Here is a 57,671-nt window from a genome sequence, read left to right on the forward strand (position 1 = left end):
CTCGACGGCGGTCGTAGCCGTCGGCGTGCCGGTGCTGTGCACCGTCCTCGCCGTTGCCGGTGCGCTCTTGATCTGGCGGGTGACCCGACGGGTCCCGGGCATCTACACCGCGCCCTGGACGGGCGACGGGGCAAACACCAGAAACATCCCTACGACGCCGTCCCGTCCCGGCAGGGGCGACAGGCGTGACAGGGACGCTGACGGTCGGGTCCAGGTGGGGAACGGGTAGATGGTCCTTCTCCGCCACCTGGGCGTCCTGCTCCTCGTATTCTGTCTGTGCCTGTGGGGATGGTTCGCGCTGACGAAGATCTACCTCCCGCGCCTCGACCCGATACCCGCCGACGTCGACGTCCTGATGCAGGTCGGTGGCGCGGCTCCCGCCGATGTCACCCGTGCCAGAGAGCTGGCGCACGACAACGGCATCGCCGACCTGGTGATCTCGGACCCCACCGGCGTGCAGCGCTTCCACGACTCCTGGTGCGCACCACTGGACGGAGTCCGGGTGCACTGTTTCGCACCCGACCCCTCGACGACCCGTGGGGAAGCCCAGGAGTTCGCCCGCCTGGCCGCCGAGCACCACTGGGACTCTGCCATGGTGCTGGCCACCGGCCGCGAGCACGTGGAACGGGTCCGGCTGTACTTCAGCCGGTGCTGGGACGGTGAGCTCTCAGTCAACCGGCCCGCCAGCTCCCGGTCACTGCTCACCCACGTCAAACAGGCCGGATATCAGACCGCCGGATGGGCCCGTGCCATGACCACCCTCAACTGCTGACCCTCCCTACTCTCCCCTCCCCACTCTCCAAGGAGGCCTCATGACCGAACAAACTCCCGGTTCCACCGCCATGTCCGCCATCTCTGGCACTTCTGCCATGTCGCCGACGACACGGGTCGCCTGGATCGACACCGTCAAGGGCGCCGCGATCCTTCTGGTCGTCCTGATGCACGTTGCGACAGAAGCAGTGGACCAGTCCTGGTACGACCCCCGCATCCTCGACGCCATGTCACCGCTGCGCACCGTGCGCATGCCGCTGTTTTTCGCCATGGCGGGCTATTTCTTCCTGCGGAGGATCGACCGCCCCTGGCCGTGGCAGGTCCAGAACCGACTCGGACCATTCCTCTGGCTCTTCCTCCTGTGGAGTGCCCTGTGGACCCTGTCTGCCCAGGTCTTTCCCTGGAATACCGCCGACTACAGCCTCCTGCACCTGATCGGCGTTCCCCTCGACCCGAGCTACGGACCATGGTTCATCTACGCCCTGGCGATGTACTACGCGGTAGTCAAGCTCCTGCGGCCACTGCCCCTGTGGCTGCAGTTCAGCATCGGTGCGGCCATCTCCCTCCCGGTGGCGTTTGGTTGGATCCCCGTCGACAACTTCGCCTGGGAACGCACCCTGACCCACTTCGTGGTGTTCCAGTTCGGCGTATACGGACACTGGATCATCGCCGCCATCGCCGAGCGCGCGTCACCACTGTCCCTGCTCGCTACCGGCGGGACCTGGGTGGCAGGAATCGCCGGGGTGACCGTGACCGGCATCGGGCTGTCCTCGGTGTGTTGGCTACCGTTGACCGCACTGGGCATGGGCACCGGGATCATCACCGCCACTCTCATCGCCCGTCACCTGCCCTGGCTGCACCTGGACTGGTTCGGACGCAACACCCTGCCTGTCTATCTTCTCCACCTCCCCGTGCTCGGCGTGCTGTTGGTCTACGACCCCGGGCTCACGTCCTCCCCGGTGACGGCCACGGCGGGGACCCTGGTCCTGACCGTCCTTACAGTGGGCGGGACACTGGTGCTGTGGCGGATCCTGCGTCCGGTACCCGGCCTGTTCATTGCTCCGTGGCCAGGCGAGGGGGCGAACACCCGACCGTCCCGGCTGGTTGCGGCTGCCACGGTTACCGACGTGTTTCCCCGAACTTGACGGATCATGTCAAGAATATGAGCTAAGCATATACTTGGTGATGTTCTACCCCCGGAAGAAATTGTCTCGCGGGAGCGTAACGAACGCAGCAGAAAAACGATGGTGCATCTGTACTGGAAGAACGCTGTCAATATCCTCGGGGGACAGTGTGCAGGTAGCCAGGTGGCTACCCCCACGGCGCTTTTTCCGCCGTTGCAGATGACCAGTTGGCCTGCCTATCTTCATGGCACGCCAGCAACGAGCTACCGGTGATCCTCGGTTCTCTCCTCGCCTCCGGTCTCTGCCCCTGGCACACAACTCAACAGTTCGCCATCGGCCCCTCCGGGCACTGCACCCCTCAACGCCCACGTTGCATCGTCCTCCTCTCCTCTCTGGCGGTGCACTGCGTGGAAAACGTCCGGAGCCTCTCCTCACGAACCCGGTGGTGTGACACATGAGAACAGTCGGGCCCGCCACCGGAACAATCTCCGGTGGCGGGCCCGACTGTGTGCCGGGGCGCCCCCACTGCCGGACGATGACCGTGGGTTGGAATTGGCCGGAAGTTCCACCCTCTGACGCTCGTCCCACGGCGGGCCCCAACCTCCGGGAGCATCGGGCGCATCAGGCACAGAAAAAAGGGCCTGCACATGACAGAACGTCACGCACAGGCCCCGACAAAGCAGAGCGTCAGGTCACAGACCGCCGAGCAGAAGGTGAAGAAGATCGCCGACGATAGCAACAAGACCAGCAACAAGACCCATGATGATTCTCCTTATGAGGGGTGAACGCCCCCGGCATTCCCGGGGAACTGGGTACTAATCTAGAAGTACCGTGTCACCGACCTGTTTCCCCCGGGCTACAGTCCGGTAAGGAAGTACCAGGCCAGGCACGTCATCCGCTGCAGCTCACGATCGGGGCGGGGTCGTACACCGTGGTCGTGGTGTCCCGGGACAACACCCCGCCGTTGAGGTCACGCACTGTCCTGGTGTCGGTCACGGTGAAGCCGCGCGCGCCGGAGGACGGCGAACAGTTGTCACCGGAGAGTTCGATGCGCTCCGGATCGGTGAAGTTTGTCCGGGCACCGGTGTCGGACTCGACCTCGACCTGCTTCACACCGCGCAGGTCCACCGTCAACGAACTGGAGTCGGCTCGTGCCTCGATCAGCACCGGAGTGTCGAAGGTGTTCTTGAACTGCAGGTCGATCGCCCCTTCAAAGACGGTCGCCTCACGCCCGGCCGGGTACCGGTCGATGTAGTAGGAGTGCGGCGTGTGCGCCACGTCCTCCATCCCGGCGAAGTACGACGCGTTGTACAGCGTGGTAGCGAACTGGCTGATACCGCCGCCGACAGCCTTGTCGGCGTGACCGTCCTGGATGATGCCGGCGTCAACATAGCCCTGGGCCTCACCACGCGGCCCGGTGTGTCCGTTGAGGCTGAAGGTTTCGCCGGGCAGGACGATCGCGCCGTCCACCTGTTCGGCGACCCGGCGGATATTCACACCCGAATCATCGGCGAAACCCCCGGTGGTGAAGGAGCCGACGACATCGTCGAAGCTGGCCTTCTCCGCCATCTCCGTGGTGTACGTCGCCTTCTTCTCCTCGTAGGTCACCTCATGACGACGCTCGGCAGTGTCCAGCAGCTTCTCCTCAATCGGGTCGAGGGTCTTCTCCCAGTCAATGAGAACACCGTCCTGGGACGGAGTGACGTTGAGGTTGCGGCCGGTGCCGGTGAATCCGGCGTTGCGCAGCTCCACCTCCGTGCCACCAAGCTGTTCATCGAGGATCTCCTGGGCCGCGTCACGGTTCCAGTCAACCCGGAAGGCCCCGTCCTCCGGGACGAAGGTGACGATGCGCCCCATGTCGGCCGGACGCAACACCCCGTCAGTGTCGTCGCGACCGGCGAAAATGACGTCACCCGCAGTGACCTTGTCCACGACCTCCTCGACAGCATCATCGGCAGCGTCCCGTCGGACATCGGCCTCGGTGACATCCGCATCCACGTCGACGCGTCGCTGCTCGTTGAGCCAGTGGTCCTTGACCGCGGTACGCACCTCGTCAGTGTCGACCGTCTGGCCCGCCACGTCGTCAACGATGTCTGCCGTGCCCGCGTCATCGATGGACAGCGCAGCGTTCTCCGGGTCGCGGGTGAGTTCCTGCTCAACGCGGGTCAGGGTCTGGTCCAGCAATGCGTCGTTGTACGCACTGATCGTGCCGACCTCCCGCTGCTGGAAGAAGCTCGTGATCCGGGTGATCGGATTCAGCGGCTGCTGTCCGGCCTGATCAATCGTCGCATCCCAGTCGATGGACAGACCCGACTGGGCGGGGTCGAGCGTGGTCGACATGTCGCCGGCGGCCACCTCAACCTCTGCGCGCGCACCGTCCGACAACTGATTCTTCAGCCTTGCCTCAGCCTGCGGTTTCGACATCGACCCCACGTCGACCCCACCGACAGACACGCCACGGGGTACGTTTCCCTCGGTCATGATGATGTCGGTCGCGTAGAGAATGCCCCCGAGCCCGACAATGCCGACCAGGGTCCACAACGGCCACAGACGACGCTTCCGCCGGTGCTTACTGCCCTCGGAGCCCCACTGCTCGCCCGACGCGTCGGTCGGTCCAGTGGGGCTGCTGGCATTCGGGTTGCTACTGCTCACGCTCTTCACAATAACTGGTGATTATCTCCCGGCGGTACCCGAGCCGCACGGTCACACCGCGCACAACCTGTCGGCGGCCTCCGTCAGCCGGTCCCGGTCAAGGTCCCCGTTCTCCACCGCCGCCACGAGGCCGTCGACCGTGGCGGGCACGTCGGCGGCCGTGGACGTCAGCGGAGCGTCCGCCCCGGCACGCAGTGCCTGCACCACCGCCTGGGGCCCGTCGTGCAGGTCAGTGATGGCCTGCATACCGGTCAGGTCGTCGGTGAACACGACGCCATCGAATCCGGGCGCGTTCTCACCGTCGAGCCCCTGAAGACCATCGCGCAGCAACGCATACGCCGCCGGGTTCAGCGACGACGGAGTCTCCGCACCGAGGACGCCGCCGGTATCTTGACTGTCCAGTCCCGGTGTCTGCATGTGACCGACCATCACCGCGACCCCCGGCATCTGCCAGAGCTCGGCGAACGGCGCCAGATCCGCCCCCATCTCCTCGATCGGCGGCGTGGTGACGGTGCCCTCGTGGGAATCGCCGGTGGCATGGCCATGACCCGGGAAGTGCTTGATCACCGGGGTGACCTCCGCGTCGAGCAGCCCCTCGACGGCGGCACGGCCATAGTCGGTGACGATCTGCGGATCATCCGAGAACGCACGGTCGCCGATGGCGTTGTCGCTGATCGACTCACCACCGGCGAGGTCCACCACGGGCGCGAAGTCCATGGTGATACCCAGGTCGTGCATCTTGCGACCGTGCTCGGCGAAGACACCGCGCACCTCCTCCGGGGACAGGGTGTCCGCCAGTTCCCGGGCAGAAGGCAGCTCGCCGATGATCTCACCGAGCCGCTGGACCTGCCCGCCTTCTTCGTCGACGGAGACGGTCAGCTCCCCACCCGCTTCCGCGGCACGCTCCTTGAGTGCGGTGATGCTGCGTTCCGGGTCCCCCTGACCGTCGAGAATCGACAGGTCGGTGGACGACCCGATGAAGATGTGGCGCACCCCGGCGTCCACTGCGTCCGCCGCATCGTCGAAGCCGACCACACCGACAGCCAGGGTCGACGCGGCGAGTGTCGCCAGGTCCTGCTCACCATCCACACACGAGGTGGTCGGGTCTCCACTGTCGGCACCGGTCTCGGCGGTGCTCTGCGTCGCCGACGCCGCAGGGGCCGACGAGGATGTGCCTTCCGCGGCGTCGTCCGGCGAGGAACACGACACCAGACTGAACGCCAGTGCGCCTGCCGCCGCGGCGGCGAACATGGTGGCTGGGGTGCGTCGTTGGACAGTGACCACGCGTGACCTCCTGCTTTCTACAGTTCCTCGGGGGAGCATCCCCGGCACCGGGACATGGTGCCGGAGATACTCCCAGAAAAATTCGGGACGACTTCTCGACCTTTTCTCGACCTTGCCGTCGTATCGCTCCCCGACCGTACTACGCTCGTGGGCATGGCTAGCGAATCCAGGAATGAGACACCCGAGAATCCCGAGGGCCATGTCGGCTCCTTCGACGGAGATACCGTCCTCATCGCTTTCGACGGCTCCGACGAGGCCCGTGGCGCCATCGACTACGCAGGACGATTCCTGTCGACGAAAAACGCCTACATCCTCACCGTGTGGGAGCCGATCCACCGGCAGGCCGCCCGGACCGCCGGGATGAGCGGCATGATGCAGCACGACTGGTCCGCGGTCACCGATGACACCGAGGACCCCGCCTACGCCGATGCGGTGGCGATCTGCCGGGAGGGTGTGCGCCTCGCCGACGGGCACGGTTTCAGCACCGAGCCTTTCCTCGTGGAGTCCGCCACGGCGATCTGGAGCGCGATCGTCGACGCCTCCCGTGAACTCGACGTCAGCATCATCGTGGCGGGCTCCCGCGCACTGAGCGGCTGGCGCTCACTGCTGCAGTCCAGCGTGTCCGACAGCCTGGTCAAGCATGCGGGCCGCCCTGTGCTGATCGTCCCGTCGGTTGACGACGAGGATGACGGGAACGACACAGCCGGCGAAAACGGCGCGGACGCGGAAACCAGGTAGTATCATCTGGTGAATCTGATCCACCTTTCCTCCACTGACGGGAATGACCATGCCCACCGAGACTGACTCTCAGCCCCGCCGCACGCTCGGCCCCGCCATCGCCTCTGCTGTCGTCGGCATTGTCCTCGGTGGCGCCGCGGCCCTGTTCGCCGGGAGCATCGCCGACTCCACGGACCTGCCGACGAACCAGATCGCCGTGGACGACGCGGTGATGGGCTCGATCCAGTACGGCGAGCGCCGTTAACCTGGATCGGGGACTGACTGAGAATCACTGACAGGTGTGACACTCTCCCGTCGCGGCTGGGGCCTGGCCGGGCTTCTGTGGCTCCTGTTGTCCCTGCTACAGGGCACGGGGCTGACCGTCGCCGACACCAAACATGACCTCACGGCGAACCCGTGGGGTTTCCTTACGCAGGCACTCTCCCCCTGGACGGATGTCTTCCCGCTGGGGCAGCTCCAGAACCAGGCCTACGGTTACCTCTTCCCCCAGGGACTGTTCTTTGCCCTGCTCGATCCCCTTCCCGACTGGCTGACGCAACGGTTGTGGTGGGCGCTGCTGCTGTTCCTCGCGTTCGCCGGGGTGGTTAAACTCCTGGAGGCGACGGGGACCGGGTCGCGGATGTCGCGGGTGGTGGCGGCGGTCCTGTTCGCCTTGAGCCCCCGGATCATCACCACCCTGGGGGCGATCTCCTCGGAGGCGTGGACGGTGGCCCTGGTGCCGTGGATCATGCTGCCGGTGGTGCGGGTGCTGTTGCCGGGTCCACGTCCGACGACCCGACGGCTCGCCGTCGCCGGGCTGGGGTCCGCCGTGGCTGTGTTGTGCCTGGGGGCGGTCAATGCGGTGGCGACACTGGCTGCGGTGGTGCCCGCGGTGCTGTGGTGGCTGACGCAGGGGGTGTTCGCCACCGGCGGTACCGCTGGCACGGGTACCGCGGCGTCGGTGCGTCGCCGTACGGCATGGCGCTTCGCGGCATGGTGGGTCCCCGGTGGTGTGCTCGCCTGTTTCTGGTGGGTCGGCCCGTTGGTGATCCTGGGGCGGTATTCTCCACCGTTCACCGATTACATCGAGGCCGCCGGGCTGACCTCCCACTGGTTCAATCTGGGTGAGGTTCTGCGCGGGACGACGAGCTGGACGGCGTTCCTGTCGACGGAGCGGCAGGCCGGGTTCGCCTTGGCCACCGAGGCCCTGTTCGTGGCCGCGACACTGGCGGTGGCACTGCTCGGACTCGCGGGGATGGCCGGTGCGCGTGGCCGCCTGCCGTTCGCCGGGTCGTGGCTGGTCATCCTCGGCGCCGGCGTGGCGGTCTTCGGTCTCGCGGCCGCCCCGTTCTCCCCCGTTGCCGACCAGGTCCAGGTATTCCTCGACGGTGCAGGGGCTCCCCTGCGCAACCTGCACAAGTTCGACCCCCTGATCCACCTCCCACTGGTCGTCGGCGTCGCCCACGTCCTCGGCGGACTCACCGTCCCCCGGAACGCCACGGCGTGGCTGCATCCGGAGAAGGACCGGTCGGTAGTCGCGACGACGGCGGTCGTCCTCGTTGTGGCAGTCGCCACCGCCCCGGCATGGACAGGGCGCCTGGTACCCGAGGACGGCTACCGCGGTGTGCCCTCGTCCTGGCAGGCAGCCGCAGACTGGCTCAACGACCCTGCCAACGGAGCGGACCAGACCCGCACCATGATCCTGCCCGAAGCACGCACCGCCCGTCAGAACTGGGGAAACACCCGGGATGAGCCGGCGCAGGCGCTACTGGACGTGCCCTGGGTGGTGCGCGACGCCGTCCCGCTGGTGCCTCCCGAGGCGATCCGTGGACTCGACGGGCTCCAGCGTGAATTCGTCGCCGACGGGGCGGCGGGCGCGAACCCGGCGCTGGCCGATGCCCTGGCGCAGCAGGGTGTGGGGTATCTGCTGGTGCGTACCGACCTGGCACGCACCGCCGACACGCCCGGTGCCCGCGCCGTCCTGCGCACCCTCACCGAATCTGCGGCAGCGGACGGATTCACTGAGGTCGCCGACTTCGGTGACGGAGATGACGAGGCTGACATCCGGATCTTCCGGGTGGACGGGGCCGGCGACGCAGGCGCCGGGCCACATGTGGTCGATGCCGATGATCTGGAGATTACCGCCGGCGGGCCGGAGGTACTGCCACGTCTTACCGCCGCCGATGCCGCAGCAGGACGCCCGTCCCGCGACCGGATCCTCGTGCAGGATGTTCCCGAGAACACCGGGGATGTTCCCCCCGACACCGTCACCGACACGCCTGCCCTGCGGGAGCACAACTACGGCAACGTCACCGGCGCCGAATCCGACATTCGCGCCGTCGACGACGCCCGCAACACCCGCAATCCGGTCCGCGACTACCCCACCGGGCTCGACGATGCCGACCTCACCCAGGTCCGGGAACGCGGCGGTCGGATCACCGCGAGCTCGTCCGCCGCCGACCCGACGTCCCTCGGCGGGGCCGAACCGTATTCCGGGCCGTCCGCCGCCGTCGACGGTGTCACGGAAACGGCCTGGCGACCGGGCACCGGGTCACCGATCAACCAGACTCTCACCATTGATTTGGGCGAGCCCCACACGCAGATGTCGCTGTCGGCCCGCGCCGCAGGCAGTCCGGTACGGGTGCAGGCCACCACGTACCTCGACGGCGAAACCGTCGCGTCGACGACCACGCTGGTACCGGGCTACCGGGAAGCCGACAGCACTGACCGCCCCATTGTCCTTCCCAGCGGGGAGGCAGACCGGGTCGAGCTGCGCATCGTCGGGTCGTGGGGCGACCCGGCGCTCAGCGAGATCACCCTCACCGAGTTGGCCAGCGGTCAGGATGTGACTCCGCGGCGTGACATCGTCGTACCCGCCGGGGCCGGCACTCCGCAGCGGTGGGTTCTGGGTCAGGAGATCTACGAGTTCGAGATGAGACGCGTCATCACCGTGCCCGAAGGGGCGGAACCGGTGACCGTGGCGCTGAACTCCGACCGCTGCGCCGCAGGCCGGAATACCGCCAGCACCATCGACGGGACGCCCGTGAACTGCGGCGACTCCGTGACGCTGGAACCTGGTGAGCACGAGGTCCGCAGCCGCGACAGGTGGGTGTCACTGGAGGTGCAGAGTGACAGGGCTGCACCGGAGGCTGATGATGCAGAGTCGGCGTCCGACGACCGGATCGTGGTGACCTCCACTGCCGTCAACACCGGACGCGCCGCCGAGATCAACGGGACTTCCCTGGACTCCGTGACGATCAACGGGTGGCAACAAGGGTGGATTGTCCCGGCAGGTGTGGCCGATGACATGTCCGATGAAGACATCGTTTCGGCTGTCGAGGTCAGCTTCACGGCGACGGACACCTACCAGCGGTGGCTGGGTGCGGGACTGCTCGGTGCGCTGGTGCTGCTGCTCGGCTGGTTGTGTGCGTGGTGGCCCGGACGACGTTCTTCCGGGGGTGACCGGGTGGCGGCAACGTCTGTTGTCCGGGACGGCCCAACTCAACACCTGCTGACAGGCGCGGGCACACTCGCGCTGTCGGTCGGAGTCGCCGGTCTTCCCGGCGGGATCGTCGGTGCGGCCACGATGGTGCTTGTCCTCGGTGTGCCCGCTGGTCTCCGCCGCCTCCCCGAGCGGACCACAGCCTCACGGGGTGCCCGGCTCCTCCGTCGACTGACGAGGCCCGCCACGCTGGCAATGATCCTGGGCACCGCAGGCGCGGTGATGATGGTGCGCGGGTCGTGGGGCGGTGGCGACTACGCAGGGTACTCGTGGATCCCCGAGCTGCTGTTCCTCGGTTGCGTTGTTGCCACGGCGTGCGGGGCTGTATCCACCAGCCCCACGTCCGCGGTGCGGGGACACACGCGCCGACAGCCCGATAGATCTGACATGTGACAGGCTGAGGCCAGCTTTCTTCCCTTCGACGCGTCAGGGGCTCATTTCGGTACGAATCAGTGCGCGGCGCAACAGTTGCGCAAGATGCACACCGTTCTTCCCGCCACCGAACCCTTCCCGGATCTGTGTACGACACGAGAACCCGTCAGCAAGGACGTAGGCGTCCTTGTCGAGTCCCCGGATCCGTGGAAACAACTCCCGTTCCGCCAGGTCCCTCGACAGGTCTGCGTGCCCGGGTTCGAAGCCCCAGTTCCCGGCAAGCCCACAGCAACCGGTCTCCACAGTTGATTCATCAACTCCCAACAGCCGGAGCGCGCTCTCGGTTCCACCGTGGGCGCGTCGGGACCGTTCATGACAGTGAACCTGGGTCAACGCCGACCCCTGAATCTCGCCAAACGGCCATGTCAGCCGATGGTCCCGCATGCATGCCTGCTTGTGTTCCGCGACAACATCCCCCAGAGTGACGATCTGCTCCGCCAGTGCCGAGGCCCGCACGTCCTCCGGCATCAGGCGTGGTGCTTCTTCGGTCAGCATGGAGGCGCAGGACGGTTCGAGCACGACGATGCGCGTCTCTCCGTCCAACCACGGTTCCATGCGATCGAGAGTATGGCGAATAACCTTCTTCGCCGTCGTCAGCTGGCCGGTCGAGTGCCAGGTGAGCCCGCAGCACACGAAACCGGACGGCACCATCACCTCGTACCCCATGGCGGACAAGACGAGCTGAGCGTCCTGAGCGACCTGTCCATCCATATGATTGGTGAACGTGTCCGGCCACAGGACGACCCGTCCGGGTACCCCTCCCTCACCAGCGCCAGGCGACGAATGTCGTCGACGTCGCCCGACGGCCTGAAAACTGGAGTTCGCGAACGTGATCATCGACCGGGACGCATCAAGCCCACCGAGCTTCATGACGAGATTCCTCACGACACCGATGCCCAGGAGAGTGTTCACCATCCGTGCCGCGCCCGGCACCGCATGCAGCAGGAAGCTCGTCAGGGGGAGCCACCCCATCGAATAGTGCGCCCCGGGGCGCCGTCTGCCCCTGTAGTACTGATGGAGGAACTCGGACTTGTAAACCGACATATCAACGTTGACCGGACACTCTGATGCGCAGGCATGGCACGACAGGCACAGATCGAGCGACTCCTTCACGTCATCGGAGCTGAGCGCCTCGGGATACACCTCACCTCGGAACATTTCCGAGAGAATCCGGGCGCGTCCGCGAGTGGAATGTACCTCGTCGCCGGTGACCTGGAATGACGGGCACATCGCACCGTCCTGAGACCGACAAAGGCCCACACCGACACACCGGTTGACCGCATTCACCATGGACCCGCCGTCGTCGGAGAAACTGTGGATCGGCAAGAACTCGTGCGTTCTTTGCCCCGGTCCTGGACGAACCCCACGATCGAAGGGCTCAGGATCAACAAGAAGCCCCGGATTCATCCTCCTCCCCGGATCGTAGATCTCTTTGACCCGGCGGAAAGACGAGAGAGTGCGGTCGCTGTACATCAGTGACAGGAGTTCTGACCGAGCGCGCCCGTCGCCATGCTCCCCGGACAGCGACCCGCCGTGTCGAGCGACCGCAGTGGCGGCATCCGTCATGAAGGCACGGAAGGTCTCCAGTCCTGCCTCCGTCCCCAGATCGAACGAGATCCGGATGTGCACGCACCCCTCCCCGAAGTGACCGAACGGGATCCCCCGAAGTCCGTGGTTATCAAGGAGGGCATACAGGTCCCGCAGGTAGCCAGCGAGATTCCCGGGCGGCACCGAGGAGTCCTCCCAGCTCGGCCATGCCTCGCCCCCGTCTGGCAGCCGAGTGACCAGACCCGCAGCGGACTCCCGGATCGTCCACAGCTCACGCATCTCACGCGGATCCTCCACGACCACCGCGTCCACCACCGAACATCCAGGGTCAGACTCGAACTCAGAAATCAGCTGTGTCGCTCGCGTGTGTGCCTCCTCCCGTGAGTCCCCCGTCGCCTCGCAATAGAGCCAGCCGCCGGCCGTCCCTACGCCGGGCAACAACGCCCCGGCGTCCTGCCCCTGGGACTGCCGTAGGGCATCCAGGAGGTCCCCACCCATCCCCTCACTCGTCGCTATCCCCGACCGTCTCGTCGACGGTGCCGCCGCAGCGGCAGAAAAGATGTCCGTGAACGCAAACACGGCGAGCGCCTTGTGCGATGGAACAGGAACAGTCTTCACCACCGCTTCCACGATAATCCCCAGCGTGCCCTCACTACCGGCGAAAGCTTTGGCAGTGTCGAAACCGTTCTCGTCCAACAGGTGGTGCAGCCCGTAACCGGACACCTGGCGTGGGAAACGGCCGAGTTCCACCCTGAACTCACGGATCCACTCATCCCGCAGACGGCGGAGGTCCGCAGTGAGGGCACTGTCGGACGTACCACCACGCTGCAAGGTGACCAACGACCCATCCGCCCGGAGAACGGTGAGTTCCACCAGGTTATCAGCGGCCGTCCCCCAGGCCAGAGAGTGCGAACCACAAGCGTTGTTGGCGATCATCCCACCCACGGTGCACCTGCTGTGCGTCGACGGATCCGGGCCATAGGTCAGACCGTACGGTGCCAGTGCATTCCGAAGATCGTCGCAGACCACACCGGGCTGGATCCTCGCCGTGCGACTGTCGGTGTCGATCTCGAGGATGCGGTTGAACCTCCGCGACAGGTCGATGACAAGACCTTCGCCGATGGCGTTACCTGCCACCGACGTGCCACCACCGCGGACCGTCACGTCCCACCCCCTCTCCGCAGCATAGGCAACCGCAGCGACGACGTCGTCGACCGACTCCGGTTCGATGACAGCAGCCGGAACACGTCGGAAGATGCTGGCGTCGGACGCGTACGCCCCAAGCGTCATCCGGTCGGTACGTAACTTCGCCTCGATCATCGACGTGGACTCCATCACTGTGTCTTCCTCCTCATTGCCGACGTTAACGGCAGATAGTTCTGACCGGTCGGCTAAGCTCCAGCGCCATCCGGGGTGAGCCCGACTTTCAGCCTGCTCCGCGCCGGCGTCGCGTAGAGCTCGAATGCTTCACTGACTTGTGCGATGGGAAAAGCATGGGTGATGTAGCCCCGCCGCAGGTCGCCGTGCGCCACAACATAGTCGCCCGCTGCTGCGAGATATGTGTCCCAGGATTGGGTTGCTCCCGCCGCCATGGTCAGTCCTTTCCGGAAAAATGCCCGCATAGGGAAGGCGTACCAGTCTTCGGGAAGTCCGTAGACGAGTACTTCTCCGCCCGGTCGGGCGGCAGTGACCGCATCAGCCACAATCTCTTCACGATGGCCGATCGCATCGATGACAAGATCCGGTCGCTCGTCGTCTGCCAGCGACTGCGCCCACTGTCGACTCTCAACCGTGACTGTCTCGTCCATACCGAACTGCTCTCGGATGTCCGCCCTGTCGATACGATCGACTCCCACCACGTATGCAGCTCCGAGTGACCTGGCGATGTGTGTGAAGAGCACCCCGAGTGGCCCGAGTCCGAGAACAGCCACCCGCTTCCCCGCCAGTGATCTCACACGTGAATACGAGCTCAGCACCGTCGCGACCGGCTGCATGATCACCGCTTCCCGGTCAGTCAGCGATTCCGGAACGGACGCCAGGTACTTGTCCGGATCCACGATGTACTCCGAAAGCCCGCGGGATTCCTCGACGATGCCGACCACGCGATCCCCGGTGCGAAACCTGGACGACCGGCTCAGCGCGACCCGTCCGACGATCTCATGGAGAGGGACACCCGGGTTTCCGGTATACGGATTGTCCGGATCCATGATCCCGCGGTACTTGGGAATGTCGCTGCCGCAGATCGAACCGAACAGGAACTCCAGAAGCACATCGCCGTCACCGAGCTCCTCTGATGTCGGCACGTCCACGTCGTAACGGGTGAACTCGCAGGGCCCCGGCTGTTTCAGGATCCACATGATATGTACCTTCTCTTTCCGTTGTGCTTCTCAGTGGCTGTTCCACTGCTGGTCATGAATGAGGTCTGGAGTGATGTCATCCACCGTGCGCACACCGCAGAGTGCCATCGCCATCGCGAGTTCACGCTTCAACGTGCTCAGCACATGCTGGACTCCGTCGGCACCCCCGACCGTCAGCCCCCACATCACCGGTCGTCCGACAAGCACTCCGCGGGCGCCCAGGGCCAGGGCCTTCAGAATGTCGGTTCCCCGCCGTATTCCCCCGTCGATCAACACTGGCACCTGGCCGTCTACGGCGGCAGACACTGCAGGAAGCGCACGGATCGTCGACAACCCTGAATCCAGGTTACGACCGCCGTGATTGGAGACAATCACGGCCGCTGCTCCAGCCTGTACCGCTGCACGTGCATCATCTCCTCTCAGGAAACCTTTCACGATGACCGGGAGCGGACTGCGCTCCACCACGTCTTCCAGTACCGACAGCGTGAATCCTGCATCCAGCGCACTCCGGTAGATGCTGTCGCCCCGTTCAGACCGGGGATCGAGCCCATCCTGCATGGGGTACGCCAGCCCGTCAGGGAGCGTGAGACCGTCCCACACCTGCGATTCTCGGGCGCCGACGACCGGGGTATCCACGGTGATGACGACGGCCTCGGCGCAATGCTGCACCCGGTCGAGAAAACCCCAGAGATACTGTCTGTCGGGTGGAACATTGATCTGAGCCCAGACTCCGGCGCCGGTATGCCTGGCAACCTGCTCGATCGGTGTGTTGGAGTACGCACTGAGCGACATAGGGAGCCCCGCCGCATCGGCGCCGGAGGCTGTCCCGCACTCAGCTGTGGGATGGAACAGGCCGTGCGCCCCGACGGGGGCTACCGCAAGAGGAGACGCCACGCGGCGTCCGAGCAGAGTCGTGGCCGTTGACACCTCGGCGACATCCCGCAGGACATGGGGTGCCAGCCGGACGCGCTCGAAATCAGCGGTATTGAGATGCACCGTTCCCTGGTCACCGGCACCGGTTTCCAGGTAGCCCGCCGTCACCGTCGGGAGCAGTTCCAGCGCATGGCCCCTCAGTGCCGCCAGACTCGCCGATGCTCCGGTGCGGGTAAGCTCTGCACGGTCAACGCTAGCCCGAGGAGGGACGACGGAAGGCATCAGTGCACCGTGAGACCAGCAGCTCGGAGTGCCCGGGCCATGCGGTCCAGCGAGTCAGGATCAGTAACCGAAAGTTTGGGTGCCCGTGGATACCCACCCGGCTGGCCGAGAAGATTCATCGCCGCCTTGAGCGTCGGCTGCATACCACCGAACGCCCAGTTGTACCCATCCGCCCGATCACCCAGCATCACCGACATCAGTTCGCCGAACCGGTCCGCGATCTCACCGGCCGCCTCATAGTTACCCGCCCAGGCGTGTTCAAAGAATCCCGGCATCTCCGACCCCAAGAGAAGACCACTGCCAAAATGCCCGTCTCCTCCGAAATCGGAGCGAATGAATGCCAGCCCGAGCCTGCTGAGCATGTGTCCGAAGACAATCAAGCGGTCGCTGACCCGTTCAATCGTCTGGATGAGGGTGTCTTCACCCGGCGCGCTCTGTTTGATGGCAACGACGTTCGGGATCTCCGCCAGCCGCTCTACCGTATCAAGATCGATGTAGTGGCCGTTGTCCTGCGGAAAATTGTAGATCCACGCGGGGAGACCAGTGGCACCGAACACCGTGCGGTAGTAGGCGTCCAGTTCGACCGCGGTCGGGCGTGCCATCGGAGGTGGCGAAGCCATCACTGCATCGGCACCTGCGCATTCGGCATGCTCTACGAGACTGACAGTGTCGTCGGGACGGGTACAGGTGACTCCCACGATGACAGGTACCCGGCCGCCAGCCTCTCCGACGGCGATTTCTGCCAGACGTCGTCGTTCCGAGTCCCGCTGACTGAACCATTCGCCTGTACTGCCGTTGACGAGGATGCCGTGGACACCAGCGTCTACAGAGCTTCCGATGATGTCACCGAAAGCTTTCTCGTCGAGGTCACCATCAGCGGTGAAGGGAGTGACCGGGGCGGTGAAATAGCCCTTCCAGTCGACATCATTGCGGTCCATGTGAATCCTTCTCTCTTGGCCCGACCATCGGCGACGGTCGCGGAGGTGATGAAATGTTGTGAACGGGGTCAGTTGTCTGACCACCGCAGCGCATCCGCGAAGATCCACTGCAGGAGTTTGTCGGTGACGATTCCGCAGATGCCGAGCGTCGCCATAGCGGCAATGACGTAATCGAAGCGGAACTGGTTGTACGAATCGATAAGGACGTAGCCGACACCCGACTTCGCACCGAGAATCTCGGCCACGACGACGGTGGTCCAGGCGATACCGAGCGATACTCGGAGACCCGTAATGATGTTCGGTGACGCGGCCGGCAGCACGATGCTCATCACGACCTTGTACTGAGGTGCACCGAGCATCCTGCCCGCCCGGATCAGGCCACGGTCAACCCGCTGCACCCCTGACAGTGTGTTGACGTACACGGGGAAGAAAGTCGCGAGCGCTGTGAGGAACACGGCAGGCTGGTCGCCGATACCGAAGATGATCAGCGCGATCGGGACCCAGCCGGTGACCGAAATCGGTCGGATGGCGTTGATCGTCGGGTCGATCATGCGCTTGGCGTGCCAGCTGATCCCAGCCAGGATGCCAAAGACGATGGCCAGGACGGAGCCGAGGACGAAGCCCATCAGCACGCGCCCCACAGAGGCACCGACGTGCGCCAGCCATGTTGTCGAGTACGCCTCCGAGGGGGTGAAGTCGGATGTGAACAGTCCGATCCCCGAGACCCAGTCAACGAACGCGGCGACACAGACGCTCAATGGAGGGAACAGCCCATCGGCGATCCAGCCGGCCCGTCCCGCGACTTCCCAGACAACTGCGATGATCACGGGGATGATCAGGGCCAGAGAAATTGACTGCACTTTCGAATGAGACGATGATCGGCGATTCCCCCGCAGCTTAGCCGTTTCGGCGGTCGTGTTTTTCACGGTGTGTGCTGATGCTGTGGCAGTCATGAGTTGTCCCCGTTCTTGCCGAGGTCCGTCGCGGTTCTCCCCGTGACGTCCTCAAGGAGTGAGTAGTCGAGGTGCTCGGTCAGTGCAGTGGTGTCATCATCGTCGATGATTCCGAGTCTGGTGAGAACGGGAGGAACTCCGTCGATTTCATCCTCGGGCATCTCCAGGATCGGGACAATGTACTCCTCTTCCAGCGCGGTACCGATTCCCGTGCCGGAGCTTCCCGTGATGTTCTGGTACTCGCGCTCCCAGGTCTCCGGATCGTCCGCCAGCGTTTCGAGTCGTTTGCTGAAGGCCCGCATCACCTCGACCGCTTCGTCCCGGTTGTTTTCCAGGAACGCGTCGTTGGCGAGAATTCCGCTGGCGACGCTGAATGATCCGTCGTAGAGGCTGTCCTGGATGTCCGGGACGATGTGACCGTAGCCTGCTTCCTCCGCTTCCCCGGACAGCGGTGGGAACGTGACGATGCCATCGACATCACCGCGTTGCAGCGCGAGATTCAGATCCGGGAAGGACTGCATGTTCATGTACTGGGTGTCCCGGTCAATGTCCATGCCGCGGGTCTCCATCGCGGCAGCCAGGTTGATGTACTGGGTCGACCCGCGGACGGAGCCGATGCGTTTACCTCTCAGATCGTCCCAGGACTCAATGCTGCTCCCATCTCTAGCGAGGAACACCGAGCCATTGGAGCTGATACCTGAGACGAAGGAGACACGCGGATTCCCCGACGTCAGCAATGACGCGAGGTTGTTGTACCCCACCGGGGCCATATCCACGGATCCGTTGGCCAGGGCTGTCAAGGCATCGTTCGAGCTCTTGAACGGAGTGAGTTCGACATTGGTGCCGTCGTCGAGTTCCTCGTCGAGGGTCGCCCACGGGACCCAGGTTGCGGCCGAGACCCAGCCGATCCTCACCCTGTTCTCGTCGGCCGTGCCGGATTTCGCCGCGTAGGTACGACCTGCCACGACAACCGCCGCCAACAGAATGAGCGCCACGACAAGTCGGAAGACCCAGTTTCTGGTCAGTGATGTACTCATGACTCAGCGTCCTTTCGACATTTCCTGCTCGATGAGTTCATCGGCACGATGGGTCTCGTGCCGCAGTTCCTCGAAGAGTTCCTGGCGGAGCCGGACATAATCCGGGTCTGTGATCAGTTCATGAGTCCGGGGTCGGGGAAGATCCACGCAGATCTCCTTACTGATCCGCCCTGGGCGCGGCGACATGACCAGGATCCGGTCGCTGAGAATCAGCGCTTCATCAATATCGTGGGTGACGAAGAGGACCGTCTTCCGGTCGCGCTCCCACAGCTCCAGGAGAAGCTCCTGCATAGTGATACGTGTCTGCGCGTCGAGGGCGCCGAAAGGCTCATCCATGAGCAGGATCGGTGGATCATTGACCAGAACGCGGGCCAGACCGACGCGTTGCCGCATGCCACCGGACAGTTCTTTGGGCAGATGCTTGTCGAACCCTGCGAGACCGACGTTCTCTAGGTACTGATCAACGTTCTTCTCGATGGCCTCGGATGACTCCGACTTCCGCATCTTCGGCCCGAACGCCACATTGGACCGGACAGTCATCCAGGGAAACAACGTGGCCTCTTGAAAGACGACTCCCCGTTCCGGTGATGGACCTTCCAGTGATTGGCCGTCGACCTCGACGTGGCCGCGGCTCGGGGTGGTGAATCCTGCGATCAGATTGAGCGCCGTCGACTTACCACAACCGCTCGGCCCCAACAGACAGACAAACTCTTGGTCTTCAACGGTCAGATCCAGGTTCGCCAGGGCATGTACTCGTTCCGATTCTGCTCCTGGCTTGGGAAATTCGACGTCAACAGCCTCCAGAGTGATCATCACGGTCCTCCTCAGTGTGGCAGTGTGTGGTGCGGATTACTTTGTAGGAGAAACAGTAACTCAGGTCATACTTGCTGTCTATTGCAATTAACTCCGATATAGTTGCTATTCATGGCATCAGATTTCACGTTCCACCAACTGCGCTCGTTCATTGCAGTGGCTGAGGAATCTAATTTCCGGCGCGCGGCCCTGCGACTTCGCGTCAGCCAGTCCCCCCTGACCAGGCAGGTTCAGTCGTTGGAGTCAGCTCTCGGCGTGCGGCTGTTCAACCGGGCGGGACGCGGAGTCGAACTCAGCGCCGCCGGTACTGCCTTCCTCGCCGAGGCCAAGGTCCTTCTCGAAGTCAATGACCGCGCCCGGCGGGTGGCGGCCGATGCCGCAGCCGGGAAAACCGGTTCCCTGTCCGTCGGCTACACCGAACCGGTGGCCTTCGACTTTCTTCCCCACGTCCTCCAACAGTTTCGGCAGGAGTTCCCGGAGGTCCAGCTCCAACTACGGGAGATGAACTCCTTCGAATCAGTCGACCACCTCGAACACCGCGGAGTGGACGTCGCCTACCTGCGCCCACCTGTGGAGTCACAGACTGTCGATCTGACGATGCTGCACCCCGATCCACTCATTGCCGCCCTGCCGAGCGGCCACCCCATGTCCGGGCGATCCACCATCGCACTCGCCGAGCTCGCCGACGAACGGTTCGTGACCTACTCCCAGGCTCTTGGTGGCGGCATCAGCGGATCTACAGCTCAGGCATGCGCTGCCGCGGGTTTCGCACCAAACTTCGTCGACTACGCGAGCAGCACCCCGATGCTCATGAGCCTGGTGGCCAGCCACATCGGAGTGGCCCTCGTGTCCCACCAGTTCTCCCTCATCCCCTACCTCGGCGTCGACTTCGTGAAGCTCTCAGATGTCCGAGCGGAGAGTTTCCTCGCCCTCGCTGCCCGCAATGACAGCAACAGCCCCGCTGCCGCAGCTCTCTGCGACATCTCCGTCAAAGTGTCAGAACTGCACTTCGGTCGCCACAACTGAAAGCCGCCACTAGCGCACAGCTCGACGCCATGCACCTTAAAACGGAAGCTACTTGATAGATCCGATGGCAAGTAGACATAGCAGTTGACCTGCGATTACGCTTCTACTTGATAGCTACTTGATAGATCTATCAAGTAGGTTGCAGTAGCGTTGCCTTCATGACCCCACCAGTGTGGACCTGCAACACGGTCGTCAGCACCCCGGAAGACCAGTGGTTCGACCGCAAGAGCTTCCGGACCCAGGGCAAAGACCTGGCTAAGACCATCATCGCATTCGCGAATTCCGATGGCGGCACCGTCGCCCTCGGGATTCACAGCGGACAGCTTGAGGGCCTCCCCAGCGCCGACCAACTCAACCAGTTCCGTCAGGTCGGAGTAGAGCAGGTTAACCCGACAGTCCGTTACGACCTCTCGGTTCTCGACTGTCGGGACGAGGACGGAAACCCTGCCCAGGTCTGCCTGATCGACGTGCCAGCCAGTGAACAGGTCCATGAATCCGCGGGCGGAACCTGCTACCTTCGCGTCGGCGATCAGTCGATGAAGCTCAATTTCGATGACCAACTCGAGCTCCGTTACAGCAAAGGCGAGCGTCAGTTCGACTCGCAACCGGTCCGTGGAGCAGAAGACCTGGGCCTGGCCCCTCTCAACACCCAGAACGCGGAAGCCTACGCAGGCACCATTGGCGCGCGTGACGCCATCTCAGCCCTGAGGGGTCGTCATCTCCTGACCCGCCGGGACGAAGTGACCGTTGCAGCGGAACTCCTATTCGGCACTGATCCGCAGGAGTTCTTTCCCAACGCTCTTATCCGGGTTCTGCAGTACGAGGGGCCTCGACGAGAAACAGGTCGTCGACAGAACATCGTCGAGGACATCCGTATCGAGGGGACACTCCCATCGATGATCGAAGAAGCCGCCGCTACCGTCCGGCGGCTCTTCCCCCGACGTCGACGCCTCGACGACACCGGGACCTTCACATGGCAGGCGACGCTCCCCGAAGATGCCTGGCTCGAAGGCCTGGTAAATGCGGTACTGCACCGCTCCTACAGCCTGACCGGGGACCATATCCGGGTCGAGTTGTATCCCGATCGCATCGAAATCACCAGCCCCGGGAGGTTCCCAGGACTGGCTGATCCGCGGACACCGCTGACTATCGCTCGTTTCGCCCGCAATCCCCTGATCGCCCGCGTAGCGATCGATCTGGGAGTCGGCCAGGAACTGGGCGAGGGGATCCGCCGCATCTACGACGAGATGCGGGCCGGCGGATTCACCGACCCGGAATACCGGCAGACGAGCGGCACCGTGACTCTGATCCTCCGCGCCGAACATGCAGTGGATGCACGGACAATGGATCGGCTGCCCCGATATGCGGACGATGTCTTAGTCACGCTCCGGGAAGCCCGGGCTCCGTTGGGGACGGGCGAGATCGTCGACATCATGGACGTCAATCGTCCTGCCGTTCAGCGCGCCCTCAAAGCCCTCAGAGAGGAAGGACTCGTGACATGGAGCGGTCAGTCCCCTCGAGATCCTCGGGCTGTCTGGTCACTGCCAGACACAACACTCACGCCGTAGTGGCTGCTCTCATACAACCTACTTGATAGCTACTTGATAGATCCGATGACAAGTAGACATAGCAGTTGACCTGCGATTACGATTCTACTTGATAGCTACTTGATAGACCTATCAAGTAGACTGCCCCGCCACCACTGGTTCACCGCCCGGCGCGCAGGATCCTCCACCAATGCATAACTCAGGGCCGCGACCGGAATAGTCAGCGCCACCGTCGCCACCAACACGAGCACCGTCTCCCCCTGAAACAGTCCGACCCCCAGCAGCGGGAACACCAGCGACAACATCGCCATGTGCCACAGGAAGATCGAGTACGACCACCGGCCCAGGGCCTGCATCACCGCGGAGTCCAGCACCCGCGACACCGGTTGCACCGCCCACGGGCCAATCAAACTGGCGGCGAACACCATGCCGTAGAAATTACGCCGGGCGAACTCGCCGTCCCCCGCGGTGACCAAGCCTTCAGGGCCGTCCATAGCGGCAACGAACACCGCCAGCACCGCCAGCAGGATCCAGATCCACCGTCGTCCTGCCCACCGTCGGACGGTACGGGCCTTACGGCCGTGACCACGCGCCTCGGCGTCCGCCAGCCATCCCTCAAGTTCGGCTGCGAGCAGCCCCGCCCCGAACCAGGACAGAAACGCCCACGGCATGATGTGTGCGTTCACCGCCGCGTCATGCCACGCAATGAACGGCCACACATAACTCAGCGAGCACACCGCAAGGATCGCAGCTACCCTGACCCGGCGGCTACGCCGTCCCACTGCCAGCGCCAACAGCGGCATCAGCAGGTAGAAGAACATCTCCACGCACAGCGACCACAGGTGTGTCAGCCCTCCGACCAGACCGTCCGGCACGTAGTTCTGCAGCAGCAGCAGGTTCGCCACCGTGGCGACCGGTCCCGGCGCACCGCCCTCGGATGCCACGGGAAACAGCAACAGCACCACAACCACCGTCACCCAGTACGCCGGCATGATCCGTCCAAGGCGTTTCACATAGTAGGACGCCCACCCGGTGCCCGCAGCGTGACGCCTCCACAGCAGGAAACCGGACAGTGCGAAGAAGACCGGGACGAAGAAGTCCAGCCGTGCCATCATCCGGTTGACCAGTGCCCCGGTGTCGTTACCGGTCTGGAACGCGACATGGGCGACGATGATCCCCAGCGCGGCGACCGCGCGCATCCCCTCCAGGGCGGGGAGGAAAGTTTTCGGGGACCGGCTCGGCGTGCTCATCGTCGATCAGGATACCGTGGTGACGCTACTCTCCGAGCCTCTCACGGGTGAACGTCTCTCACCATTATTGTTTTTCGAGGCGCGTTCCTCCGCGGCATCGTAGTTTCAGCCGGTAAAGTAGCCGTGAATACTCCGCCCGCTGACGTTCACCAGGACAGGAACCAGGCCACATGAAGAAGGTCTTCTCCCACCTCGCCATCATTCTCGGCGCCGCACTGCTGGTCATTGCACTGGCATTGCCGATCTACGTCCTTCCCAAAGGCAAGGTCATCCCAAAGGACATCGAGTCGGCGACCGTCACCAAGGTCACGCCAGGGATCCTGACCGACGCCGGGGCGCTTGCCGCCGACGAGCCCGTCGCCGGCAAGGACTCACTGCCGGAGTGCCGGGGGGAGAACAAGGTGGTCAGCTGCTTCATTTGGCCGGAGACCGACATCCAGTCCCAACGGTTCGTCCGGGCCCAGGACCCCACCGACGATGACGAGGTCACCCTGGAGGCCGGTGGCACCGTCTACCGGGCTGACCTGCCCGAGCCGGAGAACCTGCTCTCCGCCGAGATCGACCGGGTGACCCTCGACCGCAAGACCGCCTTCCCCATCGATGAGCCAACCTCGTCGCTGAACATCACCGCCCCCGGCCCGGACGGCGGCAACGTCCAGGAGGACGTCCCGCAGTTCACCCGCACGGGACTGCAGTTCCAGTTCCCGTTCAACACCGAGAAGAAGGCCTACCCGTTCTTCGACCACCGTCTCATGGAGACCAACGACATCGATTTTGTCGACCAGGAGAAGATGGACGGTGAAACGGTCTACCGCTTCGAGCAGGAGATCGGGCCGTCGGAGATGTACCCCAACGTCGAGGCCATGCTCAAGGGCGATGGTGAGCTCAGCGCCGCCGACCGCCAGTCCCTCGGTTCCCTGAAGCTGGCGTTCCCGGCCGCGAAGTGGGGGCTCACACCCGACGAGGTCGACGGATGGGACCCGGAGGACGAGCCCGCAGCGACCAGCGAGGACGAGGAGGGGTCGGACGAAGACGCCGCAGACGCTGACCTGGGCCCTGAGGTCGAGATGAGCAGGTACTACACGGTCAACCGCGTCCTGCGCGTCCAGCCGGATACCGGCGTCATCGTCCACGGCGCCGAGGAAGTCTGGATGTTCTACGCCCGCGACGACGCGGAAGCAGAGGAGATGGCCAAGCCCGAGAACCGCGAGCGCGAGCTGGAGAACCCGACCCGCACCGCCCTGTACTACCCCGGTGAGTTCAACGACGAGACCCACGAGAACCAGATGACCCGGGCGAAGGATGGCCTGAAGTCCATGGACCTCATCGGCACGTACATCCCGTGGGGCGCCGGGATCATCGGCGTCATTCTGCTCATCATCGGTTTCCTGCTCTCCCGGTCCGCCGGTCGCCACCGCAACTGACACCGGCGGTGCCCGCCGGATGGGGACGGGCCTGTCACCGATTACGCCTCCGTCTCGCGGCGACCTGCGGTTTCACCGGCAGCGTCTCCCGGCGAGGCGTAATATCCTGCCCCCACCTACGATGAGACGATGACCACGCAGGACCAGAGACCGTCACCGCTGTCCACGGTGCGTCCGCAGCTCCTGCTCCACCTCTGGTGCGCCCTGCTGGCCTGCGTCGTCTTCTGGCCGTTCCTCTCCACCCTGATCAGCTACGCGACACCGGGTTCGGAGGCGGCGTCACTGATCCTCCGTGACATGGTCGTCCCCCACTCCATGGCGTTGAATGACCTGGCCACGGGGCACGACGGACTGCCCCGTGCCGTCCCGCAGGACACGGTGCTGGCCTGGCTGTCGCCGGTGGTGCCGCCGCCGGTGACGGTCAGCGTCCTCATGCTGGTGGGAGGTTACGTCGGCGCGCTCGGCGCGGCAGCCATCGCCCGGCAGGTCGGCAGTGGCCGCGGTGTCAGCGCCGCAGCCGTCATCGCCGCGGCAGTCACTCTGTGGAATCCGTACGTCGCCGAGCGGTTGCTACAGGGGCACTGGTCAGTCGTCCTCGCCGGGGTGCTGCTACCCGCTGTCGCCCTGAGCGCAATGCGCCGCTCCCCCGCGGCAGTGGTGTCTCTGGTCGCCCTCACTGCGGTCTGCGCGCTCACCCCGACCGGTCTGATCCTCGCCACCGTGACCGCTGCGGTGGCCGCCCTCGTCGGCAGCGCGCCTGTGCGACGGGTGCTCACCGTCGTCGGCCTCGGGATCGTCCTGTCGCTCCCCTGGGTCATCCCGACACTGCTCAACGCCGGTGCCGACGCAACACGGACCGATGCTGCCGGCGCGGCGCTGTTCGCTGCCGGGGCGGAACCGGGGGTCGGCACGCTGGGGGCGTTGGCCGGGCTCGGCGGGATCTGGAATGCCGAGGCGGTCCCCGGCTCTCGCGAGGCGCTGGCTCCGGTGACCACCGGCGCCGGGGTGATTCTGGCGCTTGCAGCGGTGGTGACTGCCGTCCTGCTGTCGCGTCGCCGTCAGCTGCGGGGCGGCCCCCTGATCTGGCTGGCCCTGGCGGCCGTCGTCGTCCCCACCCTGATGTCCACTGGGCCGGGGCTTGCCGTGACCGGTTGGCTCCTTGAGTATGTGCCGGGTGCCGGACTGGTCCGCGACTCCCAGAAGTTCGTGGTGCTCGCCTTACCCGGCCTGATCGTCGTGCTCAGCCAGGGCATTGTCCGGCTCTCGCGGGGACGGCAGGTCGGGGCCGCAGCCACGGTGCTCGTCCTGGTCTGGGCATCCGTCCCCGCCCTACCGCGGGATATCTCCGAGGTGGCGCCGGTGCAGCTCGACAGCGCCTACGATGAACTCGCTGACCAGGTCGCTATCTGGCAGAACGATCACGGGACGACGGCCCGGATCCTGTTGTGGCCTCCCGGCAACTACCGGATGATCGGGGACCGTCCCGCCCTGGATCCGGCGCTCAAGATGCTGCCCGGACGGCCCCTCGACCCCGGGTACCTCATCGTCGACGACGCCCTGGTCGACGGGAATCCAGACACGGTCACCGCGCTCAATGAGCTGGCGTCGGGAGAGGACACCCTGGCCGTTCGGGGCATCGATCTGGTCATCGTCGAGGACGGCGGCCTCGACACCCGTGGCGTGGCCGATGTCCTGAAGGATCGCAACGAGATCTGGTCGTCCGGGCGGTGGAGCCTCTACGCCGTCGACAGGTAAAAGGGGCGGCTACTCCAGCTCCACCTTGCGGTTCCACGAGTACACGGTCCGCCACAGGCAGAGCACTACGAGGATGATCATCGGGGGGATGAAGCCCAGGGGCATCATCGACTCGTAGGGAGACGTCACACCCGGCTCGCGGCTGATTTCATCCAGGAAGCTGTAGCCGCCCAGCGTCCAGCCTGTGGAGTCGCCGGTGACACCCACCGGGATCGCGAACAGTCCGACCAGCGCCACCACCTGGCTGACCATACCGAGCAGGAAGAACACCAGCACCGGTCCGCCGGCACCCAGGGTCTGCAGCCACCGCTCCTTACCCAGGGAAATGGAGAAGTAATACTGGACGGGCGCCACCAGGGTGGCCAGGTAGCCGCCCACCAGCACGCTGATCATCAGCCACGCCGGCACGCTGGAGTCCCCCAGCGCGGCGCGGAGCTCGCGGAACATGTCACCGAGGCCGGTGACCTGCTCGTTCCCGGCGGCGAATCCCGCCCAGAGCACGCAGCCGAGAATCAGGGTCACCACCAGGCTCACTGTGGTCACGATCACGGCCCAGAGCATCTTCACGGTGAAGATCCGGCCGCCCTTCACCGGGATGGTCTGCGTGAGGTAGCCGGAGGCACCGTAGCTGGAACGCCAGTAGTCGACGGCCAGCACAATCTGCATGACCGGGGTGAACCCCATGACCACCATGATTCCGACGCCGGCGGCGAGGGTGCTGAAAACCGTCCAGTCAACGGCGATCAGCGCGGCGCAGAACAGGATCGCCAGCGCAGCCAGGCCGGTGACGATCGCGAGCATGCTGCGGGTGCGCAACCACTCGTAGCGGAAAAGGGTGCGGGTCGGCGTCGTCGCGGTCGTTGCGGTCGTTGCGGTCGTCGCGGTGTTCATCGGTACTCCTCCCGGAAGATGCCGTCCAGGCTGGTGCCGTGGTGTGCGCGCAGGTCATCGGCACTGCCTTGGAGCATCACCTGGCCGTAGCGCATCATCACCACCGCGTCGAGCATCGGCTCGAGATCATGGACGAGATGAGTGGAAATCAGCAGCAGCGAGTCCTCCGAGAGGTTCGCCATGATGCTCCTGAGTATTGAGTCCCGGGCGGACGGGTCCACCCCGGAGATCGGTTCGTCGAGCAGATAGACCGGTGTCCGGCGGGACATGGCGATCGCCACCTGCACCTTCTCCCGCATCCCTTTGGAGAGCTGTTTGATGCGGAGGTTCTCGTCGATCCCGAAGTCGTTGATCATCGAGCGGGCTTTGTCGATGTCGAAGTCGGCGAAGAAGTCGCTCCACATCGTCAGGCAGAAACTGACCTTGTGGGACGGGATGAGAAATCCGACGTCGGGCAGGAAGGACACGAGCGACTTGGACTCCGGTCCCGGAGCGTGACCGGCGATAGTCACCTCGCCGTCATACCCTGAAAGGACGCCGGCCAGGGTCTTGAGCAGTGTCGTCTTGCCGCAGCCGTTCTCGCCGAGCAGGCCGATGATCTGCCCGGGGCGCAGGTCGAGGTCGATCGTCGCCAGTGCTGTCCGGCTGCCGTAGTTCTTGCTGAGCCCACGGGTGTGGATCAGGCCCGTGGCGTATTGTGTGTCCGTCATTGCTCCTCCATCTCAGTGTCCGTTTCTCCCCACCTGGTCGTGACGAGGGCTTCAGCCTCGTTCCGGCTCAATGCCAGTCCGCGGACGCGCCGGACGAAATCGTCGACGGCGCCGCGTGCCAGGTTCTGTCGTTCCTCGTTGATCCGGTCGTCGTCCTCGGTGACGAACCGCCCGACCGTCCGCTCGGTGCGGCACAGCCCGGCGCGCTCCAGCTCACTCAGCGACCGTTGGACGGTGTTCGGGTTCACGCCCAGTTCGGCAGCGAGGTCGCGGACGCCGGGAAGGCGGGACCCTGGTTGCCAGTGACCGACCACGATGCGCCGTGAGAACTCCGCGAGCAGCTGACTCCAGATCGGGGACGAGTTGTCGAATTCCACGGCCACCTCCTCACTGCGTTTCCGCCTCTTGTTCTCCCAATGTATCTCTGTATTAGGTACCTAATACACTGACACGACGAAGTGCTGTTGTCAATACCCGCTCTCCCCGGAGTTACGCTGTTCGAACTCTGAAAAACGCGCTTTCGCACTCTCTGACCTGCTGCTACAGTCCCTATCCGACGCACGGTCCACGCCGTGCGTCACCCCATGAGAAGGGGAGTAGTTCCCGGCCTCACCCGCCGGAGTTGTGTCGACATACCGGCCGTCCCACACGGCCCGGCACCACACCTGCACAGCAACTGCGTGTAACAGGCGAACGAGACCTTCGGCCCAGCCCCCATGCCGGAACAGCCGAAGAAGAGGTCACCGACACCATGACAATCACCCAGCTCCTGCTCATCGCACTGGGCGTCTCCGCCGACGCCTTTGCCGTCTCCATCGTCCAGGGCACCACGATCCGCCAACACGTCATGCGCCGCATACTGCTGCTCTCCCTGGTCTTCGGCGCCTTTCAAGCCGTGATGCCGTTGCTCGGCTGGGCGCTGGGCTCGTCGGTCGCAGGCCTCGTCGAGAGCATCGACCACTGGATCGCCTTTGCCCTGCTCGCCGGGATCGGAACGAAGATGATCGTGGACAGCGTCACCGCCGGCCCGTCCGACACGACGGCCGCGGTGTTCACCGTCCGCTCCGTCCTCACCCTCGGCATCGCGACGAGCATCGACGCCCTCGCTGTGGGTATCGGCTTCGCCCTGGTGCCGATCAACATCCTCATTGCCGTGGGACTGATCGGAGTGACGACGTTCCTGGCGTCCCTGCTCGGCGGATGGCTCGGCCACCACGGGGGCCGGAAGCTCGGCACGCCCGCCACGATCATCGGCGGACTCGTCCTCATCGGCATCGGCGTGAGCATCCTGGTCGAGCATCTGGCGTAGACTGGTTTCCCCGTCGGCAGTACCGCAGGAGACGTCATGGATGAATACTGGGGAGACGTTGTTCCCTTTCAGAGACCCCCGGGACGCGAGCGCCGTCCGGGCGCATACGTCGTCGGTCTACTGACTGCCGTCGCCCTCTTCGGGATTGCCGCCGCCCTGTCGCAGCTCCTCCCCCGCAACACCGCCGACGACCTGTATCCGCTCATCAGCTCACTGGTGGCGGGCGGTATCCTGCTCATCCTCGTTGTCGGTGTCGCGGCAGCGAGTGTCCTGTGGCCGGACAAGATTCTCGCGCTGGTGACGGCGGTGTGCTTCATCATTGCCGCCGCCGCCTACCCCACGTCACGGGCAGAACAGAATCTTCCGGTCATCTTCTCGCTCGGCGTTCTCTATCCCCTCGGACGTGCGCTGGGTCTGGCATGCCTGCTCGTTCTCGTGTCCCGTGTTGCCCGGAGACTGTTCCGGGGTCGCCCGGCTGTCACTCCATGAGGCCGGTGAGCAGCTCTTCCCACGCCGCGCCGGTGCGCTGCCACGAGAACGTCCCCGCCCGCTCCTGTGCCGCTGCCCCCAGCGTCGCCAGGCGGGACGGATCCTCCAACAATTGGCCCAGCGTGTTGATCAGTCCCCCTTCCGAGTTGACCAGCACGCCGGTGACCCCGTCAACGACACTGTCGCGCAGGCCGGCCGACGAGCGGTAACCCAACGTGGGCACCCCGTGCAGCCCGGCCTCGATGACCGCGAGTCCCCAGCCTTCCTTCCTGCTGGGCAGGATGTGCAGGTCGGCACGCGCCAGGATGCGGTGCTTGATCTCCTCGGTGACATGACCGTGGAACACCACGTGTCCGGACACCCCGAGATCCTCGGCGTGCCGTCGTAACCGCTCGGACCACCACCCGTCACCGATGATGTCGAGGTAGGTCTCCGGATGCCGGGGAAGGACACTGGCCAGGGCATCCATGGCGTGCTCGATCTGCTTGTGCGGCACCAGACGCGAGAGGGTGACCAGATGGAACCGTCCTTCGTCCCGCGCGTCACCGGTCGTGACGGAGTCAGGGACATCGACACCGTTACGGATCACCGTGATCCGCCCACGATCCACTCCGAGGTCCACGAGCTCCTCCGCGCTCGGCTCCGACACCGTCACATAGGGCGTGCTCCGGTGAATCCACGGGGACAGACGCGACTCGATGAACCAGCCGATCCGCGACAGCACGGGTCCGGCGACCGGCCACTGTTCACGGTGGCAGTGGTGGGTCAGCAGGACGGCGCGCGCACCGCCACGTCCTGCCCCGACGATCATGCGCGCGAAGAACGGCACACCATTCTGCGTATCGACCACCACGTCCGGACGCTCGCTCCGCAGCATGTACCACCATGCCCGCGGGTACACCGTCAGAGCGCCACCTCCGCGACTGTAGTGGACCCCGTTACGCTGCTCCGACGGCGCCGACCCGGGGTAGCGGGCGGTGCGGAACGTCACCGTGTGCCCCTGCCGTGCCAGATACTCCGCGACACGCTCAAGATAGACCTCGCTACCACCGCCTTCGGGGTGGCCGGAATCGCGCCAGCACAGCAACAGAACCTTCATGACCGTTCTCACGATACAGGCATGGCACGGGGTCCCTGCCGATCTAATATCATCGTGTCCCCAGAGCCGGAGAGGACCGGCTGCCACAGAACTGTGCACAGCCACAATGTTGTACACAGCCTCAAGGACTCCCGTGCTCGGCGTCCCCGAGAGATTGATTACCTGCAGCTACCGTTCTGTGCATGGGGGAGCATGATGCACTGGAGACATGGCGGACAAGCCGCGGTGCACTCCTGGACAGCCTTGCTCTCGCCAGACAGACCATCAGCATGAATCGCACAGCAGCTGTCGGAGCCGTGGAGAACATCGACCGGACGCTGTACCCGGCGTTGGTCGCCGAGTTCCAGGGGTTCTGCCGCGACCTACACAACGAGGCCGTATCTGCCCTCATCGAAGAGGCAGCGTGGCCGACCGAGCAACTGGCAGCACTCACAACCGCTGCCATAAGAAAGGGCCGGGGACTCGACCACAAGAATCCGACCCCGTCGGTCATAGACGAGGACTTCCGATCTCTTGGCCTGCCGATCTGGCGGCGTGTTCAGCAGCTGCACCCCGAGGACTACCCGGACTGGCGAGCATCGCTGGAAACTCTGGTCAGGATACGGAACGCGGTGGCCCACAGTGATCAGGAACGAATCGACATCTTCTTCACCAAGCAACAGATGACCTTTGCCTACTGGGGAAACACGAGAAAGAGACTGACAGAGCTCGCCATTGCGATGAACTCCGTGGTCAGGAGATACTTGGTGGAGATCACCATAGTCACCAGCCGAGGAGAGGACCGTGACCGGCAATGACTAGCCCCAACACAATAGACCCGAAAGCAGGCGACACCGTCCGCATCGTCTTCGGCTCCGACACCTTCGACGCCTTCGTGGTCCGGGTCGAAGGCGACAAGGTCACCATGCAGATCATCTGGAACGACCCGACCACGCCTGAAGAGGACATCGAGCCCGTCTTCGTCACCTACCCTCGCCGGCTGATCATGCCCAAAGAGTGACCCCGGGCTCCCGGCGCGGCAGCCCCCGACCGTATTTCCTGCACGGAACCCGCAGTGAGATCATCAGCACATGCCCTCGGATCCTTCCGCTCTTTCCTCCCCTTCCCGGTTCCCTACTCTCCGTCGACGCGCGACACTGCGACGCTCCCTCGGCCTGCTCGGCGACTTCCGCTTCGAGCAGAGCGACCCCGACAGGTTCTACGGTCGCCTCGCCGAGGACACCGTCGGTCTTGTCACCGACCTCTGGAACGATGGGTCCGGCGCCTCCCTCCGCGGACGCCGCATTCTCGACGTCGGCGGCGGCCCCGGCTATTTCGGCCAGGCGTTCGCTGCGGCAGGGGTCGGGCCCGGTGACTATGTCACCTGCGAGCCGGATGTCGGCGAGATGGCTGCGGCGGGGATCCGGCTGCAGTCCTCGGTGCGCGGCTCCGGCATGGACCTGCCCTTCGCCGACGGGGTCTTCGACATCACCTACTCCTCCAATGTCGCCGAGCACGTCCCCGACCCGTGGCGGATGGCCGACGAGATGCTGCGCGTCACCCGGCCGGGCGGACTGATGATCTACTCCTACACCTGCTGGCTGGGGCCTTTCGGCGGGCATGAAACCGGCTTGTGGCAACACTACGTCGGTGGGGAATTCGCCGCCCGACGCTACGAGAGGGCGAACGGGCACCCGCCCAAGAACCGCTGGGGAGAGAGCCTGTTCAACGTCTCCTGCGCCGACGGGCTGCGCTACGCGGAAGACGCCGCGGCCGGACAGCGCGCGCAGGACGCCGAGTTCCTCGCCGCCTTCCCCCGCTACCACCCGTGGTGGGCGTGGTGGATGGTCAACGTCCCGGGAGTGCGGGAACTGGCGGTCTCGAACCTGGTTCTGGTGCTACAGCGAAGGTGACCGACCGCGTCGGACATCAGGCGTCGCCACCCCGGCAACACGGTCCCTTCCCTGGGCCGTCCTCGGCTTGTCAGCTGAGCCACCTCCGGGGTCACAGGAAGGGTGATTGTATGACCCGTGCGGTGGCTCACATGACAGACCCCTCCGCGTCGGCCCGCAGGAACGACCCCATCCACCGCCACATGTAGCTTCACGACACAAAACCGCAGGAAAACGGCACCCCCGAACCTCGCCCGAATGCCACATGCAACCAGATATAGGGATAGAGTGATCGGCGACACATGTTGCACACCGATGTCGTCGCACCAACAAGTGAGGCAAGTGAGGACCGTCATGACGAACAACAGCATTCCCGAGGCTTTCATCTACGAAGCCGTACGAACCCCGCGCGGTAAAGGCAAGCCCGGCGGCAGCCTCCACACCGTCAAACCCGTTGACCTGCTCAGCGGACTTATCACCGAAATCCTCGACCGCAACCCGGGGCTGGACCCGGCAGCGGTCGGTGACATCATCTCCGGCGTGGTCACCCCGCTCGGCGACCAGGGCATGGACATCGCCCGCACCGCTGCCCTGAACGCGGGCCTGCCCTACTCTGCGACCGGTGTGCAGATCAACCGCTACTGCGCCTCCGGCCTGACCGCACTGAACCTCGGTGCGATGAAGGTCCGTTCCGGCTGGGAGGACCTCGTCCTCGCCGGCGGTGTGGAGTCGATGTCCCGCGTCCCGATGGGCTCCGACGGTGGCGCCCTGGCCATGGACCCGGAGACCTCCTTCGCCAACGACTTCATCCCGCAGGGTATCTCCGCCGACCTCATCGCCACGCTCGACGGCGTCGGCCGCGAGGAGCTCGACGCCTACGCCTCCCGCTCCCACGAGCGTGCCGCCGCGGCCTGGGAGGAAGGACGCTTCAGCGCTTCCGTCGTGCCGGTCAAGGACCGCAACGGCGTGACCGTACTCGACCGCGACGAGACCATCCGCCCCGGAACCACCCCGGAGAAGCTCGCCGGCCTACGTCCTGCCTTTGCCGCCATCGGCGAACAGGGCGGCTTCGACGCCGTGGCCCTGACGAAGTACCCGCAGCTCGAGAGCATCAACCACGTGCACCACGGCGGTAACTCCTCCGGCATCGTCGACGGCGCCTCCCTGCTGATGATCGGTTCCGAGGCTGCCGGCAAGAAGAACGACCTCACGCCGAGGGCACGCGTCGTCGCCGCAGTGACCACCGGTGTCGAGCCCACGATCATGCTCACCGCCCCCGCCCCGGCGGCGCGCGCCGCACTGGAGCAGGCCGGTCTCGCCGCCGACGACATCGACGTCTGGGAGATCAACGAGGCGTTCTCCTCCGTCGTTCTGCGCGCCCAGCGTGACCTGAACATTCCGGACGAGAAGCTCAACATCAACGGTGGCGCCATCGCCATGGGCCACCCGCTGGGCGCCACCGGTGCCATGATCACCGGCACCGCCGTCGACGAGTTGCACCGTACCGGCGGACGCTACGCCCTGATCACCCTCTGCGTCGCCGCGGGCATGGGTGTGGCCACCATCATCGAGCGCGTCTAACCACTGCTGAACACCTGAAGGAGATACACCTCATGAGCGACAACATCATCGCCTGGGAGACCGACGGCAACGGCGTGGTCACCCTCACCATCGACGACCCCAGCTCGTCCGTCAACACCATGAACGACGCCTTCCGAGACTCCGTGAAGGAGACCGCGGAGAAGTTGCAGTCCGGTGTTGAGGCCGGCGACGTCAAGGGTGTCGTGATCACCAGCGCGAAGAAGACATTCTTCGCTGGTGGCGACATCAAATCCATGATCACCGCCACCCCGGCTGACGCCCCGGCACTGCAGAAGCAGATCGACCAGATGAAGGCCGACATGCGCACCATCGAGACGCTCGGCGTCCCGGTCGTCGCCGCGCTCAACGGCACCGCCCTCGGCGGCGGGCTCGAGATCGCCCTGGCCACCCACCACCGCATCGCCGCGGACACCAGGGGAGCCAAGTTCGGCCTGCCCGAAGTCACCCTTGGCCTGCTGCCCGGTGGTGGCGGCGTCGCACGCGTCACCCGCATGCTCGGCATCCAGGACGCCCTGATGAAGGTGCTGACCACGGGACGCCAGTTCAGTGCCGAGGCAGCCAAAGACACCGGCCTGATCGACGAGATTGTCCCCGCTGACCAGCTGATCGACGCCGCGAAGGCATGGATCGCCTCGGAGCCGGACGCGTCCCAGCCCTGGGACCGGAAGGGCTACCGCATGCCCGGCGGCACCCCGACCACCCCGGCACTCGCAGCGATGCTGCCGAGCTTCCCCGCCAACGTCACCAAGCAGATCAAGGGCGCACCGATGCCCGCCCCGCAGGCGATCCTGTCCGCCGCCGTGGAGGGAGCCCAGCTCAAACGCTTCGAGGACGCCACCGCCGTGGAGACCCGGTGGTTCGTGTCCCTGGTCACCGGCCCCACGTCCAAGAACATGATGCAGGCCTTCTTCTTCGACCTGAACCACTGCAACGGCGGCGGCTCCCGTCCCGTGCAGGAGGACGGCACGCCCTACCCGAAGACCGAGTTCCGCAAGGTCGGCGTCATCGGTGCAGGCATGATGGGTGCCGGCATCGCCTACGTCGCCGCCAAGGCCGGCATCGAGGTCGTCCTCAAGGACATCTCCGAGGAGAACGCACAGAAGGGCAAGGCCTACTCCGAAGGACTGGAGGCCAAGGCCCTCAAGCGTGGCAAGACCACCGAAGAGAAGTCGGCCGCCCTGCTGGGCCGCATCACCCCGACCGCCGACTACGCTGACCTCTCCGACGTCGACCTGGTGATCGAAGCCGTCTTCGAGAACACCGAACTCAAGCACAAGGTGTTCGCCGAGATCGAGGCGGCTGTGCCGTCCACCGCCGTCCTGGGATCCAACACCTCCACGCTGCCGATCACCGGCCTGGCCGAGGGTGTGGACCGCCAGAACGACTTCATCGGCCTGCACTTCTTCTCTCCGGTGGACAAGATGCCTCTGATCGAGATCATCTCCGGCGAGAAGACCGACCCGGCCGTGCTCGCCAAGGCCCTGGACTTCGCCCGCCAGATCCGCAAGACCCCGATCGTGGTCAATGACTCCCGCGGGTTCTTCACCTCCCGCGTGATCGGCACGGTGCTCAACGAAGCGATGCGCATGCTCGTCGAGGGCGTCGACCCCGCCGTGATCGAGGCCGCCGGACGGCAGGCCGGCTACCCCGCCCCGCAGCTGCAGCTGCAGGACGAGCTGAACCTGAAACTGGCCCGCAAGATCGGCGCGGAAACCGCCGCCGCTGCCAAGGCTGCCGGCGTCTCCGTGGACGACGGCGGCGTCAATGCCCTGGTCGACGCGATGCTGGACGACTTCGACCGTCCCGGCAAACTCGAGGGCAAGGGATTCTACGAGTACGACGAGAACGGCCGTCGCGCTGGTCTGTGGTCCGGCCTGCGCGGCGAGGTCCGCGACAAGCTGGGTATCACCCCGGTCACCGTCCCCGACGGCGAAGCGGCCACCGCCGGTGCCGACCTGAACTCCACCACTGGCGACGGTGCTCCGACGCTCAACGACCTCATCGAGCGCATGCTGTTCATCGAGGCTCTCGAGACCCAGCGTTGCATTGACGAGAACGTGCTGACCTCGGACGCCGACGCCAACATCGGCTCGATCCTGGGTATCGGTTACCCGGCGTGGACCGGTGGCTCCCGCCAGTTCATCAGCAACTACGCCCGTCCGGCCGCAGCCCCGCTGCCCGCCGATGCCGGTGACGACTACCCGACCAGCGGTGTCGCCGGATTCGTTGCCCGCGCCGAGGAGCTCGCCACGGCCTACGGCGAGCGTTTCGCCCCGCTGGAGTCGCTGAAGGGCTAGCAGCAGCTTACGCCCAGGCCACAACGACGGTTACTGTCCGATCCCGAGACAGTAACCGTCGTTCTGCGTTCCCAGCCGTCTGCCAGTGCCTTCCCAGCTACAGTCGCTATATTTATCTGGATTATGGCCTATTCCCGTCTGACCATTCCGGAGGACCCACGTGTTTGATTCTCTCGTCGACTGGGTCGTCTCCCTCATGGACACCCTCGGCGCCGTCGGCGTCGGCCTCGCGATCCTCATCGAGACCGTGTTCCCGCCGATCCCCAGCGAACTCGTCCTCCCCCTCGCCGGTTTCAGCTCCACCCTGGGGGAGCTCAACGTATGGGCCGCTTTCCTTGGAGCCACGACGGGATCCATGCTTGGCGCATGGTTGCTCTACTGGTTGGGCGCCGTTGTGGGCGCGGAGCGACTTCGCGCCATCGCGGACAAGATGTGGCTCACCGAGGGTGAGGATGTGGACAAGGCACTGCACTGGTTCAGCAGGTACGGGGAGGCATCGATCCTCTTCGGACGTCTGGTACCTGGCGTCCGGAGCCTCGTGTCCATCCCGGCCGGCGTGCACCGCACGGGCCTGCTGAAGTTCTCGTTGCTCACCCTGGTCGGCTCGGGAGTGTGGAATGGCGTGCTGATCTGGCTGGGCGTGGCTCTGGGTGAGAACTGGACTACCGTCTCTGATGTGATGGACCGCTACTCCACGTGGGTATATGTCGCCCTGGTGCTGGCAGTCGTGGCATTCGTCGTGTATCTGGTGGTGCGGGACCGGCGCCGTAAAAGCAGCCGGGACAGGCACGGCACAGACGAAAAACCGGCCGACCGCGCGGTACGCGGCCAACCGGAGGAGTAGACGGAGTCCGGGAACATCCGGACCGGAGATCGGCCCTATCCGACCTTGTAGCCGTCGGAGCTGAGAGTCTCCTCGGTGGTCGCCTCCGACTCGGCGTTCTTGAATTCGAGGATCGTGTCCTCGTGGTTGTGGCCGTAGGCCTTCTGACCCTTACCTTCGGCACGCAGCTTCAGCAGATCCTCGCGCTGTTCACGCGGGGTCTTCGGGTTGCCGAACATCCGACGGGCAACCTCCGGGGTGTACACCCTCGGTGACTCCGCCGGGATCTTTCGGATTGCCGGCTCAATGTAGCGTTCAGCACGCGGGCAGATCCGGTGAACGATCCACATCAGAGCGCTCGGAGAGCGGTGAAACGCCGAGAGGATAGGCTTCCACAGTGCGAACATCGCTGCATCCATAGCCTTGGACTGCTTCAAGCCCGCCATGCCCCGCATCCAGTGCGGGTAGGTCGCGATGACACTCCGACGGAACAGCGGGCGGGCAACCACGCGCAACGGCTTCGGCAGGTCGACAAACGCATTCTCGAAGGCATCGAGGATTTCAGAGATGTTGTAGACCGCAGCCTCAGACGCCGAGAGCTTCTCGCGCCAGCTGTCCAGGTAGGCCTGCACCTCACCACGGGTCTTCGGCACATCATCCAGGTCGATCGGCTGGAACTGAGCCGCAATCGACATCTGCGCCCAGTACTCGTTCTCCTCGTCACGGGAAAGCTTCCCGGGGCCGAACTTCTCGTAGACGTACAGGATCGAGTGCCAGGCAGTGACCAGAATCCACAGCTGCGAAGACGGCTTGTTCGCCTCGTAGTTGTTCCCGGTGACCGGATTCACGCCGTAGGAGCGGTCGTGGACCTTCATCAAGATGTCAGACATCCGGGTCACCGTCTGAGCATCCGCGAAAGTGACAGCGGCGAAGTACTCCATCGTGCGGTCGTAGCGCACGGGCATGCGCTTGATGACCTGACCCGACGCATCAACGGCGGCGACAAGGTCCGGGTCAAGGTGCTCGATGGTCACCGCACGGAAGAATCCCTGCAATGCAGATGCCGGGTAGGTCCACACTTTCCAAGCGACCGAGTCGGGACCGAAGAAACCTTCGTCAGCGCGGGTGATCGTGTCCCCCTTGCCACCGCGACGGAACTTCTTGCTGGCGGGGTTTTCAGTAGTCGTGGTCGAACCGTCAGCGGTTGCATCAGCGAGTTCTGCATCGCTGCCGGAATACGGGCAAGACATGGTGTCCTCCGTCGTGTCGTCGTGGATATGTAGTACGTGTCACAGAACGATACCCGAGAAGCATTCATTCCGGAAGTGAAAACGCGAGAAAAATGTGTTCGGGATCACTAGGCGGCGAGCCCGATACCCCTCCTTCGCACCCCACGCACTACCGCCCCGACGGGCTCGCTTCCCCGTCCTCATCAGCACAGCCGGACTCGTGGCCCTCGTGCGCCTCGGCTGCTTCCCTCACCGTCCTGGCACGCTCCACGTCGCGTGCCAGCTGGTCCTCCGCCTTCTCAATGGCCACGGTGTCGCGGGCCTCGAGCTGCAGACTCTCCTCCGCCGGCATTCCCGCCTTCAACTGCCGCACCCGTTCGACCTCACTGTCCACGACCGCACCGAGCAACAGCACGATGTTGACGATGAAGAGCCACAGCATCAGGATGATGACTCCGGCAAGCGTCCCGTACGTCGCGTTGTAGTTGCCGAAGTTCACGACGTAGAAGAAGAAGACCATCGACGCCAGCACCGCTCCCCCGATCGCCAGCACCGCGCCGGCGCTGACCCACCGCATGCCACGAACCCGAATATTCGGCGTCGTCCGGTACAGCAACCCCACAAGCAGGATGATCACAATTGCGATCACGAACCAACGGACTACACCCCAGACCCGTAGCGCAGTCTCTTCCAGCCCGACCGCCGAGCCGAGAAGCTCTGCAAAAGGACCGGACAGGCCGAACGCCACGATTCCGAGTGCCACGAGCACCAGCAGAAACGCGGTGAGCAGGTACATCTGGAGGTTGTACTTGATCAGCCCCCGTCCCTCGGTGGTGTCGTAGATGCTGTTCATCGCCCGCCCGAACGTCTTGACGTAACCGGACGCGGTCCACAAGGTTGTCACCAGACCGAGAACGAGTCCGAGGCCGGCAGACGGAGTATTCAGGATCTCCGCCAGAACCGGTTCCACCGCACCCCACGCGGAATCCGGAACGATGTCCTCCGCCTCGTTGAGCATGGATACGACCGATTCCTCGCTCTGCCCGAACAGGCCGAGGATCGACACCAGCGCGATGAGCGCGGGGAACAGGGCGAGCAACGTCCGGAACGTCAGACTTCCGGCGAGGTCGCTACAGCCACATGCGAGGAACCGCCGAAAGGACCGGCCGGGGATGTACCGCCAGGCCGGTGGCGAGGAATTGGCTGAAACGTCGATGATGACAGGCTAGCGAAACCCCGTTCACCGGGGGTATGCCGGGGGCGCGATAGTTCCCCGGCACATCGTCCCTCGCTACGCGCCGCGTTTCACGGCGATCACCCAACCGGCGTCCCCGGCGGTCTCGAACTGGGTGACCTCGTGTCCGTCCGTCGCCGCCCAACGCGGCAGCGCATCCGTCGCCTGGGTGCAGTCGAATTCAATGACGAGTTCTTCTCCGACGTTGATCCGCTTCATCGCGTCTTTCGCCTCGATCAGCGGGAACGGGCACACAGCACCCAGGGTGTCCATCTTCCAACGCCCGTTGCCGAGGTCGGTGAGACTGCCCTTGTCAGCGGGGGACGAACCGACGACCCCCAGCGCGGAAGCATTCACGACTGGTGCGGTGAGCACGGCACTGCCTGACGTCCTGGTGCCGCCCGGGATCTCGGCCGCGGCAGGGGCGAGATCTCCGTCCACACGTCGGGACGGGCCGTCGTCCTGCGGGTTGTAGGGCTGGTCCGGCTTCAGCCAGATCTTCGCTGCCGCACCGACGCCGAGAGCAATAGCCACAATCGCAACCCACCCCTGGTAGCTGAACAGTGATGTCTGGACCATACCGTTACCGACGGTGCAGCCACCGGCCCACACCGCGCCGACGCCCATCATCACGCCGCCCACGACGGAGCGTACCGCCTGCCGTCCGTCCGGAACCCGGACCCGGAACTCGCCTGACACCTTGGCCGCGATGAAAGAACCGACGAGGATGCCGAGTACCAGCAGGACGCCCCAGTTCCAGTTCGCCGGGTTCGCCGTGGTCAGCCAGGAGGCCAGATCCGCCGAGGGAGTGGTGATGCCGAGCCCGGAATTTCGTCCGGTGGCAGCCGACAGTGGCCAGGCGATCACGCCGATGACACCGATGACCGCAGCGGTGACGTAGAAGTGCCACGGCTTCTCGGTGAGGATGTGTGCCAGGCCAGTCTTCGTCGGAGCGAGGGTGGCCGGTTTCGGGACGGCACGGTCCTGCAGGACAAAACGACGTACCAACACCACAGTGACAGCGACGACGAGGAGAACAAATACCCACGGGCTGACGCCAAGGGTCTCGGGTACCGTCGTGGCGCCGACGGTGAACCCGCCGAGCCAGTCGTTCATGCCCGACAGTGGACCGTAGTTCATCGCCGCTGAGGACAACGCATACATTGCCAAGGCGATCCACGAGCCGACGAGCCCCTCCCCGGACCGGTACCAGGTGCCGGAGGCGCATCCGCCAGCCAGCACGATGCCGAGGCCGAAGACGAAGCCGCCGATGATGACGGCCAGCGGAGCGAAATCGCTGACGACCGGGTCGATGACCCCGGCGCTCATCAGGGCGGTGAGCCCCACAGCATGGACGGCGATGACGACCAGGAGCGCGGTCACCCCACGCCACGTCCACTGGGTGAAGATGTCGCGCAGGAAGCCGGTGACGCAGAACCGTCCGCGTTGCATGACGAAACCGAGGACGGCGCCGACGGCCAGTCCGGTGATGAGCATAAGGTCCTCCCGTGAGATCTGCTGACGGACAGATCGGTCTGTTTGCGTGTGTGGACGCTACACGGAGTAGCGGCATCGGACAAGGGGTCGTACGTGGCGGCACCGTGCCCGGTCAGACCCCGAACCTCATCACGTCTGAGCTGTCATATACATTTGATTCAGAATCCTCCCACGACGTTTCAGGAGAATCTGCGTCTTCGCGTTCCCGCATGTCCGTCCTCGCCGTCCTGGCAGCCGTCGCGGTTACCGCCGGCGAGCTCCCACCAGCCCTGGCTGACACCACCACGTCCCGGGACATCACCTGGGAAGCCTGTCCCGACCAGGTCACCGTGGATACCGTGGAGTGCGGACGTATCGAGGTCCCGATGTACCACGCAGAACCGGACGGCGAACAGCTCTCCGTCGGCTTCGTCCGCGTCCCTGCCGGCGACCCTGACGCACGCAGGGGGACGCTGTTCGCCGTTCCCGGCGGCCCTGGGGACGATGCGTACACCCACATCGGCGCTCAGGACCACCTGCTCCAGTGGCCACAGGACATGAAGAACGAGTGGGACATGGTCGCCGTCCAACCACGTGGCCTTGTCGGCTCCACGCCTCTGGACTGTGACCACGAACCGACCGGCTGGGACCCGTTGCGCGCGAACCTCACGGAATCGGCAGGCTATTTCCAGGCTGCTTGCGAGATCGGCACGCCCGGCTACACCGATTCGGTCAATACCTCGGAAATCGCACACGATCTCGACGATGTCCGTGCAGCCCTCGGCGAGAACACCGTCTCCGTCATGGGGGTGAGCTACGGGACCCACCTCGGATCCGCCTACTCGACCTTGTTCCCGGAGCACACCGACAAACTCGTCCTCGATTCCGGGTCGGACCAGAAAAGAACCTGGGCAGGCACCCTCGATGATCAGACCGGCGGCTATACCGGTGCACTCCACGACTTCCCGGAATGGACCGCGGACAACAACGACGCCTACGGACTCGGTAAGACACCTCTGGAGGTGTACCGAGCCTGGTCACGGGTGATCGTGGAGGAATCCGGAACGAATCCGACGGTGGTTCCGCCGCCGGCCCAGATCGGTGACCTGCCCGAAGGACTACAGTGGGCCGGTCAGCCCGCTGCGGACATCCTCACCGCAACAGGCCAGCCGCAGGCCCAACTGGAGAACCTGTTCCGCATGGTCAGCGCCCCTGGCGCGAGGCAATCTGCATCACCGACCCTGGCGGCTACACGCCAGGTTCTGCCACAGCCGCAGTTCTGGGGAGAACTGGCAGAGATCATCAACGGCACCACACAGCTCCCCTCGCCGGAGGAGCAGATTGAAGCCCAAGCTGACGCTGACCCCGAGCTCCTAACCCAGGTGGAGACAGCCCAGGCCATGCAGTCCATGGTGATCTGCAACGAGAACCGGGTCGCTGCAGACCCCCTGAGAATCCCCGGGGCACTGTGGAACAACTTCGTCGAACAGGACGTCTTCTCCCTCCCCGGTGACACTGCCGCGGCAGGAATCAGCTGTGCTGGCATCGAGCCGAACGCTCCGGTCGTGGACATCAACGGTGATGCCCTGGACGTCCGGCCGCTCCAGATCCAGGGCACCGGCGATCCACAGACCATCTACCGCACCCACCGGCCCATGGCGGAGGCGATGAACAGTCACGTCATCAGCGTGGACGGGCCAGGTCACGCCCAGGTCGGCGTGGGCAACACGGATGTGGACGACACCGTCGTGGACTACCTGCGCACCGGCACCACCGAGGTCACCGCCGCTCCGTCGCGACCGGTGGGATGATCCTCAGTCCTTGACCTCGGTGGCGTGCAACTGGTCGTCCAGGTCTTCGGGATCGAGATTCGCCGAAGAGAACGTCGACGTCAGCGGCAGGCGCAGGTCAAGGTCCGTACCCGGACACAGTTCGATCTTGCCCTCGGCGAGCGTGAAGTCCAGGACGTGCCCGCCCACGGTTCGGCCGTCGTCGATGAAGTGGACATGGCATCCCGGTACCGAGATCCCCTTCTCGAAGATCGGCGTGCGGAACCCCGCGATCACCCCGGACACATCGGTGAAATGCTGTTCTGCGTCGTCGCCCACCGCCTCGGTCATCGGCGGGTACGGCTTCGACTGCCGGACGACGGTGCGCGTGGTCACGTCGCTGAACCGTCCGGTGATGCGCACTGCGTACATGTAGTTCTCTGACGGTGTCATCTCGTCGATGAAGTCCGACAGTTCGGAACGCCGGATGTTCTCCGGGGCGCGACGACGAATCCGCGGCACGAAGTTGGTCGCCACCGCGTACGGGCTCCTCGCCTCCAGGTCGGCACGCACCGCGCTGCCATCGTGCCGCAGCTGGTAGCAGGTGCCGTCGATGATCACCATCTCGCCGTCAAGGGCATCAAAGGTGCCCAGCCCGAAGTTCCCCTTGCCGAGCAGTTCTCCGACGGTCATCTCACCGTCGTAGATGCCGTCCAGCAGAGCGGTCATCAGGGAGTTCTGGAAGATGGTGTGGCGGGTGACAGGACGGTCAGTCATGCGGCCCAGCATAACCGTGATTCACCGGTTGAGCCCTGTCCCGATCTCGAACCCGATGCGTTCCAGGATCGGCAGCGGATCGCGGAGGCACTTCTCCACGTCCGGCTCGTAGTCCACGAGGCTGTATACGGCGGTGAACAGGGCGCTGGCCTGGTCAGCATCAATCTGATTCTGCCCGCAGACAGCGACGACGGGGACATCGTTCTCCCGTGCGCGTTCAGCGACTCCGGCCGGGGCCTTCCCGCTGAGCGTCTGTGCGTCAAGCCGACCCTCCCCTGTAATGACCAGGTCAGCGGTGCCGAGTGCACCGACAAGCCCGGTCTCCTCCAGAACAAGACCGACACCGGAGCGCATCTGCGCGCCCAGTAACCCCAGCGCCATGAATCCGAGACCACCGGCTGCACCCGCACCAGGAAGCTCGGCTGTCCCGGACATACCGAGCGCGTCCTCGACCACAGCGGCAAAACCCTGGACGGCACTGTCCACCTCGTCAATGTCCTCCGGTGCCAGACCTTTCTGCGGGCCGTAGACTGCCGCTGCCCCGTCCGGGCCGCACAGCGGGTTGCGGACATCGGAAGCGATAACGACCTCCACCTCCGCCAGCCGGGGATCCAGCCTGTCCAGGTCGACGGCGGCGATGGACGCCATGTCCCTGACCCGGGTGACCATGCCACCGGACGCATCCCGGAAAACAACGCCCAATGCTTCTGCCATGCCGGACCCCGCGTCCGTGGTGGCGCTCCCGCCGAGTCCGAGGATGATCCGCCCGACGCCCTCGTCGAGCGCGGCGATAATGAGGTCCCCGACGCCCCAGGACCCGGCCTGTCGGGCGGACTCGGGCGCGGGTACCTCGCCGTCGACCGAGACCATCTCCAGCCCGCAGGCGCGCGCGATCTCGATCACCGCAGTCCGGCGGCCACCGGTCAGGGGACCCACAGGGGCATCTTCCAGGCTGTACTCCGCCGACACCCACTCCCCGTCCACACCACGGACCATCGCAGTCCTGCGGTGGTATCCCAGGTCATCGAAGACTTCCAGCGTGCCGTCACCGCCGTCAGCCAGCGGCAGCGCGACCGCGCGACAGCCCGAGAACTCCAGGCCCTTTGCAAGCGCCGCAGACACCTCACGCGAGGATGCCGACCCCTTGAACTTGTCGCAACAGATCAAGGCGGTCGGCATCAGCGAGGAAAACGCAGCAGAATCAGGCCTTGGCGGCCTTGGCGTCCGAGACGCGCTGCTTCAGGGCGCGGAACTGCTCCCAGACCTCCTCAGGCACCTTGGGGCCGAGGAAGGTGAGGTACTCGTCGTTGTCCTCGATGTCGCTGGCCCACTGCTCCGGCGGTGCGGTCAGCGCGGTACGGATGTCCTCCTCCGGCTCGGTGACACCGTCCAGGTCGAGGTCCTCGTAGCGGGCGGTGTGGCCGACCACCGTCTCGTCCGCGCCCACCTTGCCCTCGATGCGCTCCACGATCCACTTGAGCACGCGGCTGTTCTCACCGAACCCGGGCCACAGGAAGCGGCCGTCGTCGCCACGGCGGAACCAGTTGACCAGGAAGACGTCCGGCATCTTGTCGCCGCCGCGCTTGCCCATGTCGATCCAGTGCTGCAGGTACTCACCGGCGTTGTAGCCGATGAAGGGCAGCATCGCCATCGGGTCGTGACGCAAGGTGCCGACGGCCCCTTCCTGAGCGGCGGTCTGACCGGAGGCCATCAGCGCACCGACCATGGTGGCGTGCTCCCAGTCGTAGGTCTGGGAGACCAGCGGGACGGTGTCCGCACGGCGACCGCCGAAGAGGATGGCGTCGACCTTGACGCCCTTCCAGTCGTCGAACTCCGGTGCAGCGACCGGGCACTGGGCCAGCGGCACGCAGTAGCGGGAGTTGGGGTGGGCAGCCTTCTCGTCGGAGTCAGGCGTCCAGTCGTTGCCCTTCCAGTCGATGAGGTGCTCCGGTGTCTCGCCGCCGATGCCCTCCCACCAGATGTCACCGTCGTCAGTGAGCGCAACGTTGGTGAACAGGGTGTTCCCGGCCTCCATGGTCTCCATGGCGATCGGGTTGGAGCCGTAGCTGGTGCCCGGCGCGACGCCGAAGAAACCGTTCTCCGGGTTCACGGCGTAGAGGTGGCCGTCCTCACCGAACTTCAGCCAGGCAATGTCGTCCCCGACGACCTGCGCCTTCCAGCCCGGGACGGTCGGGGTGATCATGGCCAGGTTGGTCTTGCCGCAGGCGGACGGGAAAGCGCCGAGGATGTGGTAGTCCTTGCCCTCCGGGCTGGTCAGCTTGAGGATCAGCATGTGCTCGGCGAGCCAGCCCTCTTCCTTGGCCATGACCGAGGCGATGCGCAGGGCGTAGCACTTCTTGGCGAGGATGGCGTTTCCGCCGTAACCGGAACCGAAGGACCAGATCTCCTTGGTGTCCGGGAACTGGGTGATGTACTTGGTGTCGTTGCAGGGCCACGGCACGTCCTGCTCACCGGGAGCCAGGGGTGCGCCGACGGAGTGCAGGCAGCGGACGAAGGCACCGTCCGTGCCGAGCTTGTCGAGGGCTTCCTGGCCCATGCGGGTCATGACACCCATGGAGAGTACGACATAAGCGGAGTCGGTGAGCTGGACGCCCAGCTTCGGCTCCGGGTCGCTGATCGGGCCCATGCAGAACGGCACGACGTACATGGTGCGCCCCCGCATCGAACCGGCGAAGTGCTCGGTCATCTCCTCCTTCATCGCCGCCGGCGGCGCCCAGTTGTTGGTGGGGCCGGCGCCTTCCTGCTTCTCGGAGCAGATGAAGGTACGGGACTCGACGCGGGCGACGTCCGCCGGGTTCGAGCGGGCGAGGAAGCTGTTCGGACGCTTCTCCTCGTTGAGCTTGGTCAGCGTGCCTGCCTCAACGAGTTCGCCGGTCAGGCGGTCCCACTCCTCGCGCGACCCGTCAACGAAGACCACGTTCTCCGGCTGAAAAAGTTCGACTGCCTCGGTAATCCAGGCGAGGAGTTCCTCGTGCTGGGTGGGTGGCTGGCCGACGAGCCCGGGGATGGTCATGAAAACTCCTGACGAGATGTGTTTCAGAACTGTTCTGAGAGTTGATGAGGTCTTCTGCGTCTCACAAGACTAACCCCAGTTCCCCCTGTCCACACATTCCCACCCGCGCGCGTCCCACGATCCACGTCCGTTTCCGGGGGTAGACGGGGGGACGTCAGCCACCCCGTCGTCTTGTCGTCCCAGTTCATCGGTGCGTTTACCCTGTTCCCGCGGTTCCTCGCCGAGCATACACTCCCCCGTACCGACACTCTCCGCTGTGATAGAAGACACATCTGTAGCCATCTCTGTTCCTCCCGCCGCGCCGTCCATACAGGCCTGACGACGCCACGACGACCATCCACCGTCGAAGGTGACCACCGACAAGGTGTCCACGCGACCGTCCCCGTCCGTGTCGGCGCAGATGGTCATCCCGGTGTCATCGGCCAAAGTGACCGACTCCTCCCCTGGCAGAACATGGGCCGCCGGTAGCCCGAACGTCTCGTCCCCCAGGTCCAGGAGCAACCCGAACTCAATCGGGCCCGGCCCCTCTCCCCCGACTACCACCGGATCCACCCCTGCCGCCCCGGGCAGCCCGATCTCGTCCCACCCGGTCATGACGCACCTCGGGGCAGCCGTCCGGCCACCGTCGGAACGGTAATACGCGCGACGACGTCCGTCACCGTCGCCGCCCAACGTCGACGAAGGGTTGCCGTCAGGCGCGCCGCCGCCTGCTCCCTACGTGCCACACGCCCGACCCACCACCGCACGGTTGCCGTCATGGCCATGACCACCACACCTGCCAGCGCCGCGACCAGAACAGAATCGGTCACACGCAGCACACCCGCGACTGCGGCAAGACCGGCGCCCACCGCGGCAGCTCCGGTCACCGACCGGGACACCGTCGCCCGGGGCTGTGTGTCCGCAACTGGCACCGTGGACGCCTCCTCCACGTCCCGGGAACCGACTGGAGCGAGATGCGGCATCTCCACGCCCTGCTCCAGGACAGCAACGCTCAGCCGTGCACGGAACAGCCTGTCCAACTCATCAGCCTCACCGGCCTCACCGACCTCACCGGCGCCGCCAATCCCCGGGGCATCCTGGTCGAGCAGCTCCGTGGCGATACGGTCCGCCGCGAGTCGCACAGCGATGCGCACCCGGTCGAGTCGGTCGGCGTCGGCACGGCGGGCATCCGCCTCCCACCGGTCCATGTCCACCCACATCCCGTCGATGACGTCGGCCAGGCCCACCAACGACCGTCGACCGGCATGCCCGTCAGCGCCCCAGGTGCAGTGCACCACACCAGCTTCGTCCGCGACATCCACCCCGTCCTGCGTATACACGACCACCACACCCATCGTGTCCCGGACAGCGCGAACAACCTCCATGTCGTCGGCCGTGACCACCGCCGAGGTGACGACGGCGACGACACCGTCGGCCTCACCGGGCCCGGCACCGGCGGTGAACCGACGCCCCGGGCGTCCGGCTGCCGTCCTGACACCTGCCGTAACCTGCTCGACGGCCCGCGCATCCGGACCGATCACAGAAATGACCGTCACACTTCCCCCTAGTTCCCTGTACCGCTGTGTTCTGCCACAATGTGAGGGATGTCTATTCCCGATAATCCCCCAGCACCGCGTTCGGGTGGCCGCGGCCGCCCCCTGCAGACCGAGTTTAACGACGGACGCGACTATCCGCGACTGGGTAGCTTCAGTTTCCGACGCGGTACCCTCACCGGCAACCAGGAGAACCTCTGGGAGGACAACTGGCCGTCACTGGGTATTGAGCTCACGGACGACCTGACCGACCCGATCGACCTCGACGACTGGTTCGACCGCACCGGCTACGACACCATCGTCGAGGTCGGTTCCGGTACCGGCACGTCCACTGCGGCCATGGCGCCGCTGGAAGAGGACACCAATATCGTCGCGGTGGAGATCTACCGTCCCGGGTTGGCGAAACTCCTCGGAGCAGTTGTCCGCGGGGGGATCGGGAACGTCCGCATGGTCAAGGGTGACGGGGTCGAGGTGCTGCAGCGGCTCTTCGCCCCCGGCAGCCTCGCCGGGGTGCGCATCTACTTCCCCGACCCGTGGCCGAAAGCCCGGCATCACAAGCGTCGGATCATTCAGACGGGTACGCTGCACCTCATCGCCTCGCGTCTGCGTCCCGGCGGGATCCTGCACGTCGCCACGGACCACGCCGACTACGCCGAATGGATTGATGAACTCGTTGAGGCGGAACCCGACCTGGAGTACCTCGGCTGGCCGGAGGATGAAGCGGAACGCAACCGCACCGTCCCGGTGCTGACCGACCGCCAGATCATCACAAAGTTCGAGGGTAAAGGGCTGGACAAAGACCACACCATCCGCGAGTACCTCTGGAGACGGCGATGAGCGGCACGAACCCGCACAACGAATCCCTGTCCTACAGCGGCCAGCCGGAGCAGTCTCCGGTGTATCTGCTGGTCTGGGATGCACCGAACATCGACATGGGTCTGGGTTCCCTGCTGGGGGGACGCCCGGACGCCGTGCACCGTCCCCGGTTCGACGCCGTCGGCCGCTGGCTGATCGACGTCGCCCGCGACGCCGTGCAGGACGGCGCCGTGCCGGCACCGGAGGCGACCGTGTTCACCAACGTCGCGCCCGGGTCGGCCGAACAGATCCGTGGCTGGGTCGATGCACTGCGCAACGTCGGTTTCGCCGTCTTCGCGAAACCGAAACTCACCGAAGACTCGGACGTCGACCCGGACATGCTCGACCACATCCGGCGTCGGCGTGATGAAGGCGTGCTCGACGGCCTGGTAGTCGCCAGCGCCGACGGGCAGAACTTCCGCGAACTACTCGAGGAACTCGCGGAAGAGATCCCGGTGACCGTCCTCGGCTTCCACGAGCACGCGCACTGGGCCGTCGAACATGAGACTCTGGATTTCCTCGACCTGGAGGACATCCCCGGGGTCTTCCGTGCGCCGCTGCCGCGTGTCAACCTCGACTCCCTGCCGGACGACGGTGCATGGCTCCAGCCGTACCGGCCTCTCTCCGCGCTGGTTCGCTGAAAGGAGCCTTCTTAAGTGTTCACGACATGGGGAGACATCGCCTTCCGCTTCCGTCGGATCATCCCCGCCGTCCTCATCGTGCTGATCGGCGTGCTCTACCTGGGAATCGGCACCCAGTTGGGCGACCGGATGAGCCAGGAAGGCTGGGACGACCCCCACAGCGACTCGACCCGGGCAGCGCAGATCGAGGAGGAGACCTTCGGCCGTGACGCCTCCGGTGATGTGATCGTCCTGGTCACCAGTAACAGTGCCGACGGTGCCGCCGACCTGACCGATCCTGCCCTGCAGGAGAACGTCACCAGCCAACTCAACGCGATCGCGGTCGGCCACCAGGACGCCGTCGCCGGGGTGACGAGCTATTTCGACACCGGGCACGAGCAGATGCTCGCCGAGGACGGCTCCTCCGCCTTCGCCGCGATCAGCCTGCACGGCAGCGAGGACGAGGTCCTCAAGAACTTCCGGGACATCGAGGACGACCTGAACAACATCAGCGTCGACGGTGCGACGGTCGAGATCGGTGGCGCCACGGCCGTCGCCGGTGCACTTGATTCGGGCATGGGCGACGACATCCAGCGCGCCGAGCTGATCGGTCTTCCGGTGGTCGCCCTGCTCCTGCTGGTCATCTTCGGCAGCGTGGTCGCCGCCTGCATGCCGTTGATCGTCGGGATCCTGTCGATTCTTGGTTCCATGGGCATCCTGTCGGTCCTGGCCGGCTTCACCCAGGTCAATACCTTCTCCCAGTCGGTGGTGACGCTGCTGGGCCTCGGGTTGGCGATCGACTACGGCTTGTTCATGGTCTCCCGCTTCCGTGAGGAGCTTGCCGAGGGCAATGACACCCGCACGGCGGTACGCAACACCACAGCCTCGGCGGGCAAGACGGTGGTGTTCTCTGCCCTGATGGTGGCGGTGGCACTGTCGAGCCTGCTGATGTTCCCGCAGGCCTTCCTGAAATCGGTGGCCTACGGCGCGATCTCCGCGGTCGGGCTCGCCGCCCTGATCAGTGTGGCCGTGCTGCCGAGTATCTTCTCGATGCTGGGCCACCGGATCGACAAGTGGACGATCATCCGCCGCGGACGGACCCGCGAGGCGACCGTACAGTCCTGGTGGGGCAAGGTCCCCGCCTTCGCGATGAAGCATGCGAAGCTGATGACAGTGGGCCTCGTCGCCCTGTTGATCCTGCTGACCATCCCGCTCAGCGGGGTGAAGTTCGGCGGTATCAACGAGACCTACCTGCCGCCGGACAACACCACACGTGTCGCCCAGGCCCACTTCGACGAGAACTTCCCGGAGTTCCGCACCGACCCGGTGAAGCTGGTCATCGAAGGCGACAACACCGCAGTGGGCGAGGTCTTCCAGAAGGCCAATGCTGTTGAGGGCCTGACCGGGGACTTCCAGGTCTCCCGTCCGACGCAGGACGGCGTGACCGTCCTGTCCGCCGGAATCACCGACCGTGACGACAATGACCGGATCGTCAACGAACTCCGCGACATAGGTCACGGTCTCACCGCTGACGGCGAGGTCCTCGTCGCCGGCACCCCGGCGATGGAGGTCGAGTCGATCGAGGCTCTCTTCGACAAACTGCCGTGGATGCTGGTGTACATCATCGCCGCCACATTCATCCTGCTGTCCCTGGTATTCGGTTCGGTGATCCTGCCTGCCAAGGCGGTGATCATGAACATCCTCGGTACCGGAGCAACGCTCGGTATCTTAACCGCGCTGTTCGTCGACGGTGTCGGTGCGGACCTGTTCAACTTCTCACCGGGCCCGTTGATGAGTCCGGTGCTGGTCCTCATTGTGGCGATCATCTACGGGTTGTCGACGGACTACGAGGTGTTCCTGGTGTCCAGAATGGTCGAGGCCCGGGCTCACGGGGCCTCGACACCGCGGGCCATCAGATTCGGCACCGCCACCACCGGTGGCATCATCACCGCGGCGGCGTTGATCATGATCGTCGTCGCCGGGGCCTTCGCGTTCTCCGACATCGTGATGATGAAGTACATCGCCTTCGGCATGATCGCCGCACTGGTCATCGATGCCACGGTGATCCGCATGCTGCTCGTCCCGGCCGTGATGTACCTGTTGCGCGAAGACTGCTGGTGGGCTCCGAAGTGGGTCACCGCACTGTCGAAGAGAATCGGCCACAACGAGCGGCTCGAGGGCTTCAGTCACGACAGCGGTCCCCCCGCACAGTCCGCTGCCCCGGCCGAGCCCGTCACCGTCGGTGCACCAGCGGAAGAGACAGGCACCGCGCAGGTCTCCCCCGTGGACGGTCCGGTGGTTTCACGCTCACCTATCCCCGAGACCCGCGCGGCCGACGCGACCGAGGCAGCCGACGCGCCGGATCATGACGCCGACTCCTACGGCGCTCACTCAACCTCGGACGACGCGATCCCCTTCAGTGAACTCATGCGTCGTCTGCAGGAGGAGCAGCGTCCCGGGAACCGGGAGCGCTGACGGACACCATGGCAGCAGAGCACTCGAGAAACCGTCTCCGACACCGGTGGCGCATGATCGTTCACTGGTTGAAGGATCCACGCGTCCGGGCACTACTCACGCTCATGCTGCTGGGTGCCATCATCTTCCTGGCGCGCGACCACTACCACTTCCTCGAAGAGGGGTGGGCGGCGATGCTGCAGGCCAACAACTGGTACATTCTCGCCGCCGTGGCAGCGATGGGCCTGTCGATGCTGGCGCAGGCTGAGGTGATGGTCGCCCTGTTACGTCCTGCCGGCGTCCCGGTGAAGCGCACCAGTGCCAACGCCCTGGGACTGTCGGCCAACGCATGGTCATCCACGTTCCCCGGCGGCCCTGCGATCTCTGCGGCGATGATTTTCCGCGAGCAGATGAAGTGGGGTGCCACCGGTGTGATCGCCAGCTGGTACCTGGTGATCTCCGGGGCCCTGTCCGGGGCGAGCATGGCGATCCTCGGATTCGGGGCCGTGTTCTTCCTGCAGGCGAATGTGCACGTGTTCTCGCTCACCGCCTCCCTCATCGCCCTCATCGCCCTGACCCTGGCGGCGAACTGGGTCGCCCGTCACCCGGACAAGGTCCAGTCCGGACTGCTGTCCGCCATGACCTGGTTCAACCGGAAGCGGAAGAAACCGCTCGACCGGTTCCACAGTCAGATCCACAGCTTCTCCGACCAGCTCCGGGCGGTGGATCTGTCACCAAAATGGCTCGGTTACGCCGTCTCTGTCTCACTGCTCAACTGGGTGCTCGAGATCGTCTGTCTCTTCCTCTGCATCCTGGCCATCGGCGCAGAACCCAGCGTCGCCGGAGCTGTCCTCGCCTTCATCACGGCGAAGTTGATCGGCCAGGCGCAGATCACTCCGGGTGGTCTCGGCCCGGTCGACATCACACTCACCACCATGCTGGTGGGTACCGCCGGACTGGGGTCCGGCCAGGCTGTGGCCGCCGTGATCGTCTTCCGTATGATCAGTTTCGCCCTGCTCACGCTGGTCGGCTGGCTGGTGTTCCTCTGGACGTTCGTCCGTCCGGAGGAGGAGAACAACGCCGCCGAGGCCGAAAAGTCGGATACGCCGCAGCAGCGTTCCGGCAGGGGCTTGACCGTCCGCCAGATCACCGGCGGCTCCGCAGCGAGGGGGCAACGGCACGCCAGAGACACGCAGGACGACGCCATCGATCGTCTCCCCCACTATCCTGACCACCAGGCCCGTGACGCACAGCCCCGGAACTTCACTGAGTCGCCGGAGACTGATCCGGAGGGATGACCTTACTGTGGCTGACGGTCGACTGACCGGTTGCCGCATCAGGCGTTGGATCAGTCCCGGAGTGTCCTGCCGTCCACCGGAGAAACCACCCGAGGCACACGGCCTTTCCCGCAGGACGATATGCGTGTACCGCAGCGACGATGAGGAGCGGCAGAACAAAATAGCCTTCCCGGGCCGTGGGGGCGAGCAGGAACAGGGCGGTAAAACCTGCCGCCGTGCACGTGGCCACTGTGGTGATCTCCAGTCGTTGAGTAGTCAGCACCCACAGCAACCCGCCTGCCACGCCCGCAAGAACACCGTAGGGAAACCACGACAACGCCGGGACATCGTGGACCAGTCCACCTAGCAGAGAGTCACCCGCAGGAGTCGGTACAACCCCGCGTCCGAGCGGGAACCCCAGAGTGTGGTGCACAAATCCCCCGAGGTCGGCGCCTGTTCCGCAGAAGGTCACCACCACTGCCACCCCTGCTGCACCGACGGCGGCGAGGCTCGCCGCCCGCCGTGAATAACGACGCCACAGCACGATGACCACGACGGCCAGAACCGGTGCGGCAGTCCATTTCATCGCCACAGCGACCCCCACGGCCGTTCCCGCCACCCCGTGCCGCCCGCTAACAGCCGCCGCCAGCGCCAGAATCACCGCACCGGTCACCGGAAGATCAACCCCGCTGCTCGCCACTGTCACTGCCACCAGTGGCGATCCGGCCGCCACCAGGAGAAGACGATGACCTGTTGTGCGAGGCCTCCCGACCAACCGCCGGGCACACACCAGACACGCCACGAGGACAGCGGCGCACCACAACCGCGGATCGGTGAGCATTCCGTCGCCCCACCATGCTCGCGGCAGTCCGATGACCGCCATCATCGGTGAGTAGGGGTTATAGTCCCCGACGTCCGTCGGGGACACGGCATACGGCGTTCCCTCGTCGAGCAGGCGTCGCGCTGACTCAGCGACCACCCGGACTTCCAGTTGCCCCGTCGCTGTCAGAAGAATGGTGGGCAGCATGAGGGCCCCTGCGACAACCGACCACAGCAGGTGCGGGTGCAGACGTCCACCGGCCCGGGTGCGTTGGCTCGCGAGCGTCACGACTGCTGCCGTCGCATAGGTGACCACGGCGCAGACGCCCCATACCCGGTGTGGCTGCTGTGTCGTCTCCATGGCGAGAACCAGGGAGAAGACGGCGAAGCCCGTAAACAAAACGGGTAACGGGGACATCCAGGGTCGGCACAGGCGCTCAGTGGTGGACATGTCCGCCACGCTATGGCCGCTCCTCCGGCTGCTGTGCCGAGAGGGAACTAAGAGGGAGCTGACTCTACCCTCATGTGTGTTGTCCACGGGGACGGATCCGGGAGCGGCAGCGGTACATCACGACAACGACCTAGAATAGGCGTCATGACGAACTCCCCCGATGCGACGTCCGGACCCACCGGTCCGCTCTCCGCCACTGCCGGTACCGCAACGTCGATGGCACTGGCCATCGACGCCATCGCCGTCCTGCTGTTCGCCCTGCTGGGCAAGCTCTTCCACAACACCGACGGCTTCAGCGTCCTGGGGTGGCTGGGAACAGCCTGGCCTTTCCTCCTCGGATTGGCGGTCGCCTGGGCTCTCCTGATGACCGGGGTCGTCCGTCCGGCACCGGGAACGGGGCTGGGAATCCTGATTATCACCTGGTTCGTCGGTATCGTGGTGCGCAGCATCGTGAATGTCTCGGTGGCGTGGGGGTTCGTCCTGACATCGCTGATTTTCCTGGGTATCCTGCTGATCGGCTGGCGCGCCGTCGCCTCCTTCGTCACCCGGCGGCAGCCCACGTCCTGACGAACTCCAGGAATCCGTCGACCGGTGCCACCAGGTCCGTCCCTGCCCCGGCTGTCGGCGTGGACCAGACGATACCGAGTTCACGCACACGGTCTGTATCCAGAGGAATGACCGACATGCCTGCCATCTGCAGGTTCGGATCCCCCAGCGGAAGGAGTGCGACACCGAGGCCGGCAGTCACCAGGCCCGCCACCGTGGTCAACTCCATGGACTCGAAGACCAGTCGCGGACGAAAACCGCTGTCCGCGGCTAGTGTGTCGAGCAAGAGCCTCGTCCCGTAGCCCTCCAGCATCGCCACGAACGGCTCATCCGCCGCCTCGGCGAGATCGATCGTCGTCCGTCCTGCCCACCGGTGCCCGGACGCCACGGCAAGACCGAGACGTTGTTCCGCCAGTTCCTCCCATCCCACCTGGCCGGACGCAACCTGGCTGGTGGGACACGGGCCGACGATCGCCAGATCGACCGTGCCCGCGGTCACCTGGTCCACCAGGTCGAGCGCGGCTCCCTGCACCAGCTCGAAATCCACCGTCGGCCGGTGCGTACGGAACTCCCGGAGCAGATCAGGCACCAGCCACGTCCCCAGTGAATGCATGAAACCGAGGCGAACGGTACCGCGTTCCGGATCGACCAGACGCCGCACCTCCTCCACCCCGGCCCGCCACGTGGCGCATGTGGCCCGGGCCGACGCGGCAAGCACCTCGCCCCGCCGGTTGAGCACCAGGTGGCGACCATGGCGGTCGAAGAGCTCCGCACCCACCCTGCGTTCGAGCGCCGCGAGTCTCCGCGACAGCGTCGACTGGCTCACACCCGTCGCCACCGCCGTGTCCACCATGTTCCCGGTCTCCACGAGATCCAGGAACCAGTCGAGTTCCACGGGGCCGGCCACGTCCCCTCCTCCTGATATGCATTAAACGGGACAGAACTGACATGTTAATGCATTATGATCGTCAGCGTCGTGTGACCACCATAGAGACCATGGACGCGACCGACCCTGAAACTCCTGCAGAACCCCCGGCAGGCCTCTCCCCCGGCGACGCCGGTTACCGCCGGATCATGATCGCCGCCGCCACCGCAGGCTTGGCGAGCTTCAATGCCATGTACCTCACCCAGTCCGTCCTCCCCGCGATCCATGACGGGCTGAGGGTCTCCCCCACCACCGCCGCACTCACCGTGTCCGCGACCACCGGCATGCTCGCCGTCGCCGTCATCCCCGTCAGCATCCTTTCCGAGAGGGTCGGACGACGTCGGGTACTTCAGGTGTCCGTCATCATGGCTACCGCGCTCAGCCTGCTTCTCGCCGCCGCTCCCGGCATCGGCGCACTGGTCGGGTTACGCGCACTGCAGGGCATCGCCGTCGCCGGGGTGCCTGCAGTGATGATGAGCTTCCTCTCCGAAGAGATCCGCCAGGAGCATCTGGGGCGTGTAATGGGCCTCTACATCGCCGGAACCACGCTGGGCGGTCTACTGGGACGTCTTGTGCCGTCCAGCGTGTTGGAGTTCACCGACTGGCGGGGTGCCGTCCTGGCGGGCGGAGCCGTCGCCTTCCTCCTCGGCGTGGTGTGTGCGTGGGCGCTGCCACCGCAGCGGAATTTCGTGCCGAAGAAGATCACTCTGCGCCATGAACTCGACGCATTCCGACGGCACTGGAACGACCGACGTCTCGTCGCCCTGTTCATCCTCCCGTTTCTGATGATGGGCGTCTTTGTCTCGCTGTACAACTACCTGGGATTCCGCCTGACCGGACAGTTCGGCCTCCCCGAGGCCGTGGCCGGGGCGGTGTTCATCCTCTACCTTTCCGGCACCTGGTCCTCCGCCCGTGCCGGAGCACTCGTCGCCAAGTACGGGGCGGCGCGGGTCCTGGTCACCGGTGTCGCCCTGACTACCGCAGGACTCCTCCTCGCTCTCGTACCGAACCTCGTGGTCACGGTGGTCGGCGTGCTCGTATTCACCGCCAGCTTCTTCGCCGTCCACTCGACTGCGTCGACGTTGGTCGGACAGATCGCCGACCGGGACCGCGCAGAAGCGTCGTCGACCTACGTGATGAGCTACTACCTGGGTTCGTCGGTGATCGGCTGGCTGTCCGGATACTTCTTCCAGATCGGATGGGTCGCACTGATCCTGACACTCGCGGCGCTACAGATATCCGCCCTGGTATTATGCCTGCTCAGCACCAGCAAGACTGGACGATCGTGATGCAGCAC

The 57,671-nt window shown here is 65.0% G+C and carries 50 protein-coding genes (1 of these 50 cut by a window edge); 26 read left to right on the forward strand and 24 right to left on the reverse strand.

What is annotated here, in order from left to right; all coding sequences use genetic code 11:
- From CGLY_RS14945 to CGLY_RS17640, 4 genes are all read left to right on the forward strand, one after another.
- A protein-coding gene (locus CGLY_RS14945; protein ID WP_038550415.1) for an acyltransferase family protein crosses the window boundary here: on the forward strand, positions 1 to 229 show its 3' portion. It extends 863 nt beyond the left edge of the window; only the last 229 of its 1,092 coding nucleotides appear in the window; its start codon lies beyond the left edge, outside the window; the stop codon is at positions 227 to 229.
- The gene (locus CGLY_RS14950) at positions 230 to 772 is read left to right on the forward strand and encodes a hypothetical protein (protein WP_038550417.1); all 543 of its coding nucleotides are present in this window, start codon (positions 230 to 232) and stop codon (positions 770 to 772) included.
- A 40-nt stretch (positions 773 to 812) separates the two neighbouring features.
- On the forward strand, positions 813 to 1,916 hold the full coding sequence (locus CGLY_RS14955; RefSeq protein WP_038550418.1) for an acyltransferase family protein: 1,104 nt from the start codon (positions 813 to 815) through the stop codon (positions 1,914 to 1,916).
- 626 nt (positions 1,917 to 2,542) lie between these two features.
- The gene (locus CGLY_RS17640; protein ID WP_158407405.1) at positions 2,543 to 2,680 is read left to right on the forward strand and encodes a hypothetical protein; all 138 of its coding nucleotides are present in this window, start codon (positions 2,543 to 2,545) and stop codon (positions 2,678 to 2,680) included.
- Between the two features lie 106 nt (positions 2,681 to 2,786).
- On the opposite strand, the gene CGLY_RS14960 is transcribed toward CGLY_RS17640, so the two are convergent.
- A complete protein-coding gene (locus CGLY_RS14960) occupies positions 2,787 to 4,556 on the reverse strand; it encodes a VanW family protein (protein WP_407080799.1) in 1,770 nt (589 codons plus the stop codon).
- A 42-nt stretch (positions 4,557 to 4,598) separates the two neighbouring features.
- The gene (locus CGLY_RS14965) at positions 4,599 to 5,831 is read right to left on the reverse strand and encodes a glycoside hydrolase family 3 N-terminal domain-containing protein (protein WP_227590303.1); all 1,233 of its coding nucleotides are present in this window, start codon (positions 5,829 to 5,831) and stop codon (positions 4,599 to 4,601) included.
- Between the two features lie 153 nt (positions 5,832 to 5,984).
- On the opposite strand from CGLY_RS14965, the gene CGLY_RS14970 reads away from it, so the two are divergent.
- Genes CGLY_RS14970 through CGLY_RS14980 form a run of 3 tightly spaced genes read left to right on the forward strand, consistent with a single transcriptional unit; the run spans position 5,985 to position 10,443 of the window.
- Complete coding sequence (locus CGLY_RS14970; protein ID WP_081803962.1) at positions 5,985 to 6,569, forward strand: universal stress protein; 585 nt, start codon at positions 5,985 to 5,987, stop codon at positions 6,567 to 6,569.
- 43 nt (positions 6,570 to 6,612) lie between these two features.
- On the forward strand, positions 6,613 to 6,813 hold the full coding sequence (locus CGLY_RS14975) for a DUF2613 domain-containing protein (protein ID WP_407080800.1): 201 nt from the start codon (positions 6,613 to 6,615) through the stop codon (positions 6,811 to 6,813).
- 36 nt (positions 6,814 to 6,849) lie between these two features.
- Positions 6,850 to 10,443, forward strand: a complete 3,594-nt coding sequence (locus tag CGLY_RS14980; RefSeq protein ID WP_052540354.1) for an alpha-(1->3)-arabinofuranosyltransferase — start codon at positions 6,850 to 6,852, stop codon at positions 10,441 to 10,443.
- A 33-nt stretch (positions 10,444 to 10,476) separates the two neighbouring features.
- Here CGLY_RS14980 and CGLY_RS14985 read toward each other — a convergent pair whose 3' ends face one another.
- The 7 genes from CGLY_RS14985 to CGLY_RS15015 form a co-directional block, all read right to left on the reverse strand.
- Positions 10,477 to 13,365: an FAD-binding and (Fe-S)-binding domain-containing protein gene (locus CGLY_RS14985; protein ID WP_038550420.1), complete on the reverse strand. Its 2,889-nt coding sequence runs from the start codon at positions 13,363 to 13,365 to the stop codon at positions 10,477 to 10,479.
- A 56-nt stretch (positions 13,366 to 13,421) separates the two neighbouring features.
- Positions 13,422 to 14,387 carry a zinc-dependent alcohol dehydrogenase gene (locus CGLY_RS14990; protein WP_038550421.1) on the reverse strand — a complete coding sequence of 322 codons (966 nt, stop codon included), beginning with the start codon at positions 14,385 to 14,387 and terminating at the stop codon, positions 13,422 to 13,424.
- Between the two features lie 30 nt (positions 14,388 to 14,417).
- Positions 14,418 to 15,542 carry an alpha-hydroxy acid oxidase gene (locus CGLY_RS14995; RefSeq protein ID WP_052540357.1) on the reverse strand — a complete coding sequence of 375 codons (1,125 nt, stop codon included), beginning with the start codon at positions 15,540 to 15,542 and terminating at the stop codon, positions 14,418 to 14,420.
- Complete coding sequence (locus CGLY_RS15000) at positions 15,542 to 16,480, reverse strand: dihydrodipicolinate synthase family protein (RefSeq protein WP_038550422.1); 939 nt, start codon at positions 16,478 to 16,480, stop codon at positions 15,542 to 15,544. The genes CGLY_RS14995 and CGLY_RS15000 overlap by 1 nt, the downstream gene beginning before the upstream one ends.
- 68 nt (positions 16,481 to 16,548) lie before the next feature.
- A complete protein-coding gene (locus CGLY_RS15005) occupies positions 16,549 to 17,340 on the reverse strand; it encodes an ABC transporter permease (RefSeq protein ID WP_038550424.1) in 792 nt (263 codons plus the stop codon).
- An 89-nt stretch (positions 17,341 to 17,429) separates the two neighbouring features.
- Positions 17,430 to 18,470 (reverse strand): ABC transporter substrate-binding protein, encoded by a 1,041-nt coding sequence (locus CGLY_RS15010; protein WP_038550425.1) that lies wholly within the window; start codon positions 18,468 to 18,470, stop codon positions 17,430 to 17,432.
- A gap of 3 nt (positions 18,471 to 18,473) precedes the next feature.
- Positions 18,474 to 19,283 (reverse strand): ABC transporter ATP-binding protein, encoded by an 810-nt coding sequence (locus CGLY_RS15015; RefSeq protein ID WP_052540360.1) that lies wholly within the window; start codon positions 19,281 to 19,283, stop codon positions 18,474 to 18,476.
- A 111-nt stretch (positions 19,284 to 19,394) separates the two neighbouring features.
- Here CGLY_RS15015 and CGLY_RS15020 point away from each other — a divergent pair, with 111 nt between their 5' ends.
- Together CGLY_RS15020 and CGLY_RS15025 are read left to right on the forward strand one after the other, a co-directional pair.
- Entirely contained in the window at positions 19,395 to 20,309 is a 915-nt protein-coding gene (locus CGLY_RS15020) for a LysR family transcriptional regulator (RefSeq protein WP_052540361.1), read from the forward strand.
- A 158-nt stretch (positions 20,310 to 20,467) separates the two neighbouring features.
- Positions 20,468 to 21,877 carry an ATP-binding protein gene (locus tag CGLY_RS15025; protein WP_038550426.1) on the forward strand — a complete coding sequence of 470 codons (1,410 nt, stop codon included), beginning with the start codon at positions 20,468 to 20,470 and terminating at the stop codon, positions 21,875 to 21,877.
- A 95-nt stretch (positions 21,878 to 21,972) separates the two neighbouring features.
- Here the strand turns inward: CGLY_RS15025 and CGLY_RS15030 are convergent, their stop codons facing one another.
- A complete protein-coding gene (locus CGLY_RS15030; RefSeq protein WP_038550428.1) occupies positions 21,973 to 23,106 on the reverse strand; it encodes an acyltransferase family protein in 1,134 nt (377 codons plus the stop codon).
- Positions 23,107 to 23,276: 170 nt separating this feature from the next.
- Between CGLY_RS15030 and CGLY_RS15035 the strand changes: the two genes are divergently transcribed.
- Both CGLY_RS15035 and CGLY_RS15040 read left to right on the forward strand, forming a co-directional pair.
- Positions 23,277 to 24,530, forward strand: a complete 1,254-nt coding sequence (locus CGLY_RS15035; RefSeq protein ID WP_038550429.1) for a DUF3068 domain-containing protein — start codon at positions 23,277 to 23,279, stop codon at positions 24,528 to 24,530.
- Between the two features lie 129 nt (positions 24,531 to 24,659).
- Positions 24,660 to 26,285 carry a hypothetical protein gene (locus tag CGLY_RS15040; protein WP_038550430.1) on the forward strand — a complete coding sequence of 542 codons (1,626 nt, stop codon included), beginning with the start codon at positions 24,660 to 24,662 and terminating at the stop codon, positions 26,283 to 26,285.
- A 9-nt stretch (positions 26,286 to 26,294) separates the two neighbouring features.
- On the opposite strand, the gene CGLY_RS15045 is transcribed toward CGLY_RS15040, so the two are convergent.
- The 3 genes from CGLY_RS15045 to CGLY_RS15055 are packed head-to-tail and all read right to left on the reverse strand — an operon-like array spanning position 26,295 to position 28,263.
- The gene (locus CGLY_RS15045) at positions 26,295 to 27,176 is read right to left on the reverse strand and encodes a hypothetical protein (RefSeq protein ID WP_038550432.1); all 882 of its coding nucleotides are present in this window, start codon (positions 27,174 to 27,176) and stop codon (positions 26,295 to 26,297) included.
- Positions 27,173 to 27,886 (reverse strand): ABC transporter ATP-binding protein, encoded by a 714-nt coding sequence (locus CGLY_RS15050; protein WP_038550434.1) that lies wholly within the window; start codon positions 27,884 to 27,886, stop codon positions 27,173 to 27,175. Before CGLY_RS15050 ends, CGLY_RS15045 begins: the two co-directional genes overlap by 4 nt.
- Positions 27,883 to 28,263 carry a GntR family transcriptional regulator gene (locus tag CGLY_RS15055; protein ID WP_038550436.1) on the reverse strand — a complete coding sequence of 127 codons (381 nt, stop codon included), beginning with the start codon at positions 28,261 to 28,263 and terminating at the stop codon, positions 27,883 to 27,885. Before CGLY_RS15055 ends, CGLY_RS15050 begins: the two co-directional genes overlap by 4 nt.
- A 374-nt stretch (positions 28,264 to 28,637) precedes the next feature.
- Here CGLY_RS15055 and CGLY_RS15060 point away from each other — a divergent pair, with 374 nt between their 5' ends.
- Both CGLY_RS15060 and CGLY_RS15065 read left to right on the forward strand, forming a co-directional pair.
- Positions 28,638 to 29,195: a manganese efflux pump MntP gene (locus CGLY_RS15060; protein WP_038550437.1), complete on the forward strand. Its 558-nt coding sequence runs from the start codon at positions 28,638 to 28,640 to the stop codon at positions 29,193 to 29,195.
- Positions 29,196 to 29,231: 36 nt separating this feature from the next.
- The gene (locus tag CGLY_RS15065; RefSeq protein WP_038550439.1) at positions 29,232 to 29,684 is read left to right on the forward strand and encodes a hypothetical protein; all 453 of its coding nucleotides are present in this window, start codon (positions 29,232 to 29,234) and stop codon (positions 29,682 to 29,684) included.
- On the opposite strand, the gene CGLY_RS15070 is transcribed toward CGLY_RS15065, so the two are convergent.
- Complete coding sequence (locus CGLY_RS15070) at positions 29,674 to 30,783, reverse strand: glycosyltransferase family 4 protein (RefSeq protein ID WP_038550441.1); 1,110 nt, start codon at positions 30,781 to 30,783, stop codon at positions 29,674 to 29,676. The two genes, CGLY_RS15065 and CGLY_RS15070, sit on opposite strands and share 11 nt — an antisense overlap.
- 182 nt (positions 30,784 to 30,965) lie before the next feature.
- Between CGLY_RS15070 and CGLY_RS15075 the strand changes: the two genes are divergently transcribed.
- The 6 genes from CGLY_RS15075 (at position 30,966) to CGLY_RS15100 (ending at position 37,397) form a co-directional block, all read left to right on the forward strand.
- Complete coding sequence (locus CGLY_RS15075) at positions 30,966 to 31,580, forward strand: hypothetical protein (protein ID WP_038550442.1); 615 nt, start codon at positions 30,966 to 30,968, stop codon at positions 31,578 to 31,580.
- The gene (locus tag CGLY_RS15080; RefSeq protein WP_038550443.1) at positions 31,577 to 31,783 is read left to right on the forward strand and encodes a hypothetical protein; all 207 of its coding nucleotides are present in this window, start codon (positions 31,577 to 31,579) and stop codon (positions 31,781 to 31,783) included. The genes CGLY_RS15075 and CGLY_RS15080 overlap by 4 nt, the downstream gene beginning before the upstream one ends.
- 70 nt (positions 31,784 to 31,853) lie before the next feature.
- Positions 31,854 to 32,675, forward strand: coding sequence for a class I SAM-dependent methyltransferase (locus CGLY_RS15085; RefSeq protein ID WP_038550444.1), 822 nt, complete (start codon positions 31,854 to 31,856; stop codon positions 32,673 to 32,675).
- Positions 32,676 to 33,008: 333 nt separating this feature from the next.
- Positions 33,009 to 34,235 (forward strand): acetyl-CoA C-acetyltransferase, encoded by a 1,227-nt coding sequence (locus CGLY_RS15090; RefSeq protein WP_038550446.1) that lies wholly within the window; start codon positions 33,009 to 33,011, stop codon positions 34,233 to 34,235.
- 32 nt (positions 34,236 to 34,267) lie between these two features.
- Positions 34,268 to 36,553, forward strand: coding sequence for a 3-hydroxyacyl-CoA dehydrogenase NAD-binding domain-containing protein (locus CGLY_RS15095; protein ID WP_038550448.1), 2,286 nt, complete (start codon positions 34,268 to 34,270; stop codon positions 36,551 to 36,553).
- A 160-nt stretch (positions 36,554 to 36,713) separates the two neighbouring features.
- Complete coding sequence (locus tag CGLY_RS15100) at positions 36,714 to 37,397, forward strand: DedA family protein (protein ID WP_038550450.1); 684 nt, start codon at positions 36,714 to 36,716, stop codon at positions 37,395 to 37,397.
- A 35-nt stretch (positions 37,398 to 37,432) separates the two neighbouring features.
- Here CGLY_RS15100 and CGLY_RS15105 read toward each other — a convergent pair whose 3' ends face one another.
- From CGLY_RS15105 to CGLY_RS15115, 3 genes are all read right to left on the reverse strand, one after another.
- A complete protein-coding gene (locus tag CGLY_RS15105; protein WP_038550452.1) occupies positions 37,433 to 38,626 on the reverse strand; it encodes an oxygenase MpaB family protein in 1,194 nt (397 codons plus the stop codon).
- 148 nt (positions 38,627 to 38,774) lie between these two features.
- Entirely contained in the window at positions 38,775 to 39,704 is a 930-nt protein-coding gene (locus CGLY_RS15110) for a YihY/virulence factor BrkB family protein (RefSeq protein WP_265101953.1), read from the reverse strand.
- 192 nt (positions 39,705 to 39,896) lie between these two features.
- Positions 39,897 to 41,336, reverse strand: coding sequence for a YeeE/YedE thiosulfate transporter family protein (locus tag CGLY_RS15115; RefSeq protein ID WP_038550453.1), 1,440 nt, complete (start codon positions 41,334 to 41,336; stop codon positions 39,897 to 39,899).
- 209 nt (positions 41,337 to 41,545) lie between these two features.
- Here CGLY_RS15115 and CGLY_RS15120 point away from each other — a divergent pair, with 209 nt between their 5' ends.
- Positions 41,546 to 43,126 (forward strand): alpha/beta fold hydrolase, encoded by a 1,581-nt coding sequence (locus CGLY_RS15120; protein WP_038550455.1) that lies wholly within the window; start codon positions 41,546 to 41,548, stop codon positions 43,124 to 43,126.
- A 3-nt stretch (positions 43,127 to 43,129) separates the two neighbouring features.
- Here CGLY_RS15120 and budA read toward each other — a convergent pair whose 3' ends face one another.
- The 5 genes from budA to CGLY_RS15145 all read right to left on the reverse strand — a co-directional run bounded on the left by budA (position 43,130) and on the right by CGLY_RS15145 (position 48,430).
- Complete coding sequence (budA, locus tag CGLY_RS15125; protein ID WP_038553463.1) at positions 43,130 to 43,861, reverse strand: acetolactate decarboxylase; 732 nt, start codon at positions 43,859 to 43,861, stop codon at positions 43,130 to 43,132.
- Positions 43,862 to 43,882: 21 nt separating this feature from the next.
- Positions 43,883 to 45,040, reverse strand: a complete 1,158-nt coding sequence (locus CGLY_RS15130) for a glycerate kinase (protein ID WP_038550456.1) — start codon at positions 45,038 to 45,040, stop codon at positions 43,883 to 43,885.
- 22 nt (positions 45,041 to 45,062) lie between these two features.
- Positions 45,063 to 46,895, reverse strand: a complete 1,833-nt coding sequence (locus tag CGLY_RS15135; protein ID WP_038550458.1) for a phosphoenolpyruvate carboxykinase (GTP) — start codon at positions 46,893 to 46,895, stop codon at positions 45,063 to 45,065.
- A gap of 69 nt (positions 46,896 to 46,964) precedes the next feature.
- Positions 46,965 to 47,489 (reverse strand): DUF6802 family protein, encoded by a 525-nt coding sequence (locus CGLY_RS17705; protein WP_038550459.1) that lies wholly within the window; start codon positions 47,487 to 47,489, stop codon positions 46,965 to 46,967.
- The gene (locus CGLY_RS15145) at positions 47,486 to 48,430 is read right to left on the reverse strand and encodes a hypothetical protein (RefSeq protein ID WP_052540365.1); all 945 of its coding nucleotides are present in this window, start codon (positions 48,428 to 48,430) and stop codon (positions 47,486 to 47,488) included. Before CGLY_RS15145 ends, CGLY_RS17705 begins: the two co-directional genes overlap by 4 nt.
- A 48-nt stretch (positions 48,431 to 48,478) precedes the next feature.
- Here CGLY_RS15145 and trmB point away from each other — a divergent pair, with 48 nt between their 5' ends.
- From trmB to CGLY_RS15165, 4 genes are read left to right on the forward strand one after another with little or no spacing between them, the layout of a single operon-like run.
- Positions 48,479 to 49,264: a tRNA (guanosine(46)-N7)-methyltransferase TrmB gene (gene trmB / locus CGLY_RS15150; protein WP_038550461.1), complete on the forward strand. Its 786-nt coding sequence runs from the start codon at positions 48,479 to 48,481 to the stop codon at positions 49,262 to 49,264.
- Positions 49,261 to 49,923: an NYN domain-containing protein gene (locus tag CGLY_RS15155; RefSeq protein ID WP_052540368.1), complete on the forward strand. Its 663-nt coding sequence runs from the start codon at positions 49,261 to 49,263 to the stop codon at positions 49,921 to 49,923. The genes trmB and CGLY_RS15155 overlap by 4 nt, the downstream gene beginning before the upstream one ends.
- A gap of 15 nt (positions 49,924 to 49,938) precedes the next feature.
- A complete protein-coding gene (locus CGLY_RS15160) occupies positions 49,939 to 52,377 on the forward strand; it encodes an MMPL family transporter (protein ID WP_038550462.1) in 2,439 nt (812 codons plus the stop codon).
- A gap of 53 nt (positions 52,378 to 52,430) precedes the next feature.
- Positions 52,431 to 53,654, forward strand: coding sequence for a lysylphosphatidylglycerol synthase transmembrane domain-containing protein (locus tag CGLY_RS15165; protein WP_227590304.1), 1,224 nt, complete (start codon positions 52,431 to 52,433; stop codon positions 53,652 to 53,654).
- On the opposite strand, the gene CGLY_RS15170 is transcribed toward CGLY_RS15165, so the two are convergent.
- On the reverse strand, positions 53,620 to 54,903 hold the full coding sequence (locus CGLY_RS15170; RefSeq protein WP_144313705.1) for a glycosyltransferase 87 family protein: 1,284 nt from the start codon (positions 54,901 to 54,903) through the stop codon (positions 53,620 to 53,622). The genes CGLY_RS15165 and CGLY_RS15170 overlap by 35 nt on opposite strands.
- A gap of 144 nt (positions 54,904 to 55,047) precedes the next feature.
- Between CGLY_RS15170 and CGLY_RS15175 the strand changes: the two genes are divergently transcribed.
- A complete protein-coding gene (locus CGLY_RS15175) occupies positions 55,048 to 55,470 on the forward strand; it encodes a DUF3054 domain-containing protein (RefSeq protein ID WP_038550464.1) in 423 nt (140 codons plus the stop codon).
- Here the strand turns inward: CGLY_RS15175 and CGLY_RS15180 are convergent.
- The gene (locus CGLY_RS15180; RefSeq protein ID WP_052541032.1) at positions 55,445 to 56,302 is read right to left on the reverse strand and encodes a LysR family transcriptional regulator; all 858 of its coding nucleotides are present in this window, start codon (positions 56,300 to 56,302) and stop codon (positions 55,445 to 55,447) included. The genes CGLY_RS15175 and CGLY_RS15180 overlap by 26 nt on opposite strands.
- Before the next feature lie 125 nt (positions 56,303 to 56,427).
- On the opposite strand from CGLY_RS15180, the gene CGLY_RS15185 reads away from it, so the two are divergent.
- Positions 56,428 to 57,663: an MFS transporter gene (locus CGLY_RS15185; protein WP_227590305.1), complete on the forward strand. Its 1,236-nt coding sequence runs from the start codon at positions 56,428 to 56,430 to the stop codon at positions 57,661 to 57,663.
- Positions 57,664 to 57,671: the final 8 nt, after the last annotated feature.

It is taken from the genome of Corynebacterium glyciniphilum AJ 3170, assembly GCF_000626675.1.
Lineage (GTDB): Bacteria > Actinomycetota > Actinomycetes > Mycobacteriales > Mycobacteriaceae > Corynebacterium > Corynebacterium glyciniphilum.

Bases quoted from the DNA above. Each gene is read 5' to 3' on its own strand.
- CGLY_RS15115 (WP_038550453.1), bottom strand. From the start codon at position 41,336: ATGCTCATCACCGGACTGGCCGTCGGCGCCGTCCTCGGTTTCGTCATG.
- CGLY_RS14950 (WP_038550417.1), top strand. From the start codon at position 230: ATGGTCCTTCTCCGCCACCTGGGCGTCCTGCTCCTCGTATTCTGTCTG.
- CGLY_RS14970 (WP_081803962.1), top strand. From the start codon at position 5,985: ATGGCTAGCGAATCCAGGAATGAGACACCCGAGAATCCCGAGGGCCAT.
- CGLY_RS15025 (WP_038550426.1), top strand. From the start codon at position 20,468: ATGACCCCACCAGTGTGGACCTGCAACACGGTCGTCAGCACCCCGGAA.
- CGLY_RS15155 (WP_052540368.1), top strand. From the start codon at position 49,261: ATGAGCGGCACGAACCCGCACAACGAATCCCTGTCCTACAGCGGCCAG.
- CGLY_RS15030 (WP_038550428.1), bottom strand. From the start codon at position 23,106: ATGAGCACGCCGAGCCGGTCCCCGAAAACTTTCCTCCCCGCCCTGGAG.
- CGLY_RS15000 (WP_038550422.1), bottom strand. From the start codon at position 16,480: ATGGACCGCAATGATGTCGACTGGAAGGGCTATTTCACCGCCCCGGTC.
- CGLY_RS15180 (WP_052541032.1), bottom strand. From the start codon at position 56,302: ATGGTGGACACGGCGGTGGCGACGGGTGTGAGCCAGTCGACGCTGTCG.
- CGLY_RS14955 (WP_038550418.1), top strand. From the start codon at position 813: ATGACCGAACAAACTCCCGGTTCCACCGCCATGTCCGCCATCTCTGGC.
- CGLY_RS15135 (WP_038550458.1), bottom strand. From the start codon at position 46,895: ATGACCATCCCCGGGCTCGTCGGCCAGCCACCCACCCAGCACGAGGAA.
- CGLY_RS15080 (WP_038550443.1), top strand. From the start codon at position 31,577: ATGACTAGCCCCAACACAATAGACCCGAAAGCAGGCGACACCGTCCGC.
- CGLY_RS14990 (WP_038550421.1), bottom strand. From the start codon at position 14,387: ATGTGGATCCTGAAACAGCCGGGGCCCTGCGAGTTCACCCGTTACGAC.
- CGLY_RS15050 (WP_038550434.1), bottom strand. From the start codon at position 27,886: ATGACGGACACACAATACGCCACGGGCCTGATCCACACCCGTGGGCTC.
- CGLY_RS14975 (WP_407080800.1), top strand. From the start codon at position 6,613: ATGACCATGCCCACCGAGACTGACTCTCAGCCCCGCCGCACGCTCGGC.
- CGLY_RS15010 (WP_038550425.1), bottom strand. From the start codon at position 18,470: ATGAGTACATCACTGACCAGAAACTGGGTCTTCCGACTTGTCGTGGCG.
- CGLY_RS15170 (WP_144313705.1), bottom strand. From the start codon at position 54,903: ATGTCCACCACTGAGCGCCTGTGCCGACCCTGGATGTCCCCGTTACCC.
- CGLY_RS15175 (WP_038550464.1), top strand. From the start codon at position 55,048: ATGACGAACTCCCCCGATGCGACGTCCGGACCCACCGGTCCGCTCTCC.
- CGLY_RS15095 (WP_038550448.1), top strand. From the start codon at position 34,268: ATGAGCGACAACATCATCGCCTGGGAGACCGACGGCAACGGCGTGGTC.
- CGLY_RS15130 (WP_038550456.1), bottom strand. From the start codon at position 45,040: ATGCCGACCGCCTTGATCTGTTGCGACAAGTTCAAGGGGTCGGCATCC.
- CGLY_RS14985 (WP_038550420.1), bottom strand. From the start codon at position 13,365: ATGGAGTCCACGTCGATGATCGAGGCGAAGTTACGTACCGACCGGATG.
- CGLY_RS14995 (WP_052540357.1), bottom strand. From the start codon at position 15,542: ATGCCTTCCGTCGTCCCTCCTCGGGCTAGCGTTGACCGTGCAGAGCTT.
- budA (WP_038553463.1), bottom strand. From the start codon at position 43,861: ATGACTGACCGTCCTGTCACCCGCCACACCATCTTCCAGAACTCCCTG.
- CGLY_RS15165 (WP_227590304.1), top strand. From the start codon at position 52,431: ATGATCGTTCACTGGTTGAAGGATCCACGCGTCCGGGCACTACTCACG.
- CGLY_RS15040 (WP_038550430.1), top strand. From the start codon at position 24,660: ATGACCACGCAGGACCAGAGACCGTCACCGCTGTCCACGGTGCGTCCG.
- CGLY_RS15120 (WP_038550455.1), top strand. From the start codon at position 41,546: ATGTCCGTCCTCGCCGTCCTGGCAGCCGTCGCGGTTACCGCCGGCGAG.
- CGLY_RS15035 (WP_038550429.1), top strand. From the start codon at position 23,277: ATGAAGAAGGTCTTCTCCCACCTCGCCATCATTCTCGGCGCCGCACTG.
- CGLY_RS15090 (WP_038550446.1), top strand. From the start codon at position 33,009: ATGACGAACAACAGCATTCCCGAGGCTTTCATCTACGAAGCCGTACGA.
- trmB (WP_038550461.1), top strand. From the start codon at position 48,479: ATGTCTATTCCCGATAATCCCCCAGCACCGCGTTCGGGTGGCCGCGGC.
- CGLY_RS15085 (WP_038550444.1), top strand. From the start codon at position 31,854: ATGCCCTCGGATCCTTCCGCTCTTTCCTCCCCTTCCCGGTTCCCTACT.
- CGLY_RS17640 (WP_158407405.1), top strand. From the start codon at position 2,543: ATGACAGAACGTCACGCACAGGCCCCGACAAAGCAGAGCGTCAGGTCA.
- CGLY_RS15105 (WP_038550452.1), bottom strand. From the start codon at position 38,626: ATGTCTTGCCCGTATTCCGGCAGCGATGCAGAACTCGCTGATGCAACC.
- CGLY_RS15070 (WP_038550441.1), bottom strand. From the start codon at position 30,783: ATGAAGGTTCTGTTGCTGTGCTGGCGCGATTCCGGCCACCCCGAAGGC.
- CGLY_RS15020 (WP_052540361.1), top strand. From the start codon at position 19,395: ATGGCATCAGATTTCACGTTCCACCAACTGCGCTCGTTCATTGCAGTG.
- CGLY_RS15060 (WP_038550437.1), top strand. From the start codon at position 28,638: ATGACAATCACCCAGCTCCTGCTCATCGCACTGGGCGTCTCCGCCGAC.
- CGLY_RS15015 (WP_052540360.1), bottom strand. From the start codon at position 19,283: ATGATCACTCTGGAGGCTGTTGACGTCGAATTTCCCAAGCCAGGAGCA.
- CGLY_RS15045 (WP_038550432.1), bottom strand. From the start codon at position 27,176: ATGAACACCGCGACGACCGCAACGACCGCAACGACCGCGACGACGCCG.
- CGLY_RS15065 (WP_038550439.1), top strand. From the start codon at position 29,232: ATGGATGAATACTGGGGAGACGTTGTTCCCTTTCAGAGACCCCCGGGA.
- CGLY_RS15075 (WP_038550442.1), top strand. From the start codon at position 30,966: ATGGGGGAGCATGATGCACTGGAGACATGGCGGACAAGCCGCGGTGCA.
- CGLY_RS17705 (WP_038550459.1), bottom strand. From the start codon at position 47,489: ATGACCGGGTGGGACGAGATCGGGCTGCCCGGGGCGGCAGGGGTGGAT.